Origin of the sequence: uncultured Luteimonas sp. (assembly GCF_947492465.1) — a bacterium.
Lineage (GTDB): Bacteria > Pseudomonadota > Gammaproteobacteria > Xanthomonadales > Xanthomonadaceae > Luteimonas.
This window is the reverse complement of the sequence record NZ_CANLNF010000011.1, coordinates 1-57,671: the sequence shown is the minus strand read 5'-3', so window position 1 is coordinate 57,671 and position 57,671 is coordinate 1. Positions and strand designations below refer to the sequence as shown.

The 57,671-nt window shown below is 65.0% G+C and carries 47 protein-coding genes (1 of these 47 running past the window's edge); 26 read left to right on the top strand and 21 right to left on the bottom strand.

Annotation, left to right across the window (positions count from 1 at the left end; translation table 11 throughout):
• A protein-coding gene (locus tag Q0863_RS17145) for a metallophosphoesterase (RefSeq protein ID WP_298581319.1) crosses the window boundary here: on the top strand, positions 1 to 523 show its 3' portion. The gene continues 185 nt to the left of window position 1, outside the view; 523 of the gene's 708 nt are visible here — the last part of the coding sequence; its start codon lies off the left edge, out of view; it ends in the stop codon at positions 521 to 523.
• Between the two features lie 366 nt (positions 524 to 889).
• Here the strand turns inward: Q0863_RS17145 and Q0863_RS17140 are convergent, their stop codons facing one another.
• Positions 890 to 1,897 (bottom strand): hypothetical protein, encoded by a 1,008-nt coding sequence (locus Q0863_RS17140; protein WP_298581317.1) that lies wholly within the window; start codon positions 1,895 to 1,897, stop codon positions 890 to 892.
• A 135-nt stretch (positions 1,898 to 2,032) separates the two neighbouring features.
• Here Q0863_RS17140 and Q0863_RS17135 point away from each other — a divergent pair, with 135 nt between their 5' ends.
• Genes Q0863_RS17135 through Q0863_RS17105 form a run of 7 tightly spaced genes read left to right on the top strand, consistent with a single transcriptional unit; the run spans position 2,033 to position 11,069 of the window.
• The gene (locus Q0863_RS17135) at positions 2,033 to 4,276 is read left to right on the top strand and encodes a NosR/NirI family protein (RefSeq protein ID WP_298581315.1); all 2,244 of its coding nucleotides are present in this window, start codon (positions 2,033 to 2,035) and stop codon (positions 4,274 to 4,276) included.
• Between the two features lie 55 nt (positions 4,277 to 4,331).
• Entirely contained in the window at positions 4,332 to 6,329 is a 1,998-nt protein-coding gene (gene nosZ, locus Q0863_RS17130) for a TAT-dependent nitrous-oxide reductase (RefSeq protein WP_298581313.1), read from the top strand.
• A 26-nt stretch (positions 6,330 to 6,355) separates the two neighbouring features.
• Entirely contained in the window at positions 6,356 to 7,672 is a 1,317-nt protein-coding gene (locus tag Q0863_RS17125) for a nitrous oxide reductase family maturation protein NosD (protein WP_298581311.1), read from the top strand.
• Complete coding sequence (locus Q0863_RS17120) at positions 7,669 to 8,592, top strand: ABC transporter ATP-binding protein (protein ID WP_298581309.1); 924 nt, start codon at positions 7,669 to 7,671, stop codon at positions 8,590 to 8,592. The genes Q0863_RS17125 and Q0863_RS17120 overlap by 4 nt, the downstream gene beginning before the upstream one ends.
• Positions 8,589 to 9,413: an ABC transporter permease subunit gene (locus Q0863_RS17115; protein WP_298581307.1), complete on the top strand. Its 825-nt coding sequence runs from the start codon at positions 8,589 to 8,591 to the stop codon at positions 9,411 to 9,413. Before Q0863_RS17120 ends, Q0863_RS17115 begins: the two co-directional genes overlap by 4 nt.
• A gap of 11 nt (positions 9,414 to 9,424) precedes the next feature.
• Entirely contained in the window at positions 9,425 to 10,042 is a 618-nt protein-coding gene (locus Q0863_RS17110; RefSeq protein WP_298581306.1) for a nitrous oxide reductase accessory protein NosL, read from the top strand.
• A gap of 10 nt (positions 10,043 to 10,052) precedes the next feature.
• Positions 10,053 to 11,069 carry an FAD:protein FMN transferase gene (locus Q0863_RS17105; protein ID WP_298581304.1) on the top strand — a complete coding sequence of 339 codons (1,017 nt, stop codon included), beginning with the start codon at positions 10,053 to 10,055 and terminating at the stop codon, positions 11,067 to 11,069.
• 90 nt (positions 11,070 to 11,159) lie between these two features.
• Here Q0863_RS17105 and azu read toward each other — a convergent pair whose 3' ends face one another.
• The 9 genes from azu to Q0863_RS17060 all read right to left on the bottom strand — a co-directional run bounded on the left by azu (position 11,160) and on the right by Q0863_RS17060 (position 19,369).
• Positions 11,160 to 11,798, bottom strand: a complete 639-nt coding sequence (azu, locus tag Q0863_RS17100; protein ID WP_298581302.1) for an azurin — start codon at positions 11,796 to 11,798, stop codon at positions 11,160 to 11,162.
• Between the two features lie 411 nt (positions 11,799 to 12,209).
• A complete protein-coding gene (locus Q0863_RS17095; protein ID WP_298581354.1) occupies positions 12,210 to 13,631 on the bottom strand; it encodes an ATP-binding protein in 1,422 nt (473 codons plus the stop codon).
• Positions 13,632 to 13,648: 17 nt separating this feature from the next.
• The gene (locus tag Q0863_RS17090; RefSeq protein WP_298581301.1) at positions 13,649 to 14,323 is read right to left on the bottom strand and encodes a response regulator transcription factor; all 675 of its coding nucleotides are present in this window, start codon (positions 14,321 to 14,323) and stop codon (positions 13,649 to 13,651) included.
• Between the two features lie 21 nt (positions 14,324 to 14,344).
• A complete protein-coding gene (locus tag Q0863_RS17085) occupies positions 14,345 to 15,013 on the bottom strand; it encodes a hypothetical protein (RefSeq protein ID WP_298581299.1) in 669 nt (222 codons plus the stop codon).
• Complete coding sequence (locus Q0863_RS17080) at positions 14,994 to 15,830, bottom strand: SDR family oxidoreductase (protein ID WP_298581297.1); 837 nt, start codon at positions 15,828 to 15,830, stop codon at positions 14,994 to 14,996. The genes Q0863_RS17085 and Q0863_RS17080 overlap by 20 nt, the downstream gene beginning before the upstream one ends.
• A complete protein-coding gene (locus tag Q0863_RS17075; RefSeq protein ID WP_298581295.1) occupies positions 15,830 to 16,510 on the bottom strand; it encodes an iron-containing redox enzyme family protein in 681 nt (226 codons plus the stop codon). Before Q0863_RS17075 ends, Q0863_RS17080 begins: the two co-directional genes overlap by 1 nt.
• On the bottom strand, positions 16,507 to 17,997 hold the full coding sequence (locus tag Q0863_RS17070) for an AMP-binding protein (protein ID WP_298581293.1): 1,491 nt from the start codon (positions 17,995 to 17,997) through the stop codon (positions 16,507 to 16,509). Before Q0863_RS17070 ends, Q0863_RS17075 begins: the two co-directional genes overlap by 4 nt.
• Positions 17,994 to 18,647 (bottom strand): thermostable hemolysin, encoded by a 654-nt coding sequence (locus Q0863_RS17065; protein WP_298581291.1) that lies wholly within the window; start codon positions 18,645 to 18,647, stop codon positions 17,994 to 17,996. Before Q0863_RS17065 ends, Q0863_RS17070 begins: the two co-directional genes overlap by 4 nt.
• A gap of 116 nt (positions 18,648 to 18,763) precedes the next feature.
• Complete coding sequence (locus tag Q0863_RS17060) at positions 18,764 to 19,369, bottom strand: plasmid pRiA4b ORF-3 family protein (RefSeq protein ID WP_298581290.1); 606 nt, start codon at positions 19,367 to 19,369, stop codon at positions 18,764 to 18,766.
• Positions 19,370 to 19,902: 533 nt separating this feature from the next.
• Between Q0863_RS17060 and Q0863_RS17055 the strand changes: the two genes are divergently transcribed.
• Together Q0863_RS17055 and Q0863_RS17050 are read left to right on the top strand one after the other, a co-directional pair.
• A complete protein-coding gene (locus Q0863_RS17055) occupies positions 19,903 to 24,933 on the top strand; it encodes a hypothetical protein (protein WP_298581288.1) in 5,031 nt (1,676 codons plus the stop codon).
• Positions 24,934 to 25,067: 134 nt separating this feature from the next.
• The gene (locus Q0863_RS17050) at positions 25,068 to 25,814 is read left to right on the top strand and encodes a hypothetical protein (RefSeq protein ID WP_298581286.1); all 747 of its coding nucleotides are present in this window, start codon (positions 25,068 to 25,070) and stop codon (positions 25,812 to 25,814) included.
• Positions 25,815 to 26,308: 494 nt separating this feature from the next.
• On the opposite strand, the gene Q0863_RS17045 is transcribed toward Q0863_RS17050, so the two are convergent.
• Entirely contained in the window at positions 26,309 to 27,271 is a 963-nt protein-coding gene (locus Q0863_RS17045; protein WP_298581284.1) for a hypothetical protein, read from the bottom strand.
• Positions 27,272 to 27,352: 81 nt separating this feature from the next.
• Positions 27,353 to 28,057 carry a thermonuclease family protein gene (locus Q0863_RS17040; RefSeq protein WP_298581283.1) on the bottom strand — a complete coding sequence of 235 codons (705 nt, stop codon included), beginning with the start codon at positions 28,055 to 28,057 and terminating at the stop codon, positions 27,353 to 27,355.
• 538 nt (positions 28,058 to 28,595) lie between these two features.
• Between Q0863_RS17040 and Q0863_RS17035 the strand changes: the two genes are divergently transcribed.
• Positions 28,596 to 29,162, top strand: a complete 567-nt coding sequence (locus Q0863_RS17035) for a hypothetical protein (protein ID WP_298581281.1) — start codon at positions 28,596 to 28,598, stop codon at positions 29,160 to 29,162.
• A gap of 122 nt (positions 29,163 to 29,284) precedes the next feature.
• Here Q0863_RS17035 and Q0863_RS17030 read toward each other — a convergent pair whose 3' ends face one another.
• The 4 genes from Q0863_RS17030 to Q0863_RS17015 all read right to left on the bottom strand — a co-directional run bounded on the left by Q0863_RS17030 (position 29,285) and on the right by Q0863_RS17015 (position 31,381).
• Positions 29,285 to 29,893, bottom strand: a complete 609-nt coding sequence (locus tag Q0863_RS17030) for a hypothetical protein (RefSeq protein WP_298581279.1) — start codon at positions 29,891 to 29,893, stop codon at positions 29,285 to 29,287.
• 239 nt (positions 29,894 to 30,132) lie between these two features.
• Positions 30,133 to 30,519, bottom strand: coding sequence for a hypothetical protein (locus tag Q0863_RS17025; protein WP_298581277.1), 387 nt, complete (start codon positions 30,517 to 30,519; stop codon positions 30,133 to 30,135).
• 209 nt (positions 30,520 to 30,728) lie between these two features.
• On the bottom strand, positions 30,729 to 30,980 hold the full coding sequence (locus tag Q0863_RS17020) for a hypothetical protein (RefSeq protein ID WP_298581275.1): 252 nt from the start codon (positions 30,978 to 30,980) through the stop codon (positions 30,729 to 30,731).
• Between the two features lie 95 nt (positions 30,981 to 31,075).
• A complete protein-coding gene (locus tag Q0863_RS17015; protein WP_298581273.1) occupies positions 31,076 to 31,381 on the bottom strand; it encodes a hypothetical protein in 306 nt (101 codons plus the stop codon).
• A 243-nt stretch (positions 31,382 to 31,624) separates the two neighbouring features.
• Between Q0863_RS17015 and Q0863_RS17010 the strand changes: the two genes are divergently transcribed.
• Positions 31,625 to 31,867 carry a hypothetical protein gene (locus Q0863_RS17010; RefSeq protein WP_298581272.1) on the top strand — a complete coding sequence of 81 codons (243 nt, stop codon included), beginning with the start codon at positions 31,625 to 31,627 and terminating at the stop codon, positions 31,865 to 31,867.
• Positions 31,868 to 31,937: 70 nt separating this feature from the next.
• On the top strand, positions 31,938 to 32,651 hold the full coding sequence (locus Q0863_RS17005) for a hypothetical protein (protein WP_298581270.1): 714 nt from the start codon (positions 31,938 to 31,940) through the stop codon (positions 32,649 to 32,651).
• 171 nt (positions 32,652 to 32,822) lie between these two features.
• Here Q0863_RS17005 and Q0863_RS17000 read toward each other — a convergent pair whose 3' ends face one another.
• The 3 genes from Q0863_RS17000 to Q0863_RS16990 form a co-directional block, all read right to left on the bottom strand.
• Positions 32,823 to 33,614, bottom strand: coding sequence for an HD domain-containing protein (locus tag Q0863_RS17000; protein ID WP_298581268.1), 792 nt, complete (start codon positions 33,612 to 33,614; stop codon positions 32,823 to 32,825).
• Between the two features lie 72 nt (positions 33,615 to 33,686).
• The gene (locus tag Q0863_RS16995) at positions 33,687 to 34,991 is read right to left on the bottom strand and encodes a DUF3596 domain-containing protein (protein WP_298581267.1); all 1,305 of its coding nucleotides are present in this window, start codon (positions 34,989 to 34,991) and stop codon (positions 33,687 to 33,689) included.
• Positions 34,984 to 35,220: a hypothetical protein gene (locus Q0863_RS16990; protein WP_298581265.1), complete on the bottom strand. Its 237-nt coding sequence runs from the start codon at positions 35,218 to 35,220 to the stop codon at positions 34,984 to 34,986. Before Q0863_RS16990 ends, Q0863_RS16995 begins: the two co-directional genes overlap by 8 nt.
• A 125-nt stretch (positions 35,221 to 35,345) precedes the next feature.
• Here Q0863_RS16990 and Q0863_RS16985 point away from each other — a divergent pair, with 125 nt between their 5' ends.
• From Q0863_RS16985 to Q0863_RS16970, 4 genes are all read left to right on the top strand, one after another.
• The gene (locus Q0863_RS16985; RefSeq protein ID WP_298581263.1) at positions 35,346 to 35,597 is read left to right on the top strand and encodes a helix-turn-helix transcriptional regulator; all 252 of its coding nucleotides are present in this window, start codon (positions 35,346 to 35,348) and stop codon (positions 35,595 to 35,597) included.
• A 1,578-nt stretch (positions 35,598 to 37,175) separates the two neighbouring features.
• Positions 37,176 to 38,111 carry an SOS response-associated peptidase family protein gene (locus Q0863_RS16980; RefSeq protein WP_298581260.1) on the top strand — a complete coding sequence of 312 codons (936 nt, stop codon included), beginning with the start codon at positions 37,176 to 37,178 and terminating at the stop codon, positions 38,109 to 38,111.
• Positions 38,108 to 38,359, top strand: coding sequence for a hypothetical protein (locus Q0863_RS16975; RefSeq protein ID WP_298581258.1), 252 nt, complete (start codon positions 38,108 to 38,110; stop codon positions 38,357 to 38,359). Before Q0863_RS16980 ends, Q0863_RS16975 begins: the two co-directional genes overlap by 4 nt.
• 187 nt (positions 38,360 to 38,546) lie before the next feature.
• A complete protein-coding gene (locus tag Q0863_RS16970; RefSeq protein WP_298581256.1) occupies positions 38,547 to 39,710 on the top strand; it encodes an NYN domain-containing protein in 1,164 nt (387 codons plus the stop codon).
• Positions 39,711 to 39,848: 138 nt separating this feature from the next.
• Here Q0863_RS16970 and Q0863_RS16965 read toward each other — a convergent pair whose 3' ends face one another.
• Positions 39,849 to 40,736 carry a LysR family transcriptional regulator gene (locus tag Q0863_RS16965; protein ID WP_032969003.1) on the bottom strand — a complete coding sequence of 296 codons (888 nt, stop codon included), beginning with the start codon at positions 40,734 to 40,736 and terminating at the stop codon, positions 39,849 to 39,851.
• 135 nt (positions 40,737 to 40,871) lie between these two features.
• Here Q0863_RS16965 and Q0863_RS16960 point away from each other — a divergent pair, with 135 nt between their 5' ends.
• The 3 genes from Q0863_RS16960 to Q0863_RS16950 all read left to right on the top strand — a co-directional run bounded on the left by Q0863_RS16960 (position 40,872) and on the right by Q0863_RS16950 (position 43,663).
• The gene (locus tag Q0863_RS16960; protein ID WP_298581254.1) at positions 40,872 to 41,927 is read left to right on the top strand and encodes an alpha/beta hydrolase; all 1,056 of its coding nucleotides are present in this window, start codon (positions 40,872 to 40,874) and stop codon (positions 41,925 to 41,927) included.
• Positions 41,924 to 43,138 carry an MFS transporter gene (locus Q0863_RS16955; RefSeq protein ID WP_298581251.1) on the top strand — a complete coding sequence of 405 codons (1,215 nt, stop codon included), beginning with the start codon at positions 41,924 to 41,926 and terminating at the stop codon, positions 43,136 to 43,138. Before Q0863_RS16960 ends, Q0863_RS16955 begins: the two co-directional genes overlap by 4 nt.
• Before the next feature lie 186 nt (positions 43,139 to 43,324).
• Entirely contained in the window at positions 43,325 to 43,663 is a 339-nt protein-coding gene (locus Q0863_RS16950) for a cyclophilin-like fold protein (protein WP_298581248.1), read from the top strand.
• Positions 43,664 to 43,727: 64 nt separating this feature from the next.
• Here Q0863_RS16950 and Q0863_RS16945 read toward each other — a convergent pair whose 3' ends face one another.
• Complete coding sequence (locus Q0863_RS16945) at positions 43,728 to 44,627, bottom strand: hypothetical protein (RefSeq protein WP_298581245.1); 900 nt, start codon at positions 44,625 to 44,627, stop codon at positions 43,728 to 43,730.
• Between the two features lie 171 nt (positions 44,628 to 44,798).
• On the opposite strand from Q0863_RS16945, the gene Q0863_RS16940 reads away from it, so the two are divergent.
• From Q0863_RS16940 to Q0863_RS16915, 6 genes are all read left to right on the top strand, one after another.
• Positions 44,799 to 46,253 (top strand): hypothetical protein, encoded by a 1,455-nt coding sequence (locus Q0863_RS16940; RefSeq protein WP_298581242.1) that lies wholly within the window; start codon positions 44,799 to 44,801, stop codon positions 46,251 to 46,253.
• 148 nt (positions 46,254 to 46,401) lie between these two features.
• Positions 46,402 to 48,444: a class I SAM-dependent DNA methyltransferase gene (locus tag Q0863_RS16935; RefSeq protein WP_298581239.1), complete on the top strand. Its 2,043-nt coding sequence runs from the start codon at positions 46,402 to 46,404 to the stop codon at positions 48,442 to 48,444.
• On the top strand, positions 48,441 to 49,757 hold the full coding sequence (locus Q0863_RS16930) for a restriction endonuclease subunit S (RefSeq protein WP_298581236.1): 1,317 nt from the start codon (positions 48,441 to 48,443) through the stop codon (positions 49,755 to 49,757). Before Q0863_RS16935 ends, Q0863_RS16930 begins: the two co-directional genes overlap by 4 nt.
• A complete protein-coding gene (locus Q0863_RS16925) occupies positions 49,738 to 52,695 on the top strand; it encodes a DEAD/DEAH box helicase family protein (RefSeq protein WP_298581234.1) in 2,958 nt (985 codons plus the stop codon). Before Q0863_RS16930 ends, Q0863_RS16925 begins: the two co-directional genes overlap by 20 nt.
• Positions 52,696 to 53,037: 342 nt before the next feature.
• Positions 53,038 to 53,862 (top strand): hypothetical protein, encoded by an 825-nt coding sequence (locus tag Q0863_RS16920; protein WP_298581231.1) that lies wholly within the window; start codon positions 53,038 to 53,040, stop codon positions 53,860 to 53,862.
• A gap of 438 nt (positions 53,863 to 54,300) precedes the next feature.
• Positions 54,301 to 57,671, top strand: a 3,371-nt coding sequence (locus tag Q0863_RS16915) for an NACHT domain-containing protein (RefSeq protein ID WP_298581229.1), incomplete at its 3' end; no start/stop codon positions are given.

Sequence of the window (57,671 nt, the reverse complement as noted above, 5' to 3'; positions counted from 1 at the left end):
CGCGGCGTTGCTGGCACAGACCGGTGCGCGCTCGCTATGGATCCTGGGCGATTTCCTGCATGCGCGCCGCAACGCGGCGGTGGATGCGGCATGGCGTGATTTCCGCGAGGCCCATGGGCGGGTGGACGTCGCCGTCATTCCGGGCAACCACGATCGCGCCTTCGACGCGCCTGCCGCAGGCGTCGAGCGCCTGCCCGAGGGCGTGGTGGAAGGTCCGTTCGAATTCCGCCACGCGCCGCCGCCCAGTGGGAGCGACCTTGGTCGCGAACGTTTTCGAGCGCAAGCGCGCTCCCACAGCGGTGCCTTTCCGGGTCAGGCGGGTGAAGGCCACGTGCTCTGTGGCCACCTGCATCCGGTGCTGCGCCTGCCCGGCGCCCTGGGGCGCCATCCGCTGTTCTGGCTGCGTCCGGCGTGCACCGTGCTGCCCGCCTTCTCCGCGTTCACCGGCGGGCATCCGATCCCGCGCGGCGACAGCCACGGCAGCGTGCTGTGCGATGGCCGGCAGCTGCTGCGGCTGCCCTGAGGCCAGCGCGCGCAACCGCCCGCGCCGTTGCCGCGAGGAACCGGTTGACCCGGTTTCGGGTCAAGCGTGGAGCGCTGTCACGGGGCGGGCGTCCGGCCTCCCTGCAAGGAGCGATGCCGATACGCAAGGCGGCAGGATGCGACGCATTCGCACGCCATGGCGTGCGGAGATCTGAAGCGCGCGCTCCAGCAGGCGCGCGAGAGCACGGCAGGCATCGTGCGGGCGATGGAACGGCTCGGGTGCTGAGGGGTCGTCCGGAGCACGGTGGCTGGTCGCACCGATCGGGCGGCCACTCACGGGTCGACCGGTGCGGGTGCGCAATCGATGGCGCCGTGGCTGGACGCGCTTGCCGATACGCTGCGTCGCCTACGCGCCGCCGGAACCGCCGATCCGGAAAGAGATCCGGGCGATCCGCTCCAGGGTCCTGCCGACCGCCGCCGCCGCTTCCTCGAACAGCTCGCCGTCGGCCGTGGCCATGACACCCTCGAGCACGTCGACCAGCGCCTCCAGGGGCTTCTGTGCATCGACCAGCAGGTGGCGTGGATCCTCCGGGTCCTGCGCGCCGGGCGTGCCGCCGGCCGTCACAGCTTCCACGTCCGGCCGGGCATCGGCGGCCGAGGCCGTCGTGCCGAGGGCGCCCTCGAGCAGGCGTGCACCCGCCTCGTCGCCGGCGCGGCGCAGCCGCGACGCCAACGCCAGGTGCGCCGCAGCGATGGCCGACTCGTGCCGGGCCACGACCTCGCGCAGCATCGCGACCGAATCGACCTGCGTCCGCGTGGTCTGCTGCGCGCGACGCTCGCGGTGGTAGGCGCGGCGGCGCCAGCCGCGCAGCAGCGCCGCATGCCGCAACTCCTCGGCGCCGAGTTTCTCGGCTTCCGCGCGGATCCGCGCGTTTTCCGCGCGCGCGGCGAGGTAGGCGTAGAAGGCGAACGCGCGCTCCTCGTTCTCGACCGCCACGGCGAAGGCGCGGTAGGGCGTCAGCAGCGCGCTGCCCGAGATCTCGTCCCAGGAACGCGACAGGTCCTCGGGCAACAGCCATTCGACCTCCGTCGCGGCGACGCCGGGCTCGCCGACCGACGCGGCCCAGCGATCGACCGCCGCCACATGGCTGCGCTCCTCGTCCAGCATCACGCGGAACGCCGCGGCCGTCGCCGGTTCGCCGCGCGCCTCCATCAGTCCGGCAAGCAGCGCATAGCGGCGCACCGCCTCGTCCTCGATGGCCCGTGCGATGGAGACCAGGGTGGCCATGTCGACCACGTCGATGTCGGGATCGCGGTGCAGGCGTGATCGCCTGCGCGCGTACTCGCTGGCCGGGCTGTGACGGCGGTCGCGATCCTCGTCGTCGCGCGCGGGCGCGGCATGCGGATCGCGCATGGAAGGTGTTCGACCCATGTCATTGACCTCGCCTATACTCGCCGCCATCGCGGACTGTGAGGGTGGCTGCGGCTTGCCAGCGGCCATCATCACACAGGCATCGAAGGGAGTGGGTCCCGTGGAACTGCCAGCGTGATGTGGCGCGCCGTCCTGGCCGCCATCCTGATTGCCACGCTGGCGTGGCAGCCGGTCGGTGCGCAACAGGCGGCCACGTTCGATACTTTCGTGAACAAGGTCGCGCCCGGCGACCTGGTCCCCGGCGCCGACCGCTTTGGACCGACCCGGCCGTCTCCACCCGTCGCGCAGGTGTTCAGGGGCGACCAGCTGGTCGGCTACGCCTACCTGAATTCGCAGTACGTCGACACCGCGGGGTACTCCAGCAAGCCGATCCACATCCTGGTGGGGCTGGACACGGCCGGCACCATCGTTGGGCTGAAGCTGGTCGAACACAGCGAACCGATCGTGCTGATCGGCATCCCCGAGCAGCGCGTGGTCGATTTCATGGCCGCCTACATCGGCTACAACCCGCTCCGGGCGGCGGCCGACGGCAGCGGGCCGCCGCGCGTGGACCTGGTCAGCGGCGCCACCGTCACCGCGCTGGTGATGGGCGAAAGCATCACGCGCTCGGCGGTGCGGGTCTCGCGCCTGCTTGGCCTGGGCGGTACCGGCACCACGCACGAGGCGGCAGCGCGCACGCTCGATCCCGAGGCAGGCGCGGTCGTCGGCTGGCAACAGCTGGTGGACGAGGGGGCGGTTCGGCACCTGCACCTGACCGTGGACGACGTCAACCGCAGGTTCGTCGAAGCTGGCGACCCGGTCGCGGCGCGACGCCGGGAACGCGGCGCGCCCGACGATCCGTTCATCGACCTCTACGTGGCGCTGGTGTCGCAGCCGGCGATCGGGCGCAGCCTGCTGGGCGAGAATGAATACGCGACCATGCTCGGGATGCTGGCGCCCGACCAGCACGCGATCCTCGTCGCGGGCGACGGGACCTACTCCTTCAAGGGGTCCGGGTACGTGCGCGGCGGCATCTTCGACCGCATCGAGCTGCTCCAGGGCGCGGAGACGATCCGCTTCCGCGACCAGCTGCACCGGCGCGTCGGCACGATCGCGGCCGACGGTGCGCCCTCGCTGAAGGAGATCGGGATCTTCGTCATTCCCGAAGGCAGCGAGTTCGACCCGGCGCAGCCCTGGCGGCTGCAGCTGCTGGTGCAGCGGGCCACCGGCGCGCTGAGCAAGGCGTTCGTCTCGTTCGACCTGCCGTACTCGATCCCGGCCAGCTACACCCGGGGCGTGCCGGCGCAGTCGACGGCTGCGGGCATGGGCCCGGCGCAGGCCGGGGCGCGCGCCGACATGCCGGCGCGCGCCGGTGCGCCGGCCGATGCGCACGCCTTCCTCGAGGAGGACGCGGCGGATCCACTGTGGAAGCGCATCTGGCAGAGCAAGGTCGTCGCCATCGCCATGCTCGGCGCGATGCTCGTCGCGCTGACCGGGATCTTCTTCTTCCAGGATGCGCTGGTCAAACGCGAGAAGCTGTTCGACCGGATCCGGCTGGGCTACCTTGCCATCACCCTGTTCTGGCTGGGCTGGGTCGCCCAGGCGCAGCTGTCGGTGGTCAACGTGCTGACGTTCGCCAGCGCGCTGCGCACGGGGTTCAACTGGTCGTCGTTCCTGATCGATCCGCTGATCTTCATCCTGTGGTGTTCGGTGGCGGTGGCGTTGATCTTCTGGGGGCGCGGCGCGTTCTGCGGCTGGCTGTGCCCGTTCGGCGCGCTGCAGGAACTGAGCAACCGCATCGCCAGGGCGCTGAAGGTGCCGCAGCTGAAGATCCCGTGGGCCGTCCACCAGCGCCTGTGGCCGGTCAAGTACATCATCTTCCTCGCGCTGTTCGCGGTATCGCTGGGCTCGCTTGCCTACGCCGAGACGCTGGCCGAGGTCGAGCCGTTCAAGACCGCGATCGTCCTGCGCTTCATGCGCGAGTGGTGGTTCGTGCTGTTCGCGCTGGCGCTGGTCGTGGCCGGGCTGTTCGTCGAGCGGTTCTTCTGCCGCTACCTGTGCCCGCTGGGCGCGGCGCTCGCGATCCCCGGGCGGATGCGCATGTTCGACTGGCTCAAGCGCTACCGCGAATGCGGCAATCCGTGCATGCGCTGCTTCAAGGAATGCCCGGTGGAGGCGATCCACCCGGAGGGCCACATCAACCCCAACGAATGCATCTCGTGCCTGCACTGCCAGGTGCTGTACCACAGCGACCGGAAGTGCCCGGTCAAGATCCAGCGCCGGCTCAAGCGCGAAAAGCGCGAGGCGATCGCGAAGGGGATCCCCGTCGCGGTGATCTCCGATGCCGGCGATGCACCCGCGGCCGCGGATGCCCGGCCGTGAACCAGGTCGCTGCCGCGGCCAGACGGACCCAACTACCAGAGCGGAGAGAACGAACATGAGTGACGACAGGCGCAAATCGATGACCGGGTCCCCCGACGGCGCGACGCTCCCGGATTCGGGCAGGCGCAGCGTGCTGACGGGTGGCGTCATGGCCCTGACCGCGGGTGGCATCGCGGCGACCGGCCTGCTCTCTGGCTGCGGCGACAAGGGCGCGCCGGGCGATGGCGCCGCAGCGCCGGCCGGGGCGACGCCCGCCGCCGGCGGCAGCACCGACGCGGCCGCGGCGCTGGCCAAGACCCACATCGCGCCGGGCGAGCTCGACGAGTACTACGGGTTCCTGTCCGGCGGGCAGAGCGGCGAGCTGCGCATCGTCGGCATGCCGTCGATGCGCGTGCTCATGCGCGTGCCGGTGTTCAACCGCTGCAGCGCCACGGGCTGGGGCCAGACCAACGAGAGCCTGAAGATCCTGACCGAAGGCCTGACCCCGGAAACCAGGCGCTACCTGGAGAGCCGCGGCGGCACCTACCTCAACGGCGACCTGCACCATCCGCACATGTCGTTCACCGACGGCGCCCACGATGGCCGCTACGTGTATGTCAACGACAAGGCCAACACGCGGGTGGCCCGGATCCGCTGCGATGTCATGAAGTGCGACAAGATCATCGAGCTGCCCAACCAGCACACGGTCCACGGCCTGCGCCTGCAGAAGTTCCCCAAGACCGGATACGTGTTCTGCAACGGCGAGGACAGCGTGCCGGTTCCCAACAACGGCGCCAACCTCGACGATCCCTCGCAGTACCAGTGCATCTTCACCGCGGTCGACGGCGAGACGATGAAGGTCGCCTGGCAGATCATCGTGAGCGGCAACCTCGACAACGTCGACTGCGATTACCAGGGGCTGTATGCGTTCTCCACCTGCTACAACTCGGAGGAAGGCGTGACGCTGGCGGAATCGACCGCGGCCGAACAGGACTGGATCACGATCTTCGACCTGAAGGCGATCGAAGCGGCGGTGGCGGAGGGCAAGGCGCAGACGATCGGCGGGGTGCCGGTCCTGGACGGGCGCAAGGAAGCCCAGTCGCCGTACACCCGCTACGTGCCGGTGCCCAACAGCCCGCATGGCATCAATACCGCGCCCGACGGCATCCACGTGGTGGTCAACGGCAAGCTCTCGCCGACCGTCACCGTGTTCGACGTGCGCAGGTTCCCCGACCTGTTCGCGGGCAAGATCCAGCCGCGCGACACGGTGGTGGCCGAACCCGAACTCGGCCTGGGGCCGCTGCATACCGCGTTCGACGGGCGCGGCAACGCCTACACGACCCTGTTCATCGACAGCCAGGTCGTCAAGTGGGACGTCGCCAAGGCGGTGGCCCTGTTCAACGGCGAGGACGTCGATCCGATCCTCCAGAAGCTGGACGTGCACTACCAGCCGGGCCACAACCATACCTCGATGGGCGAGAGCAAGGAGGCCGACGGCAAGTGGCTGATGTCGCTCAACAAGTTCTCCAAGGACCGGTTCCTCAACGTCGGCCCGCTGAAGCCCGAGAACGACCAGCTGATCGACATCTCCGGCGACGAGATGATCCTGGTGCACGACGGCCCCTCGTTCGCCGAGCCGCACGACATCGAGATCATCCACCGTTCCAAGGTCAACCCGGTCAACGTCTGGGACCGTGCCGACCCCACCTGGGAGGACGCGCGCAAGCAGGCCGAGGCCGATGGCGTGAACCTGGATTCTGCGTCGCAGGTCATCCGCGACGGCAACAAGGTGCGCGTCTACATGACCTCGGTCGCGCCGACCTTCAGCCTGACCGATTTCAAGGTCAAGCGGGGCGACGAAGTCACCGTCTACGTGACCAACAAGGACACGGTGGAGGACCTGACCCACGGGTTCACCATCGTCAACTACGGCGTCGCGATGGAGATCGGCCCGCAGGCGACCGCGTCGGTCACCTTCGTCGCCGACCGCCCCGGCGTCTACTGGTACTACTGCCAGTGGTTCTGCCATGCCCTGCACATGGAGATGAAGGGGCGGATGCTGGTCGAGGCCTGACCGCCTTGCAGTGCGGGAACGCTCCGATGGCGCGGTGGCGCCAGCGGCAGCCGCATCGTCACGATGCGGCTCCGGCGCAGGCGGCAGCACGCGGCGTGGGCTGCGTGCTCGTCGCGCTGGCAGCGCTGGCAGCGGCAGGCCCGCTGGCGGCCGCCGAACACCGGGTGCGGCCGGGCACGCCGCTGCAGCCGGTGATCGACGCGGCCGCGCCCGGCGACACGGTTCGCCTGGTGGCGGGGCGCCATGCCGGCCCGGTCGTCCTCGATCGGCCGCTCACGCTGGCCGGCGACGACGGCGCCGTGCTGGCCGGCCCTGGCGCAGGCAGCGTGGTCACCGTGTCGGCGCCGGACGTGCGCGTCCACGGCCTGGAGATCACCGGCTCCGGCCTCGACCTGCCGGCGATGGACGCGGCGATCCTGGTGCGGCAATCGGCGCCGCGGGCCGACATCCACGACAATCACCTGGTCGACAACCTGTTCGGCGTCTACCTGCACGGCGCCGCAGATTCAATCGTGCGCGACAACGTCATCACCGGGCGCAAGGACCTGCGCCTGGCCGAAGCCGGCAACGGCGTTTCGATCTGGAACGCCCCCGGCGCCGAAGTGGTCGGCAACACCATCAGCCATGGCCGCGACGGCATCTTCGTCAAGGTCAGCACGCGCAACACGTTCCGGGACAACACGTTCTCGGACCTGCGTTTCGCGATCCACTACATGTACACCAACGACAGCCGGGTGATCGGCAACCGTTCGCGCGGCAACCATGTCGGCTGGGCGATCATGTATTCCGAACGCCTGGAGATCCGCGACAACGTCTCGGAGAACGACCGCGACCACGGCCTGATGCTCAATTCCACCAACGCCTCGCAGGTGGTCGGCAACATCGTGCGCGGCGGCGGCGAGAAATGCGTGTTCGTCTACAGCGCCAACGGCAACCGCATCACCGGCAACTGGTTCGAGGGCTGCCCCGTCGGCATCCACTTCACCGCCGGCTCCGAGGGCAACACCATGGTCGACAATGCGTTCGTCGCCAACCGGATGCAGGTCAAGTACGTCGGCACGCGCTACGTCGACTGGGCATCGGAAGGCCGCGGCAACTACTGGAGCGACAATCCCGCCTACGACCTGGACGGCGACGGCATCGCCGACCGGCCGTACCGCCCCAACGACGTGATGGACGAGATACTCTGGACGCTGCCGCAGGCCAAGGTGCTGGTGAGCAGCCCGGCCGTGCAGATGGTGCGGTGGGCGCAGGCGCGGTTCCCGGCCCTGTATCCGGGCGGCGTGGTCGACAGCGCGCCGCTGATGCGACCGCCGGCGATGGCCGGGCAGGCGTCGCGATGAGCACGATCGCGCAATGGAGCGGCGTGACCCGGCGCTATGGCGATGTCGTCGCCGTGCGCGACGTCAGCCTGGCGCTGCGCGCCGGCGAGGCGACCGCGCTTGTCGGCCACAACGGGGCCGGCAAGACCACCCTGATCAAGCTGCTGCTCGGGCTGGTGCGGCCCGACGAGGGCAGCGTGCACGTGGCGGGCCTCGACCCGGCCGGTGCGCAGGGCGCCCAGGCGCGGCGCGCGCTCGGGTTCCTGCCCGAGAACGTCGCGTTCCACGGGGCGATGACCGGCCACGAGCTGATGGCGTTCTACGCGGGGCTCAAGCGCCAGTCGCCGCGGCGCAACCCGGAGCTGTTGTCGCTGGTCGGGATCGCGGACGCCGCGCACCGCCGCGTGTCGACCTATTCGAAAGGCATGCGCCAGCGGCTCGGGATCGCGCAGGCCTTGATCGGCGAGCCGAAGCTGCTGCTGTTCGACGAGCCGACCAGCGGGCTGGATCCGGCCTCCCGGCTCGACGTGTTCAATACCATCGACATGCTGCGCGGCAGCGGCGCCACGGTGCTGGTGTGTACCCACGCCCTGGCCGAGGTCGAGCACCGGGTCGACCGGGTCGCGGTGATGCATCGCGGCACGCTGCTGGCGGCGGGCACGCTGGCCGAACTGCGCGCCGGCGTGGTGCCGGATGCCGGGCTGCGGCTGCGCGTGCGCGATTGCGAGACGACGCAGCTGCTGGCGGCGCTGCCGCCGGGCAGTCGCTGCACCGCGCGCGACGGCGACGTCCTCGCGCTGAGCGTGCCGGCGGCGGGGAAGATGGCCGCGCTGCGCGCGCTGGCGGCGATGGGCGACGCGGTCGAGGATGTGGAAACGCGGGCCGCGGGGCTCGAGGACCTCTACCGGCGCCTGGTCGAACGCGAAGGGGCGGCGGCATGAACGTGCTCAAGCTCGCCGCACAGGAGATCCGCGTCGGACTGCGCAACCGCTGGGTGGTGGCCACCACCGTGCTGCTGGCCGCGCTGTCGCTGTCGCTGGTGCTGCTCGGCAGCGCGCCTACCGGCGTGGTCAAGGCCGATCCGCTGGCGGTGGTGGTCGTCAGCCTGGCCAGCCTCACGATTTTCCTGGTGCCGCTGATCGCGCTGCTGCTGTCGTTCGACGCGATCGTCGGCGAGCACGAGCGCGGCACCCTGATGCTGCTGCTGGCGTATCCGGTGGCGCGGTGGCAGGTCGTCGTCGGCAAGGCCCTGGGGCAGAGCAGCATCCTCGCGATCGCCACGGTACTGGGTTATGGCGTGGCGGCCGCAGCGCTGTCGATGCGCAGCGGGATCGGCGCGCCGGCATGGAGCGCGTTCGTGGCGATGGTGCTCACCTCGGCCATGCTCGGCGCCGCTTTCGTGTCGATGGGCGTGCTGGCCAGCACCCTGGTGCGCGAGCGCGCCACCGCCGCCGGCCTGGCGGTGGGGCTGTGGCTGCTGTTCGTGCTGCTCTACGACACGGCCCTGCTGGGCATCCTGGTGGCCGACAAGGGGCGTTACGTGACCCAGGACGTGTTGAACCTGGCGCTGCTGCTCAACCCCGCCGACGTCTACCGGATCTTCAACATGACCGCCAACGACGGAGTGGCCGTCTACAGCGGCCTGGCCGGCCCCGGCAACGCGGCGCCACCGCCACCGGCGCTGCTGTTCGCGGTGCTGGCCGCCTGGGTGGTGGCGCCACTGGCGCTGGCCGTCCTTGCCTTCAGGAGAAAGCCGATATGAGGATCGCCCGGATGGGCTGGATCGCAGCCGGCCTGGCCATGCTGCTGCCGGCGGCCTGCGACAGGGTCGCGCCTGCCGGGCCGCCGCCCGCGCCGGTGGAGGTTTCCGACGAGGCGACCGGCCACTACTGCGGGATGCTGCTCGCCGACCATGACGGACCCAAGGGCCAGGTCCACCTGGCCAGTCGCGCCGAGCCGGTCTGGTTCTCGTCGGTGCGCGACACGATCGCCTTCCTGCGCCTGCCCGAGGAAGCCAAGGATGTCGCGGCCGTCTACGTCAACGACATGGGCAAGGCGCGGCAGTGGGCGCAGCCCGAACCGGGCACCTGGGTCGATGCGCACGCGGCGTGGTTCGTGGTCGACAGCGCAATGCGCGGCGGCATGGGCGCCAACGAGGCCGTGCCGTTCTCGTCGGAGCCGGACGCCGAAGCGTTCCGCGCCCGCCACGGCGGCCGCGTCCTGCGCCTGGACGCGATTCCCGACGACTACGTGATCGGCCCGGTGGAACTCGCATCGCCGGCGCCGGCGGCCGCGGGAACGGACGGTGCCCTGCCGGGCGATGACGCACCGGCCGCGGACGACCGCCCCGCCGCCGAAGGCGATGGCCATCGCCATCACGCGGACCACTGAGGATCCCGCCATGCTCAAGCGCCGCCGCTTCCTCTCGATCGCCGCCGCTGGTGCCGCCACGGCCTGGTTGCCGGGGCGCGTGCTCGCCGCGTCGCCGCCGCCGTCGCGCCCGACCGTCTGGAAGGGCGTGGCGATGGGCGCGGCGGCCTCGATGACCCTGGTCCACCCCGACCGCGCGCATGCCCGGGCGATGATCGCGCGCTGCGTGGCGGAGGTGGACCGGCTGGAGTCCATCTTCAGCCTGTATCGACCCGGTTCGGCGCTGTCGCGCCTCAACGCGGCCGGCGTGCTGCAGCAGCCGCCGATCGAGCTGGTCGAGCTGCTGTCGTTCGCGCTGTCGCTGGCGCATGCCAGCGGCGGCGCCTTCGATCCCAGCGTGCAGCCGCTGCTGCGCCTGTACTTCGATCACTTCGCCCGTCCCGGCGCGTCGCCGCAGGGGCCGCCGCCCGCGGCCATCGCCCAGGTCCGGCAGCGCGTCGGCTTCGGCGATGTGGAGCTCGGCGCCCACCGGATCCGGCTGCGTCGCGCCGGCGCCGCCATCACCCTCAACGGCGTGGCGCAGGGCTTCGTCACCGACCGCGTGGCCGACCTGCTGCTGGCCAACGGCTTCGGCGACGTGCTGGTCGACCTGGGCGAGGGACGTGCACTGGGGCGCAGGCCCGATGGCGGCGCCTGGCGCGCCGCGGTGGCCGCGCCGGACGCAACGGGCAGGACCCTGTTCGAACTGCCGCTGGGCAGCGGTCGCGGGCAGAGCGCCGCGCTGGCGACATCGGGGGGGCATGGCACGCGTTTCGGGACGGACCCGCGCCTGCATCACCTGCTCGATCCGGCGACGGGCCGCAGCGCCAACCACCTGGCCTCGGTCTCGGTCGCGGCGCCGCGGGCCACCCTCGCCGACGGCCTGTCCACGACGCTGTCGATCCTGGCGCCGGCGCGCCACGCGCGGCTGCTTGCGGACTATCCCGCGGTACGCGCCTGGTCGGTCGATGCGGCCGGGAACGTGACCGGCCCCGCCATCGGCGCTTAGCCCCAACCCACACGCGCGGCAACCGCACTGTCGAGCTTGCAAAAAAAGCGGGGGCCGAAGCCCCCGCCGGGTGGTGCCTGGCGCGGTCGATTACTCGACGGCGATGGTGCCGTTCATGAGCGCCGCGTGGCCGGGGAAGCTGCAGAAGAACTTGTACGGACCGCCGCCCTGGATCTTGCTGACGTCGAACGTCACCGACGTCGTCTCACCGCCACCGATCATCTCGGTGTGCGCGATCACCTTGTCGTCCCCGGCCTTCACGTAGTCGGCCTCGAGGCCGGCGGCCATGCCGTCGGCGGCGACCTGCTGCATGTTGTCCGAGGTGGTGATCACCACGTTGTGGCCCATCGCGGCCACCGGCATCTTGCCCACGTGCTTGAGCGTGATCTTGAACTCCGAGCACGATGCCGGGACGGTGATCGAGTTGACGTTGAACTGCATCGCATCGTTGCTTTCGATCTCGGTCTCGCAGCCATTGATGACCGCGACCTTGCTGCCCTTGGCGGGCGCGGTCGACGACGTGGCGGCGGGGTCCACGGGTGCGGCGGCGGCCGGAGCCGCATCGGCCGGCGCGGTGGCGGCCGGAGCCATGTCGGCCGGCGGGGTCATGGTGGCCGGCGCCTCGCTGGTCGCCGGCGTGGCGGCGGAGTCGGCGGGTTCGGACTTGTCACCGCAGGCGGAAAGGGCCAGCGCACATGCGGCGGTCAACAGGGTGATCTTGATGTTCATTCAGCAACCTCCTGGAGGGAACGGGAAACATGGTTCCGCAAACGATGTTGCGCCATGTGAAGAAATCATCGCGTCGCACATGATACGCCCTGCCTGCGCGCAGGCAGGCGGCGTGCCGACGCTGCCGGACCGCGATCCGCGGCAGACAGCCCGCTGCGTGCCGATCACGCGCAGGACCCGGGACAATCGGTCCTGGTGGAGGGTACGAAAACGCGCGGATCGCATCCTGTGGAAGGCGGCCCGGACCCCCAGTCCTGGTCACGCTGCAGCAGCGTGCACTGCGCCTTCCTTGTGGTGATGCGTTGCGCCGCGTATCCCGTTCCCGGGGAGCGGGCCCTGCGCGCCAACCCTCGCCGCGGCTCCGACGCTGGTCGACGAGCGACTGCGACGGAGCACGTCGTCCGTGCGCGCTCAGCGCGTCGCCGGCACCCCTTCGTTTCCCTGGTCCTGGCCAGCCACGGGCGCAGCGGCAGGCAGCGAGACGGTGGCGCGCAGGCCGCCGAGGGCAGGCGAGGTATCGAGCAGGATCGTTCCGCCATGCAGGTCCAGCACCTGGCGAACGATCGACAGTCCCAGTCCGCTGCCCAGCACGCCGGTGCCCAGCTCGCGGTGGAAACGTTCGAACACCCGTTCGCGCGCGTCCTCCGGTATCCCCGGCCCGCTGTCCTCCACCACCAGCAGTGCACGATCGCCGTCGCGGAGCGTGCGGACACGCACCGTGCCGCCGTCCGGCGCGTAGCGGCAGGCATTGTCGAGCAGGTTGCCGACGAGCGCATCGAGCGCCGCCTCGTCGCCGGTCACCTCGCAGTTCGCGTCGTCGAGTTCGATCGCCAGGCCGCGTCCGCCATCGAGCGCGCGGCGCTCGTCCACGTGCGCCTGGGCCAGTGCCTGCAGATCGACGCGGCGTGGGGCGCGCCCGGGCACGCCCGGCTCCACGCGGCTGAGCTGCAGCAGCTGTTCGACCAGCCGCTCGACGCGCTGCACGGCCGCCTCGACCTGGCGCTGGATCGCCGCGCGCTCGACGGCGTCGCTGGTCCCGCGCAGGTTCTCGGCATGGACCCGCAGGGCGGCAACGGGCGTCCGCAGTTCGTGCGCAGCGTCCGCGGTGAAGCGTCGTTCGCGCTGGAACGCCGCATCCAGCCGCGCCAGCAGGCGGTTGATCGCAGCCACGAGTCCCTGCACCTCGCGTGGGACGCCATCGGCCTGCAGCGGCTCGAGCCGATCGAACGCGCGCACCTCCACCTCTCCCGACACGCGCTGCAATCCGCGCAGGCTCCAGCCGACCAGCGCCCAGATTAGGAGCGCCATCAACGGGATGGCGAGCAGCAGCGGGAGCAATGTGCCCTCCGCGATGTCGCCCGCCAGCTCGGCGCGGATGTCCGCCAGTTCGGCGGACTGGTACCAGCGTCCGCCGGGCGATCGCAGGGTGAAGCTGCGCCAGTGTTCGCCTCCGATCACCACGTCCGCGAAGCCCGGCTCGAGCGGCGCCAGCGCGGTATCCGGCCCGCTGTCGGACCGCAGCAGCAGGCGGCCGCCCGGGTCCCGCACCTGGAACGCCAGCTTGGTTTCGTAGGCGTGGCCCGTCGGAAACGCGAGCGCCTCGCCCACTCCTTGCGCCGCGCCCTGCCAGACCGCGACCACCAGCGGCTCGCCGGTATCGCCGCGATCGTCCAGCTCGCCGAGCGGCACGTCCACCAGGCTCATCAACACGCGCGAGGAATGCGCCAGCTTGGCGTCGAACATCTCGCCGGCTTCCTGCAGGCCGGCCAGGTAGCTGAAGGCGCCGGCAACCAGCATGACCAGCGACATGACGCCGATCAGCCCGACCAGCAGCAGGCGCCGGATCGAGGTCACGCGACGTCGGCGTCCGCGTCGTCGAGCGCGTAGCCCACGCCGCGTACCGTACGGATCAGGCCCGGATGCAGGCGCTTGCGAAGATGGTGGACGAGCACGTCGACGGCGTTGCTGGCGACATCCTCGTCCCATCCGTACAGCCGCTGCTGCGCGGTCTCGCGCGGGACGATGCGTCCCGGGCGCTCCATCAGCAGCCGCAGCAGCGCGACCTCGCGCCGCGGCAGGTCGACCACGCGACCGTGCCAGGTCACGGTGAGCGAGGCGGGGTCGAGTGCGAGTCCGCCGAAGGCGAGGGTCGGGCTGGCCTGGCCACTGCTGCGCCGGAGCAGCGCGCGCACGCGCGCCAGGAACTCGCCGCTGTCGAACGGCTTGCCGACGTAGTCGTCGGCGCCCAGGTCCAGGCCGAGCATGCGGTCGGCGGCGCGCTCGCGCGCGCTGAGGACCAGGATCGGGACCGTGGCGCCGGACTGCCGTGCCTCGCGGATGACATCCAGCCCGTCCTTGCGGGGCAGGCCGAGATCGAGCACCACCAGGTCGATGCCGCCGTCGCGGATCGCGGCCAGCGCGCTCGCGCCATCCTGGAGCCAGTCCACCGCATAGGCCGCGCGCCGCAAGGTGGTGCGCAGGCCTTCCCCCAGCGACGGATCGTCCTCGACCAGCAGTACGCGCATCGGCGCAGTCTGTGCCGCGGCTTAGCGGCGGGCAAGCCGCTCGCGGACCTCGGCCAGCTTGCGCGTGGCTTCGGCGCGGCGGCCGCGGTCGGCGACCTCGCGGCCGGGCCGCGCGGGCGCGGCCAGCGCCTTCTCGAACGCCGCCGCCGCACCGGCCCAGTCGCGCTGCTCGCGCAGGAAATCGCCGTGGAAGTAGTTCGCGTCGATGTCGTCCGGGCTGATCGCCAGCGCGCGTTCGAGGTGCTGGCGCGCCTTGGCCTCGTCGCCGAAGCCGATCGGCCATCCCGGTACCTGGTAGTACAGCGCACCGAGGCTGGTGTGCGCGGCGCCTTCGAGCGCGTCGGGATCGAGCCCGATCGCCGCCTCGAAGTCGCGGCGCGCCTGCTTGGCCAGCGACAGCGCGCCCAGACCGCCGCGCTCGCCGGCGAGGCTGGAGCGGACGATGCCATCCCAGATCAGTGCGTCGGCGTCCTTCGGGCGTTCTTCGACGAGCCTGGCCGACTGGCTGGCCAGCGATTCGAACGCCGATGCGCGCTGCGCCTTCGGGGTGACGTAGGCGACCTGCGCCCACTGGTCGCGGATCGCCACCACCGCGGGCGCCGGCGCGCCGCCGGCGGAGGCGATGACGGGCGCCAGCAGGCCCAATGCGAAGAAGGCGGCGACGATGCGGTTACGACGGAACGGGTTCATGGCGGGACTCCGGGGTGGCGTGGGATGGACCGCCGGCATGGCGCCGGATCAGCGGCAGCTGCCGCACCAGGCTGCGGTCGACGAGGGCAGGGAACAGGGCGTTGATGCGGGCGAACAGCGCCTCGGGCCAACCGAGCTGGCGGCGCCGGCTGCCGCGTTCGATCGCCCGGACGAGGACCTGGGCAACGCGCTCGGGGCGATCCACGCGCGTGCCCAGTTCACGGTTGAGCGCGTCCACCGCCGCACTGTTGAAGGGCGTGCGGGTTGCGCGCGGGGAGAGGTACTGGAAGCGCACCGGGCCGCCGGCGTGCTCGCGGGCGAGCGCCTCGAACAGCCCGCGCAGGCCGAACTTGCTGGCGCTGTAGGCCGCGAAGCCGGGAAAGGCGAGGCTGCCGAAGGTCGAGCCGACCGCGACCACGGCCGCGGCATCGTGCCGTCCGAGCATCGGCAGCGCCTCGCGCACCAGCTGCATCGGTGCGACCAGGTTGCTGCGCACCACCGCCTCGAGCAGTTCGTCGCCCTGTTCCTGCAGCAGGCCGAACGCCGCCTGGGCGTGGGCCAGTACCAGGACCGACGGCGCGGGTTCGAAGCTGCGCGCACGCTGCAGCAGGGCGTGGCGGTCGCCGGCACGGGTGATGTCGGCGGCAAAGGGTGTGACCGCGCCGGCCGGATGCCGCCGTGCCAGCGCGGTGAGCCGGCCGGCGTCGCGCGCAACCGCCAGCACCCGGGCGCCGCGCGCGAGCAGGGCATCGACCAGCGCCGCGCCGATGCCGCCGGTCGCACCGGTCACCAGCACGGTCCGGCCCTCCAGGTCCATCACGCCGCCTCCGCCTGGCGCGGCGCCAGGGCGGGCGCGGGCAGGGCACGGAAGATGTCGCCGTAGAGCACGTAGAAGCGGCGCGCGGCATGGATCACCGCGGCCTGGTCGGCGGGATCGTCGAGCCGGTCCATCAGCGATTCGAAGAAGCCCACGTGCTCGACGTCCAGGTCGCCGTGCGAGAGCAGGTAGCTGAAGGCGTTGCGCGGCAGTCCGAGCGAGGATTCGATGCTGGTGGCCGCGCGCGTGGCCAGCGCCGCGCTGGTGCCCTCGAGCACCAGCACCATGCCGAAGAAGCCGACCGGATTGCCGCGGGCGATGGTGTCGTAGGCGTAGCTGACCATCAGCTCGGTCGCCAGCAGCGGTTCCGACGCGGCCGCGGCGTCGCGGTCGGCGCCGCAGGCGGCAATGTCGTCCAGCACCCACTCCTGGTGCCCCATCTCCTCCTCGATGTACTCGCCGATCGCCGTTCGCAGCCATTCCAGCCGCGCCGGCAGCCGCGCGCCGCAGGCCATCAGCAGCGGCACCGTGTGGCGCACGTGGTGGTAGGCCTGGGTGAGGAAGGCGACGTAGGTCTCGCGCGCGATCGCGCCGGCGAGGGCCTGCTGGATGACAGGCAGGGTGACCAGGCCGGCGCGCGCGTCGGCGGTCTGGTCGAGCAGTCGGGCGTGGAAACTCATGCGGGCAACTCCTGTGCGGGAAGCGGGAACGGGGCGTCGGACGCGTCGCCGTACACGCGGGCGATGGCATCGGCGTAGGCATGGGCGATCGCGTCGCGGCGCGGGCGTCCGTTGTCGGTGAGCAGGTCGTCGGCGGCCGAGAACGGACGCGCGGCGCGGACCACGTGCGCCACCTGTGCGTAGTCGGGCAGGCCCGCGTTGACCGCGGACAGCGCGCGCGCCACCGCGGCGTCGTCGACATCGGGATCGCGCAGCCAGGAGACGGCGACGTTGAACGGCCGTGCCTCGCCCATCACCACCGCCTGCGCGAACAGCGGATGCTGGGTGAGTTCGCTCTCGACCCATTCGGGCGAGACGTTGCGGCCGTAGGCGGTAATGAACATGTGCTTGCGACGGCCGGTGACGTGCACGTAGCCGTCGTCGTCGATGTGGCCCAGGTCGCCGGTCGCGATCGGACCGGGGGGTGGTGCGTCCTCGCCGAGGTAGGCGATGCAGCGCACCCCCGTGACCTGCAGTTCGCCGTCCACGACCGAGACGCGCGCATGCGGCAGTGGCCGCCCGACGCTGCCCGGGCGCGTCGCGCCGGGCCGGTTCAGCGCCACCACCGAGACGCATTCGCTCAGGCCGTAGCCCTCGAACACCGGCAGCCCGACCGCCGCCGCGCGGGCCAGCAGCCGCGCCCCGACCCGGCCACCGCCGACCGCGACAAAGCGCAACGAGGACGGCAGGGCCAGACCCTGTTCCGCTGCCGTCACCAGCGCCAGCAGCAACTGCGGGAACACGATGGCGCTGTGCGGTGCGTAGCGGTGCAGGCACGCGAGCAGGCGCGGCACGTCCAGACCTGCCGCTCCGCTGTAGCCGATCCGGGCCAGCGACGGCACGGCGATGTCGGCTCCCGACGCCAGTGCGCCATGGAGCCCGGCAATCTGTTCGAGCAGGGTCGACAGCGGCATCAGACACAGGTGCCGGCGCGGTGCCAGCGGGGCCGACGCCTCGACCAGCGCCGACGCCACCGTTCGCATCGCATGCGCGCCGACGCACACGCCCTTGGGCTGTCCGGTGGTGCCGGAGGTGAAGGTGATGCAGGCGGTGCCCGGCGGGATCGTCGCGCCCCGCCCGGGCAGGATCCGCGCCTGCAGCCCCGCCACCAGCGGCGCGGTATCGGCACGCTGCGCGCCCGCGCCGGCGTCGAGCACGCACAGGTCCGCGCCGCTGCGCGCCATGGCGTGGGCGGCCTGGGCCGCGCTGAAGAACGTCGGGATCGGCACGTGGACCGCGCCCAGCGCGTTGAGCGCAAGATCGAGCGCCAGCCAGTCCGGACCGTTGTCGAGCCGGCTGGCGACCACCCGCGCGCCTCGCGCGTCCAATGCGCCGGCGATCGCCAGCGCCCGTGCACGCAGCGCGGGTCCGCCAAGCGCGACCTCGTCGCCGAGCACGCGCATCGGCGAGTTCGCCAGCGCGTCGAGCAGGTCCGTGTCGCCGCTCATGCCAGCGCTTCCGCGGTGGCGCCGGGACACCCGGACGGGCGCGGTGCCGTCCGGCCACGCGCCTGCAGGAACGCACGACCGGCGGCCAGGTCGCCGAACAGCACCTTCGGCTGTACCTCGTAGTAGCGGCCCCAGTCGCTTGGATCGTCCCGCAGCCGGGCGCGCTCCGCGTCGGCCAGCACCACCGTGTCCAGGTGCAGGCGATCGAAGGCGTTGCGCACCTGCCGCGTGGCGGTGAAGAGCACCCAGTGCAGGCCGGCGGCATGCAGTGCCTCGGTCAGGTGCTCGATCAGCGCGCGCGCATCGCCGCCGCGCAGTGCGGCCAGGTTGCCGACCTCGACCAGTTGCGAGCGGGACGCGACCCGGCGACCGTGCCGGGCGATCGCCGCCTCGGCCGGCAGGTCCAGGTACTGCTCGAGGAACAGCGGGCCCTCGTCGCCGGTGCGCAGGCCGACGGCCGCCCGCAGCCGGTCGCTGTGGTCCCGGAACGCGAGCAGGTGCGGCAGGAAGCTGCGCAGCTGCGCGTCGTAGCGGGCACGGTAGACGTGGGCGATGAAGCTCTCGACCTCCGCGCGGCGCGCATCGCCGGCGTCGACGCGTTCGCATCGGATCCAGGGGCGGGAGGTCTCGCGGAATGCCGGTCTGTCCATGCGCGGCATGCTGGTGCCGCACGATTACCCGACGATTAGCTGATTGTTAGGGGCGCGTTGGTCGCCGGCCGCGTCCGCCGCGCATCCTTTGCATGTGCGGCTGGGTCACGCGGGCGTTATCGGCGATCCGCCAGCAGTCGCTTGAGGCGCGGCCCCGGCCTGGCGAACTTCACCCGTTGTTCGTCGAAAGCCTCGGGATCGAAGCGGCCGCGCTGCCCTTTCTGGCTGCTTGCCCAGGCGTGCAACGACGCATGGTCCGGGTCGGCGGGGTCGGCCAGGGTGGCCAGCAGGTCTTGGTAACCGCCGGGTCCGCCGCAGTCGTCGGGCGGAGCGGAACGCTCGCCGGCAACGCAGCGCGGATAGCGCCTGCCCGGTGCCGGCTCGAGGATGTCCTCGAGCACGACCCGGTGCTCCCAGCTATCGCCGAAATCGTACGCGTACTCCAGCGCAGGGTCGGCGAGGGTCAGTACGTCCGCCACGCGGTGCTCCCAACCGGGTCGGAGCAGGCCGTCGCCGGCCTCGTCCAGCGGGATGCCAAAGCGCAGGTCGTTGCCGCCGTCGCCGCCACGGCGGAACTCATGCAGGTGGGAGTCGTTCCAGGCGAACGCGCTCTGGATGGCGACGTGCAGATCCCAGAACGTGCAGTCGCCAGGCATCTGGATGCGGCGCCAGATCAGCGGCTCGATGTGCAGCAGCTCGATACGTAGCTGAAGGATCGACATGGCGCTTTGGGCTACCAACGATCCGGCCCAACCGCCCGAATGGCATCGGCACAGCCGCGGCACAGATCTGTCACAGGGGGATTTGGCGCGCCTGGAGGGATTCGAACCCCCGGCTTCGGAAATCTGACACGAACGTCAGCCTAGATCAACGTTAGTTGACGTTGAGCGAACTTAGTGGATCACTAACTAACTGAAAACAAAAGACAAATAAATATAGATTGTGCTTATGAATCGTCTAGTGACGTCGCCTGAGAGCATTTGACGTCACGTAAGCAGTCGAACGATTATTGGCACATCGCTAGCTGCCGTCGTGAGTACAGGCCATCTCCTCCGTCCGACCTGCAGGCTCACAGAAAGGCAAGGCGCATCTGGCTGGGATCCCGGTGCCGCTGCCAGCCTGGGAGGTACCACTGACCTCGCGCATCGTGAGGTTGCTGGCGAGTCCCCCCAAGGACTCCCACCACCATTTCCGACAGGTCCGCGGGTACAGCTGTACGTACGGACCCACGCTCATTGTCGGTAGCGAGCGCCGGATGGTGACCCAAGGTCTGGAGAAGGCCTATCCCTTGGCGACCGCGCTGCTGCGTCTTGAACCCACTGAGCCCCTGCAGCGCACTTTTGGCTGGTTGATGTTCGAACTCCACCTTGCCGGCAGCGGGAAGCTTGCGGAACAGATCTCCAGCTGGCTTCGCGGCCTGGAGAGGAATGACCTCGCGCTCACGTTGGGGGACGTGGATGGCTTGCGGGCGCTGAACAACAAGGTCGACAGCCTTCTGGCGGAGCTGAAGCCCGGGCAGAGGCTCGCCAATCACAAGACGTTCCAAGACGTCTGGCAGGACGAGCTTGGCGCGAAGGTGGCGACCCTGATGCGCCGCACCCCGCGGGCCGACGACGATGGGGAAGAAGACCTGCCACTGAGCATCGGGCTCTTGGACCCGATCAGCGCCCCTCCCGCCGCAGATCCAGCCGAGCCGGACGACGAGCCGGTTGAGGTTCTCGAGCCATGGCGCGGCCCTGCGAAACTGGGCAGCCTGATCCAACGGAGAGTCAAGGCACTGGCTCGTGAGCTGGGCGCACGGGGCGCCGCGGAGCTGCGCCGCGACCCCGACTCCATCATTCCGAGCTTTGTGGCTAAGGAACTGTGGGAGCGCACGGCTTCCGAATGCGCGAAGGCGGTTTCGGGCGCCAGTCGCGAGTCCTTGGAAGGTCATCTGCTGCATCTCCTGGCCATAGAGACAGGTCTCGCTCCGAAGGAGGGGAACCTGCTGGTTTTCGCTTCCACCACGGACGGCGTGATGCTCGCCATCGATCTGGATCTGGGCGTCTTGCGTCGCCCTGAGCTGCGGCCACCCAGTGCCTTCTCACCGGGTCCAGATGACCAGGATCTCTGGGCAGAGGTCGGTGGAGACATCCTCTTGCCGCTGTCTACCAGACTGCAGACGCTGCTCCGCATGTCCCAGCAAGCGCGAGGCGAGGATGCGGACCGGCACGGCGGACTTTTTCTGCCAGACGAGTCGAATTCCTTACGCCAGATCCGCGACAGCCTTGCCGAGGTTTGGCCGCAAGGCGGGATCACGCCGTTCGCCTACCGTCGACGCCTGGTGGCTGGTCTGGCGGCCTCGCTCGGGGCTGACGCCGCGCAACTGACGTTCGGTGAGACGTTCGGCGCAAGCGCCGCCCCCGTGTACTACGCCGGACACCGTTCCGAGACGATCGCCGTTCATGTCGCGGAAATGAACTCCCAGGTCACGGGAACCCAAGCTGCTGCCCGTCGGCTCGCGCTGCCGGATTACAGGCTCGGGAGCCGAGCACGACCGGTCAGCAATCCCTTCAGTGAAGCTTGGGAAATGTTGGGGTCACAAAGCCGGCGGTCTCGTGGCCGCCCCAAGGCGAGTACGCTTCTGGCAGAACTGGGGGCAGAGCGGGACATGCTGGCGGTCGCCTTCGCCTTGTGTACTGGACACCGCCCAACCATCCAGTTGGGTGGGCTGGGAATTGCCGACCTGTTCCCGGTTGCAGGCATGGCCCTCATTCGGGACAAGCAAACCGATCCTTCGCGGCTGACGCGCCTAGTGGCAACCGGGAAACGGTTCATGGGCGCGGTGGAACGGTACATTGGCAGCCTCAAGCGCATTCGCAAGGATTTCTCCCTGAAGGAGGCGCACGGAGCCGTCGACGGACTGCTTCGCTCAGAGCTGCCGCTGTTTACCGGGATCCGGGACGATGGAAGCCCCGAGCCGCTCGATGTGGCGGCACTGTTTCGCAAGCTTCCGCCGCCGTGGTCGATCCGCCACAACCTCCACCGTCACGCCCTCAATGAGGCGCTCACCCTGGCAGGGGTGGATCCGGAGCTGCGCTACTTCCAAATGGGCTGGGTTGCGACGGACTCTCACGCCGTCTCAGACTTTGCTCCTTATCCGCCTCTCTCGCTAGGTCCTGCGCTTGGCTCGGTGATCGACTCTTGGCTCGAATCCATGGGCTGGCTCGGAGGCCCTGAGGCGAGGGATCCTCTGTCGATCCACGCTGCACTGAGGCTCCAGTCCCACGAAGAAACGCAACGGCTTCATCTTGACGAGCATCGGAAGCAGCACAGCCAGTTACGCGAAGGTCTCCTGGAGCGGCGGGGGACGATACTTCCCCGGGTGACCGAGAAGCTCGCGGCTACCCTGGAAAAAGAGGAGGCCGGCCTCGCGCTCAGGCGTCACACGATAGGCGGCAGTGTCAGCCTGGTCCGAGTTAGTGAAGGTTCGGAGCTGACCGTGACCGAGGACCTCGTCGAGGCTGTTCTTGGTGGATTCAAAGCCAGCGAGCCAGTAGAGGCCCACCTGGCCGCGCAACTCCTCGACACACTTCTAAGGCGCGCGGCGAAGGCGGGAGTGTGCAAGGTCCACTACTTGCCGAAGCTCGTCAGGCTTACGACGTCGGGGCAACCAAGTCCGTTCATCCCCGGAATTGGCGTGGCGGTCACCCATGCACAGTTGCTCCGGGAACGGCTCGCGGGACTTGCCGCATCCTTGGCGGACGAGCCCATTGAGCGCCAGGCCGAGACGCTGGCCGTGATCACGCTCCTGGCGATTGCCAGTCATACCCATCACAGGTCGCTTGACAGCGCGCTGGCTGTGCTTGCGAAGCTCCGTGCAGCCGAACGAAGCGCCAGCCGGCCTTGGGTGCTACGGATCCCGCTCGCGTCCGGGCATGCGGCAGTGGGAGGTGTGGTGGCAATACTCCAGAACAGGGTATCCATCACGTCGGGCGCGGATGCCGCAATTGCAGAGCTGGTGGCGAACAAAGGATCGAATGTCGGAGCGTTCCTTAAGGAACGTCTTCCGGAACTGTGTGGGCAGTTCTCCCCCAGGCAGGCGGTGGACCGAATGTTCGAAACACTCCATGTCGCTGCTTTTGCGGAACTCGATGGACCTCAGCGCATCCTCCTCGACGGCGCGGTCGCTCCAGCCACTGTCACCGCTCAACGGGCAGCTTCAGCGGATGACGGCTTCAGCATCACGGACCGGAACGCATCCGACGAGGAACGGCCGGACGACGACGAAGAAGAAGCGCTGGTCACGCAACCAGCCGCCAATCCTCCCGGCAGGCCGCGACTGGAGACAAGACGCAAGCTCGAACATCTGATGAAGGGCTTTGATCCGGACTACACGGGAGCTATTGATGGCGCGCCCGCTCGCCCGCCCGGCCCCCGGCGTCAGCAACTGCGCAAGGCGGTCAAGCATGAACTTGCGAACCTGGCCCCAATGCCAACTTTGTTGCGATTGATCCTGGAGTTTGCGATTCACCTGCTGGACGAACGCAAAGGCGCCCGGGGCGTTGGACTCGCACTCGATACCATCTATGGCAAGTACAACTACGTCACCAGGGCGCTCCGAGCTCTACCTGTGACCCAAAGCATGTCGGACCTGACGGAGGATGAGCTCACCGCGCACATCGTCGTGGCCGTGGAGCCCGAGAGAGCTGAGGTTCGTGCGGACTTGCTCGCCGCGGCAGCGGACTTCCTGCGATTCGCATCGTTGCGACACGGTGTCGCCCTCCCGAACCTGACGTCCGTTCAGGCCCTTGCCGGCGAAGGTCGAATTCGGGGGTCGGATCCTGCCGTGCTGAACGACCAGGAGGCAAAGCGCATCATCTCCGAGCTCTTCAGCAATCAACAGGACTCGGAGGGAGCGCCGCGGGACACGGCTGAGCAGCGCTTCCGCCAAGCGCAGCTTGGGACTGCCTTGATGCTGGAGGCCTCGGGAGTCAGGCCCAGATCCGTTTACGGACTCACGCTGGCCGACGTCCATCTGTCGAGCTCCGGCGACTTCATCCACCTCAAGTCGCGGGGACCCTTCGCCTCGGTGAAGACAAACACCTCTTTGGGTTTCATTCCTCTGGAGGGGAGGCTCTGGCAGGAACATCGGGACTGGTTTGCAGGTTGGTACGATGGGCTTCGGAGAACCAGCCCTCCCTCTGCGTGGGGACAGATTCCACTGTTCCAGCAGCCTACCTCGCCGCTTGGCGTTCGCTACCCCCTGTCACGGATCACGGAAAGGATAGCGGCGCTCGTGAAGTGGTCGGCGCGAGATGGTGCTGGTCGGAGCTACTGGTTCAGGAAGCGCCGGTTGCAGAAGCGTCATGACGGCGTGCGCCGGCAGCAAGAGCCGAGGGCCAGGGACGTCGGTCGCATCACCCGGATCTCCGGGCATATCCTGATGACGACCCCTATTGCCTCATACCTGGGTGATCCCACGACATATCTCGACGTCATTGGCCGGGGTGAACTCGCGCCGACCAGGCGCGATCTGGCGGCCTACGCTGGTGTCAGTGTCAATCAGCTTGATCAGCGTTGGCACAGGTGGGCCAGGCAGCGGAGCGCAGAGCTGACGCCAGAACTGCGTGTGGCTGCCGCGTTGGCATCTCCTCAGAACAACTGGCAGGAATCCAGTCCGGCACCCTTGGCGCCGTATCGGCCATTCAAGTCGGCGCTTGTCTGCGCGAGCGTTGCAAGGGCGCTTCCCGCCCTGATGGAGGGAGACCATACGCCCGACCAGCTTTCCCGCATCGCGGACGAATTGGGATTGGCGGTGCCAGTCGCCGAGGCGCTGAAGAAGGCGACCGGGACGCTGTGCGGGCGCACGGGGACCACCCTGTCAGGAGGACGCGCTGACCTGAGAGAACCCCGCTGGGGCAACGGAACCCGTGCAATCAAGTCGTTGCTTGATGAACCAGACAATCGGCTTTCGTCTTTTGCGCGTAGGTGGGTAGAGTCGGCATTGCAGGAGAGAGGCGAGCGGAGCTGCGTTTTCGAGGACCGAAGCGACGCCGAGGGACTGCGAAGCGTACTGGGGGCGCGGGGCATTGACGCTGAAGTGCGACTCACAAAGCAGGGTCTCGCCATTGCGGTGCCGGTGAGCGGGGGCGCCACCACTTATGGCGGGATCCAGGCCTTGCGCTGGGTTCTGAGCGTGGCTTGGATCACTTGGTACGCCATGGAGCTCTTGGCTGAAAATGGTCGCCCCCTAGCGCTGGCTGACCCGTATTTGGCGGTGCAACCAAGCCGTTCTTGCGCGTAGTTGCGGCCGGCGATGCTGGGACGGACATTTTTGCCGCGCAACCGATGCGATAACAGACGGGGTTGCGGTCAAGCGACGTAGATACAAGCCTTTAGGCTCCTAGGGAAGACGGACAACCTAGGAGACACGATCCAATGCCCGACCCTTCCACGAACCAGCCCGAGCGCCTCGGAACCTTCGCCGTTTCCTCGTTGAAAATGGATAGCGACCGGCTGGGCAGAATTGGAATTGAAATTGTAGTTTCCGCTCTCGCAGAGGGTTTGCGCGATAGCGGCGCGAAGCAGGTGGGCTTCCAAGTCCTTTCGGAACTTGTCCTCGCTTCGCCTGGCGGTTGCCAGATCGACTGTCAGTGGAATGTCGTGGAGCAGCTCGCACTGCTCTCACCGACTGGCGACCCCCGACTTGATTGGCTGAGTGTGTACACGGAGGAGGTAGAGCTCATTCGCGCGAATGCCCAGCAGCCGACGCCGAAACTTGCCGGCGAGCTCGGGCTCAGCTCGAAGCACTTGGCGTTTCACGAAGCGCTCGCACAGATCAATGGCGCGGGGTACACGGTGGCGCTTCTTCTGCGCGGCATGGACCAAACGCATAGGCTACCTCTGCTCACTCCCGCCGAACTCAGCGTGTTGCGTGCTGGGAAGGAGAAGGTCAAGGTGGTCGACAACATGCTCTTGGCAGTTGGTGGCGACAAGGGCAACGTCCTGATCTATGTCAAAGGACATAATCGACCAATCTTTCTGGAGGGTGGAGACGAAGACGCCCTGCACGAGCTGAGAAAGAAGGGTGTGCGGGTTCGCGGCACGCTGGATGAGCGAGACGGAAAGGAATTCTTGATGAATGCCGCATTCACCCTGTTGGAAGTACAGCGCTCGCTACTTTGACGGCGAATGATTAATCGTTTCAAGCTTGCATCTATCGAAAGTTTCGGAGGGAGTCCTACATTCGCTAGTCAGTACGAACCGCGCGACTGTTGAAGGCGTTCGGATCGGCCTGCTGCCATCCGGAGGCGCGGAAAGGTGATTACTGAAGACTAACTGCTTCGCCACTTTGTCTTCGTGCCTGTTGAGTCGAGGTGGCCGCGCTTCCGCCGGTCGGCGCGCATGCTCTGCGGCCCTCATTCGGCGCCCTGTTCTCGCCCGCCTACGCCTGGGCGAGCGTGCTGCTGACGCTCGCATACTTCGCCCAGATCATGGTCCTGGACGAGCTAATGCAACTTGCAGGTGGCGAGCTCGAGAGCAAAACTTCGGAGCCGTCTCAGGACCTCCTGGATCAACTTCCGGATCTGGTACGCGAGGTGGTGCAGTCCATGTCGGAGCCTCGGCCCAAACGCCGACACTGATATCCGTGCGGGACCGGTCACCTGGTGTGGCACCCGCTACGCCTTGGCCTGCTTGTAACCGGCAGTGATGTCGAAGAAGAACGAGCACTCTTCCCACTGACCATCGCCGTTTTCCCGCACAGAGAAGACCAGCTCGTCGACGAACCTGCCGTCCATCCGCAACAGGTTCTGCCGCTCCTTCTTCCACTCCTGGCCAGTCATCAGGAACTTGGCGACGGCGTACTCGATGGACACGTAGTCCACTTTCTCGGTGATGACCAGGGGGCTATCACGGCTCGCGTCGCCAACGCTCACGGGCAGATCGTTGCCGAAAGCAGCCTTCAGACGATCCGGCAGGGCCACAGCGCGCTTCGGAGCGTAGGTGGCGATGATCGGAGCGGCCGGGAGGGCTGGCCGGGATTGTGCGCGGCCGCGCCGCCATGAGCCAAAGATCGAGATGAGAAGCGCGAGCGCGGCGAAAATCATAGCTGCCGGAGCGATCACCCCCAGCCACAGGGTGGAGGTCCTGTGTTCCGGACCGGGCGAATCGCCCGCTGAGGCACGCGACGGCACCATTCCGGTGCGAGAGGTCGGATGAGCCACTCTGGCTGTCGCCAAAGCGTCGTCGTAAGTCACAGCTGGAAAGACGAACTCATCGAACGGCGGGACCGGCCAAGGGCGCTCACAGCGATAGTTGCGCGGGTGTTCTTTGAATCCCTCAACCGCCCATTTAGGTGTGCCCGGCAGCGGCTCTCGAAGCAGCCGGCAGCCGTTTGCGGGGTTATCACGGTACGACGGGAAGCCAGCTCCGTAGTGCGGGTTGTAGCGCCGCTGCTCCCGCTCAGGCCGGACATTGAGCTTCGCCAGGTGGTCTAGATAGCGAGCGTGGACACCGCGCGTGCTTGTCCAGGAGAGAACGGACGCCTCCGAGTTGACCTCGTACGAGACGTAGAACGAGTGGAGCAGCCAGGCTCCCGCCAGCAGCGCCACGATGCCCAGCAGCTTGTAGATCGTCCCCACGGCGATCTCCCCGTTTCCCCGCGGCGAGTGTATAGCCCGGTCGAGAACGCAGGTAGTGGGCGATCCAGATCGGATCCGGTGCTAGCGCTGCGCCGGCCTCCAACCGGCTGCCTGGGCTTCGGCGGATGAGCAGAACCAGCGCTCACCGGCAGCCGGATCGATCACCGTCTTGTCGTAGTCGCGCTGGCCGGGGGAGTGGTAGATGCGGCCGGACGAGCTGAAGTTGCCCTTGATGCGACATGACGGCCGCGGCGCCTGCGCGGGCGGGCGCGCCGCTGCATTGGTCCGTCCTCGACGGTGGTCTGCAGGTGCCTCGAACGTGCCCGACCACAGGTTGCGCCGCGACGCCCGGGCGGACTTCTCGTCGGCCACAAACTGCTGGGAATACTCCCGATAGGCAGTCGCCCAGCCCTGGGCCACCATCCAGCGGTTGATGGACTGTCCACCGAGCCAGCACTCGGCGACGGCGCGACCGTAGCGATCCGTGCTGCGCGGCACGCACCGGACCGGGCGATCCTCGATCAGTGCGTCAAGCTCCAGCGCCGAGCGTTGGCCGCACCTCCAGCTTGTCCCATCGGGCTGGGTGCAGCGCTGGTCGGATTCAGGCGCGTCGATGCCGTACAGGCGGATGCGGGTGCCCCGCACGTCCAGCGTATCGCCATCGACCACGCTGGCTCGGCCTGCGATCTCGGCGTGGGCAGGTGCGACAACCAGGCAGAGCAGGAGGACAGCGAGGAGGTGCGCAGTGGATGTCCGTGCAGGACGGCGGCTGTGGCGATGTGTCATGCAGGACAGGGTAAGCGACGCCGGGGCGCGCCCGGCATCGCAACCGCTATCTGATCAGGCGGCCTTTGCCAGCTTCGGCTCGGCCTCATCGCCCACGAAGGACCATGTCGTGAGGTCCACCATCAGTGGCGAGGTACGCATTGGCGCAAGCTGGAACGTCGCGCCGTGGTAGTCGGTCCAGCCCTAGCGCATCAGCGTCCAGAGCAGTTCCACCGCGAGCAAGCTCACCGATTGATTGACCGGCCATGCCTGCTTGAGCATCGATTCGTGGGCTGAGCAGGACGGTTCGTCGGTGTCGTCCACGCTCTCGATTTCCGGCCATCGGCTTGGGCGGCTTGTCGCCAACATCGACACATCTCAGGCCAAGCCCGACCTTCAGTAAACGGTGTAGCTGCCGCTACTATTGTCAGACGATCGTCCGTGCGGGACAAGGCGCACGCACGGACGCAATTGTGAGGAGAATATTTTGGGCACAGTACCCTTCATGCTGGTGGCGGTTGTTCTGATCTTAGTCGGAGCGGCAGGCTCGGAACGCGGCATGCACCTCGCCATCCTGCCCTGGACGGCATCGGCCTTCCTGTTTTGGATCTGCTTCCGACATGCGCGTCGTGAGCGAATGCTGTCCACGGGCAACTACAGTGAATGGAAGCCGAAGGGCTTCCTGAGAGGCTTTGCGTGGGGTTTCTTAGCGCTCCTGATCGCCATCTTGTGCGCCGTGGCCGCGATGATGCTGGACCTTCCGATGCCGAACTGGATGAGTTCAATCACCATCGGGCTCTTCATGGGCGGGGGGGTCTTGGCCACGCTCGTGCCGCTCGTGTTCGGATTCGGCAATACGTTGCTTGCGGCCACCGCGAAACCACTCTCACGGAAAGACGCGCCCTACCCAGTGCGTGATCCCAAGACCGGGCATGTGAAATGGATATTCCACTCCAAGTCCGAGATGCATAAGCCGATGACCAAGGAAGACCTCCGCGCGGCGGCGATCTCCCGGTACGGGACCATTTTCCTTGACGACTACGAGTACGACGAGAACGGTTACGTGGTCCGAGATCAGGAAGGCAATATCAAGTTCAAGCGCCCACAGCCCGCACAAGCCGACTAGTAACGAGGAAGGGCCGCACCAGGCGGCCCCTCTTCGTGTAGACGTGCTTCCCGCCCTCTAAGCTTCGATTCTCATTCGGCAAATCTCCGCTGGCTCGAGGAGCATCTTGCTAGCGCGTCGATCTATGTCGTGCAGTGTTGCTCAGGGACGATTTCATATCCACTTGCGCGGGCGTTCTTTGGAACCCCGATCGGCAGAGTGTGTTCGCTGCCCGGCGTCCATGATCGATACGGTGAGTTCGCATAGCGCCCCAAGTGATACCTGACTTCATCTACGACGACGTTGATCAGGTACATGTCGCGGCGGCAGGGTCGTACGCGTGTTACGCGATAGAAGACAGTACTCCAGTTCTCATTGAAGTATGTGTCTTTGGCATTCCAGCTCGGGCCCGCTTGGCTTGCGATCTCCTCAGCGGTCAGTGGGATGAAAAACGCGAGTCCACTGGGGTTAACGCGATGAATGCCGACCCCGTAGGTGCGGGTCACGACGTTAGGTCCTGCCAGAAAGCCCAAGCTATTGGTGAAGTGCTGGTTGGATAGCTTGAGCATGACGCCACTATCGACATCGACCCATTCGCCGCTACCACGGAAGTAGAACTTGTCGGTCGCGCTGAGCGTAGCGACACGATCCTGATACGAGGCGACTGCTTCTTCGCGGCTAGCACCAGCGCTGAAGACGTCAAACTGGTTTGGATTCTCCAGCTTGCGTCCCCCGACGATCTGCCCTTCCATCCTACTCGCCGGCGCGCAGGCAGGCAGCAATGCGGCGGTGTCGATCGGTCTGGCTGTCAGTGGTCGTGTTCATTGGTCATGGCTCGTCCGGTGGGAGTCTCGCCAACATGCGAGATCACCGGCGCCGGAAAGTCAGGAGGTCGTGCGTTGGCAGAGGCCAAACTTGCGAACGCCCGGGCGTCCTGGGCGTCGAAGCAAATCAGAGCCGCCGGTACGGCGGTCGGTTCGGACAGTCGGTTCTAGGCTGTGAGCTTCTGGAGCCGGATCAGGACGCTGCCCACCTTGGACAACAGGTAGCCAAAGAAGGCGCCATTAAGTCCAGCGGCTATGCAGAAGATCACGATCGTTGAATTCCAGACCTCCTCGGTGCTGTAGGGACCTTTGGGAACGGTCACGCGACCAAAGAAGAAGGCGGTCATGATGCCGGCGATCACGCTCAGCCAGAGGATCACAGTACCGATGAGCTTCGCCGTTTCCCCCTCCTGAGAAGTCGGATCATCGACTTGGCGAAATGGCGCCACAGCTTGTTCCCTGACCACGGACTCCTGAGGCAAACCGCGGGCCGCACGGCAGCTCGGGCAAACATCACTTGAGGTGTAGGTATCGCAGAAGTTGCATTGCGCCATCGGCTCTCTCCAGGAAAAAAAGAAGGGCCGGGTTCTGGCCTGGCGAGGAGCGTATGCCCGTGCGTATGGGGCCGGCAAGCGCGACCATGGCCCGGCGGTCCTTGGAGTCCCATGCGGCATCGGATGATCAGTTCCGAGCGACGGCTTCGCGGTGCGTTGCCCGTATAGATGGGGGTTGATCCCGGCACTATCTGGCAGGCAGGCCTTGCTCATGCCGCTATGCGCAGCCGAACCCATTCACCACCGATGGGAAGGTGCAGGCCGCTGTCGGTGCCGTCGAACACGGTGAAGTCCGGACCGCTCGTCCAGCCGTCCGCGTTGGACCACAGGTCTTTTGGGGCGTCGGCGACGCGGATGACCCAGAAGCCGGCTGTACCGTCCGGGCCGGACGAAGCGCCTTTGGGGGAAAGCCGACAACAAGGTCGCGTCGGGGTATGCGTCCTGGCACTGCTCCAGGGCATGCGCGGCATCCTCGGCCCAACATTGGAACCGCTGGGCCACCGGCCCCTCCAGCTCGATGCGGTACTCGACCAGGTAGACCGCGAGCACCGGCCGCTCACCAGATGAACTCCGGCAGGCCTGCGACGACGTCCCCATCGGCATTCAGCCGCACCCAGTTGAAGCCTTGATGCTTGCCCCACGCCAGGCCGTCGCGCATGCACTGCGGCGCTTCCTCGGGCAGGTTCTCGATGTCTGAGCAATAGAGCATCGCACCGTGGCTGCCCATCATGCAGGGCGTGTCGAAGAACTCCTCGCCGGCAAGCGTGCTGTGCAGCTGCTCGGAGACTGCGGCGGCAAGGTGCGCGGTGGAGAGCACCGGCGCGCGCATGGCCCAGTAGCCGGACTCGGCCCGTTTGGCCATCTGGCTTTCCTCGTAGTGGCGCCGCGGACTGCGGCAGGACGAACTAGCTGCGAGATGGGCCGGACCCAGAAACTTAGTCGCGTGAGCCGCAGGCGTGACGGGCGGTACATGGGTTGGGGCTGCCGTGTCCTGTATTGGCTACCGATTCCGTCACCTCGAAGGTCGAGCCATCAAAGCGCCTAGGCGCTTGTACTGGTGCGCCGGCCGATGCCGGCCCGGCGAGGAAATGCGAAAGGGGGTCCCATGAGACGTTTGCTTGGCGCGGCGTTCGTCACCGGTCAGTACCTGTGCAACATCGTCGGGGTGTTGCTCACGGCCTATCTTCTGTTCGCGTGGAACGCACAGCGCACACTGGACCCTGCATTTGACGGGTTCAATCCGTGGTGGCCAGGGCTGGTCGCTTTCGCGCTTGGCGGGGTATTCAAGTACGCACGAAAAGGCGTAGGTAGCGATCGTCAGCCGCCAAGGCCATCGTCCGGGACATGACGCGCCGCTCACTCACCCCTGACCAGCCTGCGGGCGCCTGCGCGCGCAGCGCGCGAGAAGGAACATTACGATGGATGAGAGCCGCGGCAGCACGTGGAAGTCGGCGAGGCATTGGGCAATCCCCTTCGTGTCCCTGTCCGCGCTCATCGCCACTGGGGCACTGACCGAAGCCAAGTCGATCTTCTGGCTGCCGGCTGGGCTATTACTCGTAGCGGCGATCAGTCTCTGGACTAATCACGGAACTCGGAACTTCTTTGCCCTGGACCAGTTCTTCGGTGCCCCGGGAGCAGGCCCGTCGCCTGGATTCTGGATCAGCATGGCGATCACCGTTGCCATGCTCCTCGCCGCTGGGAATGCCTTGGGCGAATTTGTGGCCGAGCAGGAGAAGCTGTCGGCGCAGGCAGACGAGCCAATCGAACGCACTCCCATGGCGAGTCCGGGAGACGGCCATGCTGTGCCACAGGCTGAGCCAGCTCCCATCGTGCAGGCTGACGATCCCGTCGCCCGGATGAGGGTGCTCGCTGAAATACACGAAGCGATCGGGACTGCTGCGAAAGAAGTCACCGCCGAGCTTGACGAGCCGGCCTTGTCCCAGGCCAGGTACGACGAACTGATGCTGCGGCTGGACATGCTGGAGTCTGCCAACTTCACGATTGGCTGCCAGCTGTTTCATGGCCAAGCGCAGATATGCAACGGCCAAGTCCCAATCGAGGATGACGCCGAATGGGGCCGCGTCTACACCCAGGTCTTGAGCGACTCGCAGAAGTTCCTCGCGCCGCTTTGAGCAAGACATCGCCAGTGCGTTCAAGCGCTGACCCTGATCGCCCGCTGCTGCACACGCGCAGGCGTGGCCGGCCGAACACATCCGTGCAGCGATGCCGTCGCAGGCGGTGAGACCTGTCCTGCAAGATTCTCTGGAAGAACTCTTGCTGCTAAGGCGATGCGGTGAGGCGCGTCAGAAGGGCACGCGCCAGTCTGGAGTTTTCTGACCTTGGTCATTCTTCCGCGTCATCTCGCAACTCATCTCATCGAACGAGCGGACGATTCGACCGATAGCCAAGGGATACGTCGTCGCTCGGGCAGCGCGCCTCCCACCGAGGAGCTCGCGCATCTGTGCTCCGAGCAGAGGTTCCTCCCACGTGAGAGCGTCCAGGAGACTGTCGAGCTGCTCCAGTCCGTAGGCCTCATGCCGGCTCGACGGGATCGACTCGTGCGTCGGTGGGCGGTAGCACCAGATCTTGCCGTAATCGTGCAGTAGAGCGAGCGCGATTCCCTGCTCCCGGTCTTCGTCCCGGAGCCCATTGGCGCTGGCCACCAGTGTTGCGACCTCTAGAGAGTGTTGGGCCAGACCGCCCGGATAGGCGTGGTGGTTCCGCCAGGATGCCGGGCTCGTCCAATATTCATGCAGAGCGTCCCGGCGGAGCAGAGCTCGCGTCACGAATCGACGCAGGGCCGCGCTTTCCAAGCCGTCGACGAGTTGGGCCACTTGGCCAACGACACCTGCGATCGGGCAGAGCCGGTCAGGCAACACCGCGGATAACGTAGGTTCGATCTCTTCGCAGAAGCTGAGCAGCACGGTGTCGTCCAAGTGCCGCCCGCTTTCCAGAGTGGTGGCCACTCCACGCAGCAGAGGGCCGGGAAAGGCGGTGCTCACCGACAGCCACGTCCAAGCTTCCTGCCAACCTTGGTGGTGGTAGATGCGGCAGCGCAGGCCTTTGTCGGAGTCGTGACCATGGATGACCTCCACGATTGCGGGGAACCTCCGGGTTGCGGGCGCGACAAGATTTGTATTGAGCATTGGAATTCCTCCGCTTGTGATTCAGGACGTCTTGGTGATGGCGAGCAGGGCCGCCATCTGCTTGGGTGACAACGCTTGCAGCACCGCGAGCGCGCGTGCGGCTTCAGCGTTCTCGTCCGGCGACGCCGGTGCCGGCGTCGGGACGCGTCTACCCAAGTGGCCGTTCACAAGACCAGCGAACGCGAGGCCATCGCTGCGCGTCAGATTGGGCACGAATCGCGAATAGACCCGGAACAGCATTTCGGTAGTGGAGTGGCCGAGAACGTTCGCCACCCATTCCGGGTTCTCTCCGGCGGCCAGCATCAGGGTTGCCGCGGTATGACGCATCTGGTACGGCGGCCGGTGCTTCAGCCCCAGGTTGCGCAGCAGCGGGTACCAGACGCGATTGGTGAAGTTGACCGCGTCGATGGGGTTTCCCAGCTTGCTGTGAAACACCCATGGGCAGCCCTCGACAGTCCGTTCCCGCTGGACTTCGAGGGCCGCTCGTACCTGGGGCACCATCGGAATGGTCCGCTTGGACCCCTCGGTCTTCGTGCCTCCATCGCCGTTCCGGGAATGGGTACGTTCCACCCGGAAACTGCCTGCCTGGAAGTCGACGTCCTGCCACTGGAGTCCGTCGGCTTCGCCAGTCCGAAGCCCCGTGAGTAGTCGAACGGTCAAATAGGGGCGGTAGTCCTCCCTGACCCGAGTGGTCAGGAGGTCCACTTCCTCCAGCGAGAACGGGAGGACCTCGCTCCGGCCTTGCTTGAGTCGCTTGAGCGTCCGTCCCGGCGACTGGAGTCCATGCCGGTCACAGCCTTCGTTGAGGACTGACCTAACCAGACCCATGATCTTGTTCACACGCCGCCCTGACAGCGAATTGCCCGCGCGGCCCTGCCGTTTGGCCACTTCAGCCTGAAAGCCAAGCAGGTGGCCTCGGTCGATCGAGTCGAGCCGCATCTCGCCCAAGCCGGGAACAATGAGCCCGTCCAAGGTTCGGCGAACCTCGATCCTGTACTGCCCACGCCAACGCGGTTCCGACTCGAGGAACCAAGTTTCCGCGAACTCACCGAACGTCGGACACGACTGCGTCGTTCCGCTCACTCGGGCTGTGGTTGCCGGCGCCGTCTCCTCGGTGTCCTTGGCGCGTGGGCTGTCCGGAAAGAAGTCGGCGTAAACGAACGTGCCCTTGACCATGGCTCTTTCGATGCGCTTGGCCAGAGCCTCGAGCAACTTGCGATTGCCGGGGGTGTCTGGCAAAGCGGTCTGCTCACGGCACCTCCTGCCCCGGTACTGGAAATCAACGAGCAGCGTGCCCGTCTCGCGACGGGTCCGGACCTTAGCCATGGGCGATGCCGCCGTTGGCCATGGGAATCAGAGGGCCGCGGCCCAGCGAAAAGCTGGCGATGTCGTTCTCGATCGACTCCCAGATGAAGAGGAGCTTCCGTCCGCCGAACGGACGGATGTAATGGATGCCCTCCAGCAGCACGCTGTCCTTCAGGCGATCACGGATGGTCCGGACGTCGTAATGGATCCGTTCCGCCAATTGTTCGGTGGTAAGGTATTCCCTGCTCATCATCACACTCCTATGTAGAGATCTGCTATCTCATGATCATCAAGATGATCACTTGAAGCCGATGGTACACGGTGCATGACGATAATGAACGTCAAGTGATAACCAAAGTAATCGAGGTTCAGCTAATGTTAAGATTCAAGCTGAGGGAGCGGATCGCGGACTTGGAGTTTCGAGAGCGGAGGCGCCTTCAGCTCCAGGAGATCGCCGCCGCCACGGGGCTCAACCGCATGACCTTGTCCAAGCTGGCCAACCACCACGGAGCGAACGTCCAGACGGATGTTCTTGACAAGCTCTGCACGTTCTTCGGCTGCCGCATCGAGGATCTGGTGGAACACGTACCGGATGGTCCCGCTGATCATCCCGATATCGCAACATGAGACGGCGCGGGACTATCGCGGGTGTCGCTGCGCGGGGCACGAACAGGGGGAGAAGGTGTTCGAAGGGACAAGGGGCGCGTCACAAGCTCGCTGGATTCCACCTCGAAATGTTACTCACGCCATCGAGCAGACTTTAGGTGCCAGCAGTGACTGATCTCGCCTTATGAAGAGGACAGCGCGATCGTCGCTCTGGTCGATGGCGGCTGCTGACACTGACGACAGGGTCGGCGATTAGACAGAGTTGTCGGGGGGGCGGCCGGAAACAGCTTTCGACCCCAAGCGGCCCGCTCTCGATCATCTGTCCCGGGGCGCTATAGTGACTTCGCAAGGGATAACGGAGCCTTCAGAATGAACTCATCCATTCCTGACCTGATCACGGCTCTGCCAGACCTGTCAGATGAAGAGAAACATCAACTAATTCTGCTCGGACTTGCGGATGTAGACGCCGGTAGAACGATCTCGCACGCAGAGGTTAAGTCGTGGGTGCAGTTTCTTCTGGAGTCTAGCCGCCGGGACCTACCTTGATGCTCTGACAGTGCTGGGTGGAGACCTCATCGCTGCCCTGCAATCAATCTCAAACTAGATAGTCTGGCCGACGAGGGTCGAACGCGGTCCTCCATCGCGACGCTGGACATGAGTAGAAACTTGCAAGCTTCCGTCTTGGAAGTTCTCGGGGCAGCTTGAGACTGGCCCTTTCGGAGCAGATCCTAAACCGTCTCCAATGGCTGCCGGTCCGCACCATACTTTTCAGAGCACGAAGACGTGGTCCGCATCTGGCCGGTTGCAGACCTAATCGCTTCCGACTCAGCGGTCAGCATTCGCCACACGCGCTGGTATCTCGATCGACGGGCCCATCGGGCGGACCTGGTCGCACCGCACCCGAAGCTAGACTGCACGGAGTACGCGTGTATTGCGACGGCGCGCTGGGTGCCAACTTGCCGCTATCGATCAGAAAGATGCTCCGGTAGGAGATGACCTTCTCAGTCTCGGTCGGTGAAACGGCCATGGATAGGCTGCCGGGATGGAACTCCGATGGCTCCCACCTACCGGCCCTGCCGGAACCGGCCCCCGCGACGCGCTCTATGTGGGCGGGACGGAGGTCGCCCGGATGGTCGAGCGGGTGGACGGCAGCTGGTTCGCCCGGCTGCACTTTCCGGGGCGCCTGGCCGTCACGCGGGACTGCAGGACCTACGAGTCTGGCCGGGCAGGGTGCGAGACATGGGCAAGGCGCCACTACGCGGCCCTTCACGCGCACGCGGAGCTACGGCGCCTGCGATGGCTGGCCGGGCAGACGTGGCGCGGTGCGGAGGCCCTGCGCGCTCGTGAGCGTCTGGCGGAGCTGGAGATTCAGACCAGCAGCCCCCGCATCCCTGCGGAGGCCCGCGCGGTTGGATGACTCGACCGGCCGGACAGGGGTCCAGGGGAGGGGCCTGTCCGAGCCAGCGTGTGCCGCGCGTTGCTGGTGTGGGCAGGATGCTCCCGCCCCGAGACCCCGGCTATCAGGCGGGGTCGAGTCCGTGTGTAGGGAATCCCCGACACCCCGGCTAACCTTGCCCTATTCCGAACCTTGGAGGCCCCATGTGCTACTCCGCCCAGGTCCGCGCCGAACACAAGAAATTCCAGCGGGTGACCGGATCGAAGATGACGGTTAAGGAGTACGTCCGGCTGTACTGGCTGGACGAGGGTATGGACCCCTACGCCAAACGCCCCCGCACACCCCGGGCCATGGACATCGGATTCCTCCGGGACGGTCCCGAGGAAGTTGCCGAGCTGATTCGCCTATGGGACGCCAAAGAGACCGCAGACCTGGAGCGCGAGCTGTTCGCCCAGCGTAAGCGCGTAGCCGACGCGGAACGCAAGCTGCTGATCAAGGTCACGAAGAAGGCGCAAGAGGACGTTCGAATCGGGACCAACAAGCTGGAGCAAATCCGGGAGAAGCTGGACGCGCTACGCCGCACGGAACCCAAGGCCAGCGACCAGCGGATGTTCCCGGGCAGCTTCTGCCATGTGCTGGTTTCGGAGGGCGGGGAGCGCGTCATGCGCCCGATGCGCTACCAGTGCCGCCTTGCGGGCAAGCCTACCTCCTACGACCGGGATTTCTCGGGCACGTACAACGCCCGCCGGGACAACCTGGAAGGGTTCTGGCGGGGACAGTTTGGGCGCGCGCATGGTCTGATTGTCGCCGACGTGTTCTACGAGAACGTGCAGGGGCCGGACGGCAAGAACCGCGTCTTGGCGTTCACCCCGCGAACGGGCGAGCCGATGTTCATCGCGTGCCTGTATTCCCACTGGACGGACCCCAAGGGCCAAGAGCCGGACCTGTACTCCTTCGCTGCGATCACGGACGAGCCGGAGCCGGAGGTCGCAGCGGCGGGCCACGACCGGACGATCATCAACATCAAGCCCGAGCATATCGATGCGTGGCTCAACCCCGCCCCGTCGAACCTGCCGACCCTGTACGCGATCCTGGACGACAAACAACACCCGTACTACGAACACCGCGAGGCCGCATGAGCAGGCCCCCGTCTGAATGGATACCCGAGGCGCACCGGTTCATCGAGACGTTCGACCGGAGCAACACATTCGAGCAGTTCTGGAACGAGTATCTGGCACTATTTGGTCACGAGAATCCGGACGTTCGGCAGGTGGGAGACGATCCGCAGGACTTGGCTGCCATGAGGGAGCTGCGGCTGGCGCTTGATCCCTTCATGGCATCCCACCAGGGCAAGCTGGACACGGAAGTGATCGACTCAGACTGCTGACGACGCCCGAGCCTTCGTCCGCCATCGCTAGGTGGAAGCGCTAATGCCGACGTGCCTCTTGTCAGCATGGGAGCAAGCCAAGCCAATGCGGGCCACGCGCGGCATTAGACTTGCGCATTGGCCGCTCATATGGCGAAGTGCTCTAGAGCCGCGAAATTGCGCTCACAATCGAAGGGAAAGTTGGCTCATGTCAACACACGCAGGGCGCGCGGACACCACGCAGCAAGATGTTGTTGAAAGGGCGAAGCAGAACGCACTTCGCCTTGCTCTCCAGCACGCAAATGCAGAGGTCGTCGAGTTCAAGGCGTTAGCGCTTGTTGACCTTCAAGGCATCTATCTGCGGCTCCACGAGGTGCTAACTGGAATCAACTTCCCGATTGAGACCGGGGCCATTATTGGGAGGCTAGGCGCGCTCCAGATTAATGACGTTTTCGTAGAGATCCAACAAGCCGTCAAACAGAAGCTTGGTAACCGCGTCGGGATACTCCAGGAAGTCTATGATGAGATCGAAGTTGAGTTCGTGGAGGGGAAGGCGTACTTGGCGCAAGCGCCAAGGGTCATCCAGGATGGCAAGTATTTGCATGTAGAACCTGCTTTCGAGGTGTTCTATGCCACGCCGCCCTTGGCGGAGCTTGAATGGCCCTTAGGGCAAGAGGAAAGAAAGGGAAGCTCGCAGGCGCGAGAACAGCTGCGGATTCTGAAAGCCGGAAAGATCCGCCACCCCAGTTTCGAACGCGATTACCGATTCTTCTCGGAATTTGTCGACGCGGTTAAAGGAGATTCGCGCTGCAGCGGCTACACGGAAGGCTTTTTCTCTTGGCGTGTCGGTCCAAAGGGACTTCAGTATTTGGACGAAAAATGTGTCGATACGAGCATCGTGATCAGAGCGATGGAGGCGCTTTACGAGAAGCATGCCGACGTGCTCTGCATCATCTCGTCGGATCAGGATTTCATCCCTGTGAAAGAGAAGTGCGAGAAGTTCGACGTTCAGTTTTTCCAAAAGGACGCAGCCAAATTCTTCTCCGGCACGTACGTCGGGAAAGAGATCGCAAGCCTTGGGGACAACTACATTGCCGGGACATTTAAGCCAGAGTGGCCTATTGAAATCCTTACCGAGCACCTGAAGCCCGGCATTGGTAGGTGTTGTCTGCTAGACGGGATAACCGAAAAGGAGGCACTTGCCCTTGCGAGCTTCCACAATGCGATAAATGACTACAAGGTCAACCTTGCCCCGCTGCATGACGGCAGCTTTCATATCATCATGACGCGGCCAGATGGGAGCGAAATTGAGTATCGCAATGACCCCAAGACCAATATGAGGCAAGTCAAGATCAAGACCCTGGAGTATTAGGGAGGTCCAGACAGGTGTTTCCCGGAGACAGGCGGAGACTCTGTGCATGCGCCGGTCGGATTACGTCGTTGTTCCAGCAGATGCTGGCCAGTGCGCTCGCGATGACCATGCGACGTCTGCTTTCGACCCAAAGCGGACTCAGGCACGCAGCGCATCGACCACCAACCGGAACGCAGGTGATGGCTGCCTCCGACTGGGGTAATACAGGTGGTATCCAGGGAATGGCGGGCACCACCGCGCAAGCACCCGTACGAGTTCGCCCGATTCGAGGTGCGGCGCGAACTCGTCTTCGGGCAGGTAGGCGATGCCCAAGCCACCCAGCGCGGCCGCGACGATGTGGTGGCTGGCGTTGAAGATGACTTGCCCTTCCACGCGCACGTTCTGCTGCCGACCAGCCCGCTCGAACTCCCACACGTAGAGCCCGCCATGCGTCGGGAACCGGATATTGATGCAGCGATGCGCGACCAGGTCCCGTGGCGTCTTCGGCGGAGGATGCTTTTCCCAGTATGCGGGCGATGCGACTGCCGCCATGCGTAACCTGGGCCCGATCGGCACGGCGATCATGTCCTTGTCGATCTCCTCGCCCATCCGCACGCCGGCATCGAAACGATCCGCCACGATGTCCCGTAAGCCATAGGAGACATCGAACTCGATGTGGATGTCGGGGTACTGATGCATCAGCGGCGCGAGCTTCGGCAGCAACGTGGTGCGCAGCACGTGGTCGCCGCAGGTGATGCGTACCGTCCCGGCGGGTTTCTCGCGCAGTTCGGTAATGGCATCGAGCTCGGCCTCGATTTCGTCGAAGCGATGTCCAATCGCCCGCATCAGGCGCTCGCCGGCCGGCGTTGGCGCCACGCTGCGCGTGGTGCGGGTAAGCAGGCGGATCTGCATCCGCGCCTCCAGGCCGCTGATCGCCTGGCTAACGGCCGATTGGGTGACCCCCAATTGGGCGGCAGCACGCGTGAAGCTGCCCTCGCGCGCGACGGTGACGAAGGCAAGCAAATCGTTGAGGTTGCTCCTGGCCATGGAAGCCAGTGTGCCACACACATCAATTAGCAGAGCTAATGGATGCATTCAGTAATCAGTACCTAGTCGCTGAAGCGACGCGGCGCCAGACTGGCCGGGCAATGGTGGTCTTCCGACCACCGCCAGGAGACTCAAATGAAAGCATTCGCACTGTCCGCCGCGCTGATGTTGGCCTTGTCACCCCTTGCCGCCAGCGCCCAAGACGTCCCGACCTCAGGAGGAAAGACGATGGCGCTGACCCAGGACTGGGACAAGGTGTTCCCAAAGAGCGACCGGGTCGAGCACCGGAAGGTAACGTTCAAGAACCGCTACGGCATCACGCTGGCGGCCGACCTGTACCAGCCGAAGAACGCCAGCGGCAAGCTGGCGGCGATCGCGGTGGGTGGCCCCTTCGGCGCGGTGAAGGAACAGTCGTCCGGCCTGTATGCGCAAACGATGGCCGAACGCGGTTTCGTCACCCTGGCGTTCGATCCGTCCTACACCGGCGAAAGCGGCGGTGAGCCGCGCAATGTCGCCTCTCCCGACATCAATACCGAAGATTTCAGCGCCGCCATCGATTTCCTCGGACTGCAAGCCAACGTCGACCGCGAGCGCATCGGCATCCTCGGCATCTGCGGCTGGGGCGGCATGGCGCTCAATGCCGCCGCCGTGGACAAGCGCGTCAAGGCCGTCGCGACCAGCACCATGTACGACATGACGCGCGTCATGTCCAAGGGCTACAACGACAGCGTGACCCTCGAGCAGCGCACGCAAACCCTGGAGCAGCTGAGCCGGCAGCGTTGGCAGGACGCGGAGAAAGGCGCTCCCGCGCATGGTCCGGCCATGAACGAGCTGAAAGGCGGCGAAGCGCAATTTCTGGTGGACTACCACGACTACTACAAGACGCCGCGCGGCTTCCATCCGCGGTCCGTCAATTCGAACGGCTCGTGGACCGTCACCAACCCGCTGTCGTTCATGAACATGCCGCTGCTGACTTACATCAACGAGATCGCGCCGCGCCCGATCCTATTCATCCATGGCGAAAAGGCCCACTCGCGCTACTTCAGCGAAACCGCCTACGCGGCCGCGGCGCAGCCGAAGGAGCTGATGATCATCCCGGACGCGAACCACACGGACCTGTACGACCGCGTGGACGTGATTCCGTTTGACAAGCTGACGGCCTTCTTCCGGCAGAACCTGGCCGCGCAATGACCACGTTGATGGACGTTCCGGCAGTCACCGGCCAATACGAGGCCACGGCGCGCCCCGCCCACTGGGGCGGTGTGCTCGCCATGACGCTGTGCGTGTTCGCGCTGATCGCGTCGGAGTTCATGCCCGTGAGCCTGCTGACGCCGATGGCCGCCGACCTGCACGTCAGCGAAGGGCTGGCGGGCTATGGCATCGCCATCTCCGGCGCGTTCGCAGTGATCACCAGCCTGTCGATTTCCACGCTGGCCGGCAGCATGAACCGCAAAACCCTGCTGCTGGCGCTGACCGGACTGATGGCCGTGTCCGGTGCGGTGGTCGCGCTGGCGCCGAACTATGTCGTCTACCTGGCGGGACGCGCACTGATCGGCGTGGTGATCGGCGGTTTCTGGTCGATGTCGGCCGCCACCGCGATACGTCTGGTGCCGACCGCGCAGGTGCCGCGCGCGTTGGCAGTCTTCAATGGCGGCAACGCGTTGGCGACCGTGATCGCGGCGCCGCTGGGCAGCCACTTGGGTTCGGTGGTCGGCTGGCGCGGCGCCTTCTTCTGCCTGATCCCGGTGGCTGCCGTCGCCTTCATCTGGCAGTGGATCAGCTTGCCGTCCATGGCCGCCGAGCGCGCCGACGGCTCCGGCAATGTATTCCGTCTGTTCAAGCGTCGCACCGTGGTGCTTGGGATGGCCGCCTGCGGTGCGTTCTTCATGGGGCAGTTCACGCTGTTCACGTATGTGCGGCCCTTCCTGGAAACGGTGACTCGCGTGGATGTGTCCAGGCTGTCCCTGATCCTGCTCGCGATCGGGATCGCCGGCTTCATCGGTACGGCGATGATTGGCACCTTCCTCAAGGGGGGGCTGTATCGCATCCTGATCGTCATTCCTGTTCTGATGGCGGCAATCGCGCTCGCGTTGATCCCCTTGGGTGCTTGGATGTGGCCAGTTGCAGTTCTCTTCGCGTTGTGGGGACTTCTGGCCACTGCGGCACCCGTCGGCTGGTGGAGCTGGATCGCGGATGCGATGCCGGAGGAGGATGCCGAAGCCGGTGGCGGCCTGATGGTCGCCGTGATCCAGTTGGCGATCGCATTGGGCTCCACCGTGGGCGGGATGTTGTTCGACGGCAGCGGCTACCGAAGCACGTTCGTGGCGAGCGCAGTGGTTCTTCTGCTCGGTGCCTTCCTGACGTTGCTGACGTCGCGCGCGTCGGCCGGACGGGCCGCTTGAGCAATGGTTAATAGGCGGCCCCTCGCGTTTAACGATGCTCGTTCCACATTGCGGCTGTTGCGGCAAGCGAGCCTGCTGGTGCTCGGCCTGTTGATACTGGGAGGCTGCAATGCCAGTGAGCGAAAGGAACCTGTCGGGAATGTTCAAGAGGTCATCGAAGTACCTGCCACACAGGAGAGAGCCCGCATGTGGATGACCATCGGCGAACATCGCTTCTCTATCACGTTGGCGGATACCGATGCCGCGCGGGCATTCGCGGCCCGGCTCCCCTTGACATTGGAGATGGCCGAGCTCAACGGCAACGAGAAACACGCCGACTTGCCGCAAGCATTGCCCACCGATGCAAGCCATCCCGGCACGATCCGGAACGGCGATCTGATGCTCTATGGCTCGAAGACCGTGGTCCTCTTCTACGAGACCTTCCGTTCGTCCTATTCCTATACCCCGCTGGGACACGTGAACGATCCCCATGATCTAGGACGGGTGCTTGGCCATCGTAGTAGTCGAGTGGCCTTTTCAGAATGACCGCTTCTGGCCGGAAGCCGCCGTTGGCGTTGCTACTCGACGTCGGTCTGCAATCGGTACTGGTTCAAGTAGTCAGACTCTCCGATCCACGCACGAGAGGCCTTCCTGCTAGGCGCACCGGGTCAAACGAGAACACATGCTCCAGCGGAGCATCATGGCAGCGACCAACCAGCCGGTCCGGAAACGCGGCCCGTCCATGGTCGAGGTCCACCTCAGCCGAGCAAATTGGGCACGTGCCCCAATGCCGCACGACGGCGAACTCGCGGGTCTTCAACTTTCGACCTGCTGTCGGCATGGTGCGAAGCTGACCGTAAAGCTCGCTCAGTGCCAGGAACGATGGCCCGGCCATCGTGACCCGCTGTGTAGGCAGGTGGAACACCGGCCGCGACAACCACCAGAGCCCGGCCGTCACCAACATCACCAGGCCGAGCTGGGCCAGCGTTGCGGTGGTCACCGCGTGGCCGCGGCTCCATGAGGTGTACAGCCAGAACCAGACGAGTCCGATCAGCGCCATGTTCAAGGCCGCGGTTCCGATGAGCACGTAGCCGCGCCAGGACTGCACCGGGAAGGGCCGGCTGCCCACCAACAGCCGGAGCCATAGCGCAGGCTTGGCCGGATCCATCTGGTAGCGGATCAGGGTCGGATCGGCCTCGGGCGGAGTGACGTCCTCCTCAGGCTCCACCTCGGGCGTCGGGCGGAAATCGAAGGACAGTCGAGAGGGCAAGCCACGGCCGCCCCCCTTTTTGACCACGAGGTAAGGGGTCAGGGTAGAGCCAGCCTGCGCGCATCGCTGCCGAAGCTGTTCCTGTCGCGATTCCCACCAGTTCCCCAGCTCCGCCGCCCGGAACACCTTGGGCTGACCATCGCCCACTCCTTCCAACTGTTGAAAGAGCGCCCGAAGGGTCGTGGTGTCCGTTTCAGGGGGCGCTTCACCCCGCGAGATGGCGGTCAGGGTCGTGTCCATGACCTCCCGGAGGACCCGGGCGTTGCGCTGCTGGCCCCCCTCCCGGTCCAGCCAATCAAGCGCCAATTTGAGGGATTCAACCTGTGGATTACCCGTTTGGGCGGGTTTAGATCTGTTTGCGTCCATGGCCTGCGGCGAATTTCTGCTTTCCCTCCGATCAAGGAAAGCACCATGGACACCATCCCAGAGCCGTTCTCACTTCGCAATCCGTCGGGCAACCGGCTGGCGCGGCGCGGCGGGTTCCGCGTCCCGTTTGGCCTGAAGGATGGCCGTGTCTGGGCCCCGAACGAGGTGCCGAAAGGCAAGGCGTGCGGCTGCATCTGCCCGGGGTGTCATGCTCCCTTGGCCGCCAAGGCCCAGGAGAGTCGGCGCAAGCGCCCCCATTTCGCCCACCTAACCGACACCGGCTGCCAGACAGGTCGCGAAACCGGGATCCACGAGCGGGCCAAGCAGCTGATCGCCGATCATCAGCGGCTTCTGATCCCGGCCTGGACCGGCGACCTGATCGACATGCCCAATCCGCCGCATGCCCGGGACGAAGATGGTCGGCTTCATTGGGGGCGCCAGGTCGACCATCCGACCCGCAACATGGAGCTGCGCGACATCGAAATCGAGCGATCGTTTGGCACCTACCAGCCCGACGTCGTTGCCTGGGATGCGGTCGGCGAGCTCCTGATCGAGATCCGCGTGACCCATGCCGTTGGCGACATCAAGGCGGCGCGCGTCCAGGCACAGGGCCGGAGGATGGTCGAGATCGACCTTTCCCAGCTGCACCGGGACACTCCCCACGACCTGGCTGCCTTCGAGCATGCGGTGCTCGATGACGCCGCTAATCGCAGCTGGATCTCTTGCCCCGAGGCAGTTGCGGAGTGGCAGGCTTCCAAGCTGGAACTGGATGAGCAGGTTACGGCGAGGAACCGGGAGATCGCCCAGTTGCGGGACCAAATGGTCAAGGCGGCCCAGGCCCGCCAGGAGCGCGACGTTCAAGAGACCAAGGACAAGGAGAGCCGTAAGGCCTACGTACGCCGACAGAAGCGTGAGAAACACGCCGAGGACCTGGAGCATCTAATCGAGCTGACGTCGCCTGAGCGAATCGACCGGGTCCTGCGTGAGTACCGGATCAGCGCGGAAGACCGGGTCGGCGAGCTCCTGAACACCGTTCCGGCTGCGGTCCGGTCAGCCTGCCTGCGCGCCCATGAGGATGCCTGGATCTTTGGGGTGGATCCGGTTCTCTGGCAGCTCCTGGCACATGACCACTTCGTCGCGAAACGGTCCGCAGGTGACCGCTTCAACCAGAGGGACGTAGCCGCCTGGGTTCGCCGGAGCTTCCAGCACGAGAAGGCGCTGTACAGGCTCTTCGTCACCCAGTACGCCAACCGCGCCGAGGCCCAACGCGCGGGGTTTCCCAAGAGGCGGCTGGCCTACTGGGTATTCACCGACGAAGAGAACGCCCGGATTCCGAACTTCTACACCCCAGTCAACGACTTCGTTGACCGGCTTGAGTCCGCCCGAGTCATCCGGCAACTGCCGGCGCCACGCGGCGAGTGCGAAGTCCTTCCGCCGCCCGCCACCGGCTGGCTTCCGGGCGCGCACGTGGATCCGGGCTACGGTCCCGGTGACCATTAGCCCCGCTTCTCGCCCTTTGAGCGCCCGGCACCTAGAATCGGTGTAGGCGGGGGTTGCAGCTGCGAGCCATGTCATTGATTTTGAATGACGTGCAGGCGCTCGCGCCCCATACAAAGCCCGGCCTGAGCTGGGCTTGAGCCGCCGAATAGTGACCTTACAGAACGGGACCTGGCTGATCTCCATGGCTGATGTAATCAACAAAGCAAAGCTCAACAACCTCGCCGACGACATCTGGAAGTCCGCCGAGCGCCTGAGGGGCAAGTTCAAGGCTTACGAGTACCAGAGCGTCATCCTGCCGATGATCGTGCTGCGTCGGCTGGAATGCGTGCTGCTGGCCTGGCGCGAGGCGAAGGCTGCCGAGCTCCGCAAGTCCCGCAAGGACATCAAGCAGGCCGAGCTGGACAAGCTGGTCAAGGCGCTGGAGCAGAACCCCCAGCAGGCGCCGTTCTTCAACAAGTCGCCGTGGACCATGGCGAAGATCTACGAGAACGATCACACCCGCCTCGACGATCATTTTCGCGCCTGGATCAACGGCTTCTCGAAGAACGTCCAGGACATCGTCGACCACTTCGACTTCCGAGCCACCATCGGCAAGATGGTCAAGCTCAATCGCCTGGCGCCCATCCTCAACCAGTACAAGGACCGCGCGTTCGGTCCGGACACGCTGTCCAACCTGGAGATGGGCTACATCTACGAGGAGCTGCTGCGCCGCTTCTCGGAACAAAGCGGCGAGGAGGCTGGTGAGCACTTCACCCCGCGCGAGGTGATCCGCCTGATGGTGGAGCTGCTCGACATCCCTCTGCCCAAGCGCAGCCTGAGCCTGTACGACCCGGCCTGCGGCACCGGCGGCATGCTGTCCGTGGCCAAGGAGCACCTGCTGGAGCGCGCAAAGAACGACAAGGATTACGCCGATGTCGATCGGTATGTGACCGAGTACGGCCAGGAACTGCAGCCGGGCAACTACGCCATCGCCTGCTCCGACCTGCTGATCAAGGGCGACAAGCAGGCCCAGATCACCCTAGGCAACTCGCTGATCCCGCACAGCCCTAGCAGCAAGGAACCCGGCGACCAGTTTCCCGAGGCCAAATTTTCGTTCGACTTCATGCTCTCCAATCCGCCGTTCGGCGTTACTTGGGGCGGCAAGGACGGCTACGAGACCGAGGCCCGCAAGCTGGAGAAGACCCGCTACAAGGCCGGCATGCCGCGCACCACAGACGGCGCCCTGCTGTTCCTGCAGACCATGCTTGCCAAAATGAAACCGGCTAAGGACGGCGGCAGCCGCATCGCCATCGTGTTCAATGGCTCGCCGCTGTCCAATGGCGACTGCGGTTCCGGCGAGAGCGAGATCCGCCGCTGGATCCTGGAGAACGACTGGCTGGACGCCATCGTCATGCTGCCCGACCAGTTGTTCTACAACACCGGCATCCACACCTACATCTGGCTACTGCGCAACGAGAAGCCGAAGCCCCACAAGGGCCGGGTGATGCTGATCGACGCCCGCAAGCAGTTCGAGAAGGAACCGAAGAGCTTCGGCAACAAGCGCAACCGCATCACCGATGTCCATCGGCGCTGGATCGAAACCCGCTACCGCGACGGCTGGGCGGACGGTTACGACGACGACAACGTGAAGCTGTTCGCTACTACCTATTTCGCTTTCCACAAGGTCGAGGTGGTGTTCTGGCAGACCGGCGCCGACGACAAGCCGGCGATGGTCACCGAGCGCTACGGGAAGGCATTCACCGCCGCCAACCTGAAGAAGGAACAGGAGTTCCATGCCTCAGATCTAACGTTCGACATCACGGTGGAGACCAGTGAAGGCGAAGAAATCCGGACCCTCGATCTGGCTCCGGACGACAGCGCCGCGCGCAAACTCAAAGCGCTGCTGGAAGATGTGGGCGGGCTGGCTGCAGTGAAGTCTGTGGAATGGACGCACCGGCATTACGTGAAGGATGACGAATACATCGCCTTCGAGGCCGATGGTGATCCAGCGAAGTACATCCCCGCGTTCCTGCAACGCGAGATCGCCAAGCCGATTATCCGCTGGCAGGACAGCGCGCAGCTGGGCTACGAGATCCTGCCCAACAAGTATTTCTATCGCTACCAGCCGCCGACGCCGGCGAACGAATTACTGCAGCAGTTCTGGAAGCTGGAGGAACAGGCCGAGGCGTTGTTGAAGGGGTTGACGGCGTGAGCCATAGCCCGGCATTTCTTCCTCACACACTCCCTGCTGGCTGGATTCAGGATCGGATCCGTGACCGCCTTCGCCGCGTTGTCGGTGGGGATTGGGGGGCTGACGCGGGAAGCGCGGATGAACTCGTCGATGTCGTCGTCGTGCGTGTCGCTGACATGGACGGCATCGGCATTTCACTTGACGACCCTACGATTCGAGCGGTCACCCCAGCGTCACTGGAAACGCGGCGACTTACACCCGATTCCCTCGTTATAGAGAAGTCTGGTGGAGGCGAAAAGCAGAATGTCGGGCGTGTCGCGCTGGTTGGTATGCTCGATGGTGAAGCCATCTGTTCCAACTTCATGGCGGTGATGGATGTCGATGCAGCAACATCATCCTCGTTCCTGAACTACTCCTTTTCTGCGCTTTACGACACGGATATGAACTTCCCGTCCGTGAAGCAGACAACGGGAATCCAGAATCTGGATGTCGTTGCGTACTTGTCGACCCACATTGCATTTCCTGCGCAGGACGAGCAAAAACGCATCGCCGCCTATCTGGATGCAAGCTGCCGCGCCATCGATGCGGCAGTGGCGGCGAAGCGGGAACAAATTGACTCATTGTTCGCTGCCATGAAGTCTAGTATTCGCAAGGCCGTAATGCTTGGAATCAACCCGAAGGTAAGGTTAAAGACTACGGATGTTGCATGGATTCCGGAGATGCCAGCGCACTGGAATCTCCGCCGCATCAAGGACGTCATGGAGTTTCACAACACCATCCGTGTCCCGCTAAGTTCTACGGAGCGAGGGTTGATGACAGAGAAGGTCTACGACTATTACGGCGCATCCGGTGTGATAGACAAGGTCGAGGACTATCATTTCGACGGAACGTACATTCTTATCGCTGAAGATGGCGCAAACTTGCTATCTCGTTCGCGTCCCTTGGCGTTCTTGGCAACCGGAAAGTTCTGGGTCAACAATCACGCACACATTCTCAGCCCTCGATATGGCGGGAACATCTGCTACTTTGTGAATCTACTTGAGTCGCAGGATTTTTCACTCTCTGTCACTGGTGCTGCGCAGCCGAAGCTGACGATGGAGAATCTTGGGCGGTACAAAGTCGGAGTTCCGGGAAGGGAAGAACAAGTCGAGATTGCTGAGCATCTACAGGGATTGGGATCAAGGTTCGAAGCGGTTGCTGAAAAGATTGGCGCGCAGATTGAAATTCTGACCGCCTATCGCAAATCCTTGATCCACGAATGCATCACCGGCCTGCGCCGCATCTCTGACGAAGACGTCAATCGGGTCGTCGCCCATGCCGCCACTTTCGCCTGAACTGCTGTTTCAGCAACACGTCGCGGACTTCCTGGTTCGCGAGCACCGCTACACCACGCTGGAACAGACCGATATCGATCCGGACCACGGCTGGCATGCCGACGGGCTTTGGGCCTTCCTGCAGGCTACGCAACCGGATGCGCTAAACAAACTGGCTGACGACTACGGCGCCGATGCGCGCCGGGAGGTGTTCCGCGCCTTGGCCGAGGCATTACGCACTCATCCGTTGTGGTGGCTCATCCGCCACGGCCTAGACGTGCGTGGCACCCGCCTGCACCTGTACTACCCCACGCCGCGTTCGGCGGCAGAAGCCACCAACAGCCAGTACGAACAGAACCGCTTCGCGGTGCGCCCGCATTACTACTTCGGTCCGACCAATGCGGAAGTAGATCTGGTCATCTTCCTCAACGGCCTGCCGATCGTGGCGATCGAACTCAAACACGAAGCCGGTGCGCAACGCTGGAACGTGCACGATGCGGTCGAGCAGTTCGTCCAGCGCGATCACAGCGTCCCGGTGTTCCGTTTGCCATTCCTGTATCTCGCGGCGCACACGTCCGAAGTGAAGATGGCCACCGATCCGCGCCGTGAGCCCAACTTCCGCTGGTTCAATACCGGCCTGCGCAACGAACCGATCACCCCGCCTGCGGCGGATGGCAGCAGCGAATATCCGGTGGAGTATCTCTACCGAGAAGTGCTGTCGCCCGCGCATCTGGTGGAAGCCCTGAGCTTCCTGCTGGTGAGGGTGCCCGAGCGCCCCGCGACCGAGGACAAGCCTTACCGTCCGGCGTTCACCTTGTTCCCGCGCTACCACCAGCAACGGATGGTGCGGAAGGTGGCAGATGCGGCACTGCAACGCTTCATCGAGACCGGCGAACCCGGTGGCAAGTACCTGGTCGAACACTCCGCCGGCAGCGGCAAGACATTGTCGATCTGCTGGTTGGCCGAGCGCCTGCACAGCCTGCACCACCCGACTACAGGCGCCAAGCTGGTCGACATGACGGTGATCCTCACCGACCGCAAGTCGCTGGACAAGAACATCCGCGATGATCTGGAGAACTTCGAGCACCTCAAGGATGTAGTGGGGCTGGCGAAGTCGGCGAACGACTTGCAGAAGTACCTGCGCGAGCGTCGCAGCATCATCGTCACCACGCAGCAGAAGTTCACCTGGATCCTCAAGGAAATCGAGAAGGATCCGGTGTTGCGTGGCCGGCGCGTGGCCTATCTGATCGACGAGGCACACCGCTCCCAGGAAGGCCAAATGGGCCTGGCGATCCGTTTGCCGTTTCGGCAGAAGGACGAACCGGACGCAGCTGACGAAGCCGACGAAGGCGAGAAAGCCGAGACTGACATCGCCGCCGCCATTCGCGAGCACGACCACAACCAACTGTTCGTGGCCTTCACCGCCACGCCATCGCAGACCACTGTGGATCTGTTTGGCCCGCCAATTGACCGCTATACCGAAGCCGAGGCGATTCAGGAGGGCTACATCGTGGATGTGGCCGGCAGCGTCCTGTCCTACAAGACACTCTACAACCTGCATTGCGCCATCGCGGAGCCTGAGCGTCGCACGTATCCGGCGGGAATCGTCCAGAAGGCGTTGCAGACCGTGGCTTTTCAGGACGAGGAACTGATCCAGTACAAGGCCGAGGTCATGCTCCGGCTGTTCGACGAGCGGGTGAAGGGCCTCATTGGAGGCAAGGCCAAGGCGATGATTGTCGCCACGTCCCGCGTGGCAGGGTTGCGCTACTTCGAGATCCTGCGCGAAAAACTTCGCGAACGTGGCGCGGATTACAAGGTGCTCTACGCCTTCTCGGATTTCACCCATCCCGAAACCAACAAGGAAGTCCGCGAGCACGACATTAACGGGCTGGACAACGGCGAACTCATTGAGGATCGGTTTGATGGCGACAGCTACCGTCTGATGGTGGTCGCCAATAAATTCCAGACCGGCTTCGACCAGCCCATGCTCGCAGGAATGTTCCTGGACAAGCCCATTTCTGGACGCAATGCCGTGCAGACTGTGTCGCGGCTCAATCGTCAGCACGAAGGAAAGAAGGACGTCATCGTCGTCGACTTCACCAACAATGCGGACGCCATCTTCAAGGCGTTCAACCTGTATCGGAAAGGCAGCCCGTATGAACCGGGCGAGCCTGATCCCGATGCCGCGAGCAAGCTCTATGACGAGATCGTCGGTGCAGAAGTATTCGAGCAGAAGGACGCCGACGAAATGGTGCGACGTCTCGAAGGCCCGGACGATGCCGGACGACAGCAGCTCGTCGCTGAGCTGAAGAAGGTGTTCGAAGAGCGCTTGGCAGATGGGCAACCGCGACGGGATTTCGTCAACCTGCTCACACGCTACGTGCAGCGCTATTACTTCCTGGCGAACTTCTTCACGTTCCCCGACGGACTGGCGCGCTTTGCAAGGTTCGCCGAGTACGTTGGACCGCAGCTCATCAAGCAAGGCACGGTGTCGGAGCTGATGGAGCGGATCCGGGCCACTGGTGTGGTCCGCGGCCAGGTGGAGGATCTCGGTGAGAAGCGCCTTGAGCCACGACAACCTGGAACCCCGGGGTCACCTAAGCCCAGGGCAGGTGGCGGCTCTCCGCCTCAAGTGACGGTTGCCGACATGATCGAGCGGCTACGCCTGAAGTTTCAGATCAGTGATGACGAGGCGCTGGTCATTCGCGATGTGCTCGATGAAAAGATAGGAGACGCCGTGATCGGTGCTGACGTTACCGCGCATCGAACAGATCAAATATATCTTGACGGACCGCTGAAGACACAGGTCAACGTGGGTATCCAGACGGCGTATGTGAGCCGCGATCGAATCGACGAAATCGGTGACCCCAAGTATTTCGAACCCGGAGGCATCTTTGATTTCATGGCGTACTCGGTGATTCAGCATCACCTGTTCGTCTCGACCGACCGTCGTGTCTAGCGGCGATGAGGACGATTCCCGGTGAAGTGCGCTAGGAATCATCGCGTTAGAGATATGACCTATTACTTGAAAAGTACGGTGGGTCTTGTGATAGGGGATGTTTATCGGAGGTAGGGGAGAGGGCTCCTCTCGACCCGAAGCGGACCCGGGTCATCCCCCGCACCCACCCCTCTTCCTTGTCCAAAGTCCGGGCAACGCAGCCGAGGTGCTCTCGCACCACTGTTAACTCGGCGGAGATATAGTCTTCTGGGAGAGTTCAGGTGAGCATGGCGGCGCGGGTACTGGTTGCGCGCCACCCTATGCGGGGCGCTACCCAATTGCCGGATCGAAGGATCGGAACACATGTCGAACTATGCCAAGCAGCTCAACGTCCATCTCGCCAGCTACAAGGCCCGGTGCCTCGGCGCGTTCGATCCAGGAGCGTACATATACCGCGGACAAGAGCTTCGTTACGAGCACATCCTTCCTAAAGACCAAGGGTGGCTGAACCTTCTAGCCCCTTACCGCCCGGACATTCAGCGGTATATTTCAGCTCGCCCAGCCATTTCGCTCCACCGCTACTTTCATCACTTGAACTCTTCACAAGCGTTCGCGCTCAACCTATTTTTTCCCTACTTTGAGAACGGCGGATCTTCCCAACTGCTTGCGGCAATGGGTTGCACTGGCGAACTATCGTCTTGGGAGCCGGAGTGCATTGTCGATGTGGACGAAGGAACCAATGTCGACGTGGCGTGGCAATCGGGCGGGATTCGAACTTACTGCGAAGTGAAGCTGTCGGAGCAGGAGTTCGGGACTGCGCAGGACGACGAGCGGCATCGATTCAAGCTTGAACAGATCTACCGGCCAGCGCTTACTGGTGCATGCGCTCCGGAGTGGCTGGAGCCCGAATCGTTTTTCAAGCAATACCAGTTGTTCCGTAACGTGTGGCTGGTTGCGAGAGAACCTGGAGCGAACCTCGTTTTCCTGGTTCCGAGGGCGAACACGAAAATCTGGCGCCAGTTGACCTCGTTTCTCGGAATTCTTCATGGCACGCTCGCGAATCGCGTCCGGGCTGTAGCCTTCGAGGATGTCATCGACTCGCTGGCCTCAGCGGCTGACCTGCCTCCTGCCTTGCGCACCTATGCTGAGCTACTTCGCGAGAAGTACGTCCTGCCGAAAGTATCCTGACCTCACGGACCCGGGGAATTGATATCCGCTCCTAGCCGGAAGTGGACCTGGCGCTAGGGCGGCTTCCGACCCATAGCGGACGTTGGATCGGAGTGTCGGCAGGTCGTGTTAAAGACTTGCAATCAGACTCTGCAATATCGAAAGTTCCTTGACCAAGACTGATCACTAACGGCCGCTAGTTTATTGGCTCGGCTAGATTTATGTGCGGGTGCATCTTGCTCAGACTATGGTGAACTGGCGGCTTAGCTGAGGGCAGCTGGAAGATGAGCGTTGACAGCACAGCCCCTGAGTTGGGGCAATTCTTATAGTAATCACGGTCGAACTGAATACTGGCACAGTATGAACATGCCTAGTGGTGATGAAAGTATGGAGTCAGTCCGCGCGTCCCGCGGAGGTCACACCTTCCACGAGAGATGGGCTGCCAGACGGGCATTACAATTGGTTTTTCCAAGCGATGATCTATTTGCGATCGCTGTGGAGGGGATTTCGTCGACGGAGACTGCGAGTCCCGGAACGTGGGCCGAAGATGTCGCCGACCTCGTCCTGTACTACGGCGGCGGAGACAATTTTCAGACCTGCGAGCGGCTCGAGACCGTCCAGTTCAAGTACAAGCATCGTGGGGAGGCGGTTACAGCCTCTTATCTGAAAAAGACAATCGAAAAGTTCTCCAGCACGATTATCGGCTATGAGAAGGCCTTCTCAGCTGCCGAAGTCGACAAAAAGACATCTTTTATCTTCGTCACGAACGCAGAATTCAAAGGCAGTCTTTCAGGAGCTATAGCGTCCATCATCGAAGGGACGACGCCTTCAGACCGCTATGCAGCCAATCAGGTGCGCGATCTCAAGAAGTGGTGTGCTGATGCCGGCTTATCTGACGCAAGCCGTCTCTTCTCGAGGATGGTTTTCCGAGCCGGAGAGAAGGGTCTTTCGAGCCAAGACAACGCGCTCAGGCGAACACTCACCGACTGGTCTGCGGGCGCCGATGCAGAAGCCAAGAGTCGCCTTTACGGGCTTCAGGACCTCGTCTTGAGGAAAGCGGGCCCAAGCGGCCAAGGCAAGAACCTGATCCGCCGCGAGGATGTCCTAGATGCGCTCGATTGCGCCCCGGAGGACCTCTTTCCGGCCGACACCCGTTTCATCGACGTGGGTGCTGTCGTCGAGCGATCCGAACTTCCAGCGGTCCATGACCTGGTCAAGGCCTCAGGGCAGCCCGTCTTCGTGCATGCGGAGGGCGGAGTGGGCAAGACCGTGTTTGTCCAGAGCCTTGCCGCCAGGATGGCGAACGAATTTGAAGTGGTCGTTTCTGACTGTTTCGGCGGTGGTTCGTACCGCTCGGACAATCATTCCAGGCACCTCCCCCGAATCGGGCTGGTGCAGATCGTCAACGAGCTGGCCTCGCGGACCCTGTGTGACCCGATGCTGCCGGGCGGCGACGACAGTCGCAAAGTCGTCAAGGCTGCGCGCAAACGACTGGCCCAAGCGGCGACAGCGATCCGAACCCAATCTGAAAAACGCGGTTTGCTTATTGTTATCGATGCGGCCGACAACGCCCAACTCGAAGCCAATCATCGCCACGAAGAGGCATTCCCGAAGCTTCTTCTCTCGACCATCGATGAAGATCCGATCGACGGGGTGAAGTTGCTGCTTACGGCACGCACGCACCGCAAGGATGACGTTATTGTCCGGAGCACGGTGAATGAGGTTGAGCTAGGTCCCTTCACCGATCCGGAGGCCAGGGAATTTCTGAGGAACCGAAAGCCCGACGCGTCCGGCGTCGAGATTGCCACCGCCCTGGCACGATCCGGCCGGAATGCACGCGTCCTTGCCTACCTGATTCAGACGTGGGATACGAATGTCCGCAGCAGTGCGTCGACCGCCCTCATAAAGGTCCCCGAGATCATCGCCCAGCATTGTGCGAAGATCGTCTCGGACCTTCATGTTGCAGGATGGCCGGATTCGGAGATAACCGAGTTCTTCGTCGCGCTGTCGCTGCTTCCTCCGCCGATTCCGCTCGGTGAGCTGGCGAACGCGCTGGGGTGGTCCGCGGCTCAAGTCGGTACCGCCGCATCGGATCTGGCTCCGATGCTCGAGATAACCTCGCACGGCGCGATCTTCAGGGACGAGCCCACCGAAACATACATCCGGGAAACATACTCCGATGGAGCGGAAGCCCAGAAGGCCATTGCCGATCGCCTTTTGGCGTCGCAGGGGACATCGGCTTATGCCGCCGAGGCGCTGCCGCATTTCCTGGTCGTCATCAAAGACAGCGATCGAGCGTTCGCGCTCGCCGATTCCACCAGTTTCCCGGCGACGGTGCAGTCGGAATTCGGCCGTCGAAGGTTGACGCTCGCACGCCTTCGCGCGGCCTTTCGATTGGCCGTAGCGGAAGATGACCTCGACCGGGTGCTGGGCCTCAGCATGCGGCTGGCGCAAGCCGCGACGGCCAACCTGAGAGGCGACGAGTTCATTCGAAGCTCGCCCGCTCTCGCGATCGTGCTGGGGGATGCTGACTCCTATCGCCGCCTTTTCGCAGATCGCTCGGGATGGCGTGGCGCCAGAAGTGCACGGCTGACGGTTGCCCATCGCTTTGCAGGTGACGTCGAGGAAGCGGAGATCCAGTGCGAGAGCACGGTACGTTGGATCAACTGGTATGCCGCGCAGCCGCACGACGAGACGCATCGCGATCGCGCCGGACCGGAGGCCAAGGACTTCGCGGCGGTGCTGTTCCAGCATTGTGCCGCAGGCAAGTTCGATGTTGTCGATCGTAATCTCGCTGGCTGGAATGATTGCTTCTCGCTTTCCGCGAGCGGCCGGGTCATGCAACTTCTGGAACTGTTTGACCAGGCGAACGGCACGACGGTGCTCTCGGATCTGGTCGCGTTCGCCGCAAGCGACGAATGCAAGTCGCAGGCGCTCAAGCTGCGGCTCCTCTCGCGACCCCGCTCTCTCAGTAAGCGGCAAGTGAGGGCGCTGGCGAAGACGACTGGAGCGCCAGTGTCCGTCGACGATGACGAAGACGAGGGCTTCTCAGCCGAGTCCAAGCGAGGGGGCAGTAGCCACGTTGTACAGGCGACGCTGACAGCACTCTTCTACAGCTCGCGTGCCGCAGCCGCGGCGATCATCCGCCATGCGCCGCTGGCTCGGCCATCGGCCTACGACTACGGCGAGCGTTATGGTCCCTCGAGGGCTTGGGACCCGATCCTCCACGTCTGCATTCGCGCATGGTCGGCTGGAAGACCGGTCGCCTACCACGACCTGCTTCCGAGGGAGGTGGGGATCACCAAGCGAGCGAAGGCAGTCACGACCGAGACGGAACTGCTCGCGTTTCTGAAGAAGCTGCCTCAGCCTGCGCCCGGCGGCCCCGGCAAGAAACGTGGCAGGAAGCCGCAGGGCGCGAGGTTCAGCGCCCGCGACTGCGAGAACATCAGCAGGGGCATCGAGCTTGCACGCCAGCTGACCCGGCCCATCGAGGAAGCCGTCCTCTCGCGCCGGGGCCTTTCGGATGCGAGCGTCACCGACTTCCTGGATGCGTGGCGCAAGCACTTGCGGGAGGGCGTGCACTGGAGGGCTGAGGTCGCAGCTGATTTGCTCGTCCGTACCGTCGGGATCGGCTGTATCCACATCCTGCTGGACCATGCACCCAGAGTATCGGAGGACCAGGCGAAGACCATCGTCGGTCTAATTTCCTCCGGACGATTCTCCGTCCAGCAGAAGACCTCCGTATTGGGCCAGCTGTCAAACGACACCCAGTTTCACGCATTAGCGCGACACCCGGATTCACGCACCCCGGGTCGGGTTGAGGATCAGTT

Bases quoted from the DNA above. Each gene is read 5' to 3' on its own strand.
- Q0863_RS17085 (WP_298581299.1), bottom strand. From the start codon at position 15,013: ATGAACCCGTTCCGTCGTAACCGCATCGTCGCCGCCTTCTTCGCATTG.
- Q0863_RS17125 (WP_298581311.1), top strand. From the start codon at position 6,356: ATGGCGCGGTGGCGCCAGCGGCAGCCGCATCGTCACGATGCGGCTCCG.
- Q0863_RS17065 (WP_298581291.1), bottom strand. From the start codon at position 18,647: ATGGACAGACCGGCATTCCGCGAGACCTCCCGCCCCTGGATCCGATGC.
- Q0863_RS17040 (WP_298581283.1), bottom strand. From the start codon at position 28,057: ATGACACATCGCCACAGCCGCCGTCCTGCACGGACATCCACTGCGCAC.
- Q0863_RS16975 (WP_298581258.1), top strand. From the start codon at position 38,108: ATGAGCAGGCCCCCGTCTGAATGGATACCCGAGGCGCACCGGTTCATC.
- Q0863_RS16970 (WP_298581256.1), top strand. From the start codon at position 38,547: ATGTCAACACACGCAGGGCGCGCGGACACCACGCAGCAAGATGTTGTT.
- Q0863_RS17135 (WP_298581315.1), top strand. From the start codon at position 2,033: ATGTGGCGCGCCGTCCTGGCCGCCATCCTGATTGCCACGCTGGCGTGG.
- Q0863_RS17075 (WP_298581295.1), bottom strand. From the start codon at position 16,510: ATGAGTTTCCACGCCCGACTGCTCGACCAGACCGCCGACGCGCGCGCC.
- Q0863_RS17060 (WP_298581290.1), bottom strand. From the start codon at position 19,369: ATGTCGATCCTTCAGCTACGTATCGAGCTGCTGCACATCGAGCCGCTG.
- Q0863_RS17055 (WP_298581288.1), top strand. From the start codon at position 19,903: ATGGTGACCCAAGGTCTGGAGAAGGCCTATCCCTTGGCGACCGCGCTG.
- Q0863_RS17010 (WP_298581272.1), top strand. From the start codon at position 31,625: ATGAGACGTTTGCTTGGCGCGGCGTTCGTCACCGGTCAGTACCTGTGC.
- Q0863_RS17140 (WP_298581317.1), bottom strand. From the start codon at position 1,897: ATGCGCGATCCGCATGCCGCGCCCGCGCGCGACGACGAGGATCGCGAC.
- Q0863_RS17005 (WP_298581270.1), top strand. From the start codon at position 31,938: ATGGATGAGAGCCGCGGCAGCACGTGGAAGTCGGCGAGGCATTGGGCA.
- Q0863_RS17115 (WP_298581307.1), top strand. From the start codon at position 8,589: ATGAACGTGCTCAAGCTCGCCGCACAGGAGATCCGCGTCGGACTGCGC.
- Q0863_RS16990 (WP_298581265.1), bottom strand. From the start codon at position 35,220: ATGAGCAGGGAATACCTTACCACCGAACAATTGGCGGAACGGATCCAT.
- nosZ (WP_298581313.1), top strand. From the start codon at position 4,332: ATGAGTGACGACAGGCGCAAATCGATGACCGGGTCCCCCGACGGCGCG.
- Q0863_RS17020 (WP_298581275.1), bottom strand. From the start codon at position 30,980: ATGCCCTGGAGCAGTGCCAGGACGCATACCCCGACGCGACCTTGTTGT.
- Q0863_RS16950 (WP_298581248.1), top strand. From the start codon at position 43,325: ATGTGGATGACCATCGGCGAACATCGCTTCTCTATCACGTTGGCGGAT.
- Q0863_RS17090 (WP_298581301.1), bottom strand. From the start codon at position 14,323: ATGCGCGTACTGCTGGTCGAGGACGATCCGTCGCTGGGGGAAGGCCTG.
- Q0863_RS16995 (WP_298581267.1), bottom strand. From the start codon at position 34,991: ATGGCTAAGGTCCGGACCCGTCGCGAGACGGGCACGCTGCTCGTTGAT.
- Q0863_RS17050 (WP_298581286.1), top strand. From the start codon at position 25,068: ATGCCCGACCCTTCCACGAACCAGCCCGAGCGCCTCGGAACCTTCGCC.
- Q0863_RS16940 (WP_298581242.1), top strand. From the start codon at position 44,799: ATGGACACCATCCCAGAGCCGTTCTCACTTCGCAATCCGTCGGGCAAC.
- Q0863_RS17110 (WP_298581306.1), top strand. From the start codon at position 9,425: ATGGGCTGGATCGCAGCCGGCCTGGCCATGCTGCTGCCGGCGGCCTGC.
- Q0863_RS17035 (WP_298581281.1), top strand. From the start codon at position 28,596: ATGCACCTCGCCATCCTGCCCTGGACGGCATCGGCCTTCCTGTTTTGG.
- Q0863_RS17120 (WP_298581309.1), top strand. From the start codon at position 7,669: ATGAGCACGATCGCGCAATGGAGCGGCGTGACCCGGCGCTATGGCGAT.
- Q0863_RS17025 (WP_298581277.1), bottom strand. From the start codon at position 30,519: ATGGCGCAATGCAACTTCTGCGATACCTACACCTCAAGTGATGTTTGC.
- Q0863_RS16945 (WP_298581245.1), bottom strand. From the start codon at position 44,627: ATGGACACGACCCTGACCGCCATCTCGCGGGGTGAAGCGCCCCCTGAA.
- Q0863_RS16925 (WP_298581234.1), top strand. From the start codon at position 49,738: ATGCCGCCACTTTCGCCTGAACTGCTGTTTCAGCAACACGTCGCGGAC.
- Q0863_RS16980 (WP_298581260.1), top strand. From the start codon at position 37,176: ATGTGCTACTCCGCCCAGGTCCGCGCCGAACACAAGAAATTCCAGCGG.
- Q0863_RS16955 (WP_298581251.1), top strand. From the start codon at position 41,924: ATGACCACGTTGATGGACGTTCCGGCAGTCACCGGCCAATACGAGGCC.
- Q0863_RS16985 (WP_298581263.1), top strand. From the start codon at position 35,346: ATGTTAAGATTCAAGCTGAGGGAGCGGATCGCGGACTTGGAGTTTCGA.
- Q0863_RS17070 (WP_298581293.1), bottom strand. From the start codon at position 17,997: ATGAGCGGCGACACGGACCTGCTCGACGCGCTGGCGAACTCGCCGATG.
- Q0863_RS17105 (WP_298581304.1), top strand. From the start codon at position 10,053: ATGCTCAAGCGCCGCCGCTTCCTCTCGATCGCCGCCGCTGGTGCCGCC.
- Q0863_RS16920 (WP_298581231.1), top strand. From the start codon at position 53,038: ATGTCGAACTATGCCAAGCAGCTCAACGTCCATCTCGCCAGCTACAAG.
- Q0863_RS17015 (WP_298581273.1), bottom strand. From the start codon at position 31,381: ATGGCCAAACGGGCCGAGTCCGGCTACTGGGCCATGCGCGCGCCGGTG.
- Q0863_RS17080 (WP_298581297.1), bottom strand. From the start codon at position 15,830: ATGGACCTGGAGGGCCGGACCGTGCTGGTGACCGGTGCGACCGGCGGC.
- azu (WP_298581302.1), bottom strand. From the start codon at position 11,798: ATGAACATCAAGATCACCCTGTTGACCGCCGCATGTGCGCTGGCCCTT.
- Q0863_RS16960 (WP_298581254.1), top strand. From the start codon at position 40,872: ATGAAAGCATTCGCACTGTCCGCCGCGCTGATGTTGGCCTTGTCACCC.
- Q0863_RS16965 (WP_032969003.1), bottom strand. From the start codon at position 40,736: ATGGCCAGGAGCAACCTCAACGATTTGCTTGCCTTCGTCACCGTCGCG.
- Q0863_RS17030 (WP_298581279.1), bottom strand. From the start codon at position 29,893: ATGGAAGGGCAGATCGTCGGGGGACGCAAGCTGGAGAATCCAAACCAG.